Annotated in this window: 42 protein-coding genes (1 of these 42 running past the window's edge); 28 read left to right on the forward strand and 14 right to left on the reverse strand. The window is 54.6% G+C overall.

Annotation, left to right across the window (positions count from 1 at the left end):
• From fahA to GOW04_RS12350, 6 genes are all read left to right on the forward strand, one after another.
• Positions 1–510, forward strand: partial view of a fumarylacetoacetase gene (gene fahA / locus GOW04_RS12325; protein WP_171232727.1) — the final stretch only. It extends 747 nt beyond the left edge of the window; only the last 510 of its 1,257 coding nucleotides appear in the window; its start codon lies beyond the left edge, outside the window; the stop codon is at positions 508–510.
• A gap of 10 nt (positions 511–520) precedes the next feature.
• The gene (locus GOW04_RS12330; protein WP_039541551.1) at positions 521–1,471 is read left to right on the forward strand and encodes an MBL fold metallo-hydrolase; all 951 of its coding nucleotides are present in this window, start codon (positions 521–523) and stop codon (positions 1,469–1,471) included.
• 135 nt (positions 1,472–1,606) lie between these two features.
• The gene (locus GOW04_RS12335; protein WP_171232728.1) at positions 1,607–3,217 is read left to right on the forward strand and encodes an FAD-dependent oxidoreductase; all 1,611 of its coding nucleotides are present in this window, start codon (positions 1,607–1,609) and stop codon (positions 3,215–3,217) included.
• A 5-nt stretch (positions 3,218–3,222) separates the two neighbouring features.
• Complete coding sequence (locus GOW04_RS12340) at positions 3,223–3,420, forward strand: DUF2783 domain-containing protein (RefSeq protein ID WP_171232729.1); 198 nt, start codon at positions 3,223–3,225, stop codon at positions 3,418–3,420.
• A gap of 11 nt (positions 3,421–3,431) precedes the next feature.
• Positions 3,432–4,070: a maleylacetoacetate isomerase gene (maiA, locus tag GOW04_RS12345; protein WP_171120367.1), complete on the forward strand. Its 639-nt coding sequence runs from the start codon at positions 3,432–3,434 to the stop codon at positions 4,068–4,070.
• Between the two features lie 86 nt (positions 4,071–4,156).
• Positions 4,157–4,510, forward strand: coding sequence for a DOPA 4,5-dioxygenase family protein (locus tag GOW04_RS12350; protein WP_152457005.1), 354 nt, complete (start codon positions 4,157–4,159; stop codon positions 4,508–4,510).
• Here GOW04_RS12350 and GOW04_RS12355 read toward each other — a convergent pair.
• Positions 4,489–6,117, reverse strand: a complete 1,629-nt coding sequence (locus GOW04_RS12355) for an acyl-CoA synthetase (protein ID WP_171232730.1) — start codon at positions 6,115–6,117, stop codon at positions 4,489–4,491. The genes GOW04_RS12350 and GOW04_RS12355 overlap by 22 nt on opposite strands.
• 221 nt (positions 6,118–6,338) lie before the next feature.
• Between GOW04_RS12355 and GOW04_RS12360 the strand changes: the two genes are divergently transcribed.
• Positions 6,339–7,730 carry an aspartate aminotransferase family protein gene (locus tag GOW04_RS12360; RefSeq protein WP_171232768.1) on the forward strand — a complete coding sequence of 464 codons (1,392 nt, stop codon included), beginning with the start codon at positions 6,339–6,341 and terminating at the stop codon, positions 7,728–7,730.
• Between the two features lie 91 nt (positions 7,731–7,821).
• Here the strand turns inward: GOW04_RS12360 and GOW04_RS12365 are convergent, their stop codons facing one another.
• The 5 genes from GOW04_RS12365 to GOW04_RS12385 form a co-directional block, all read right to left on the reverse strand.
• Positions 7,822–8,997, reverse strand: a complete 1,176-nt coding sequence (locus GOW04_RS12365) for a peptidase S41 (RefSeq protein ID WP_171232731.1) — start codon at positions 8,995–8,997, stop codon at positions 7,822–7,824.
• Between the two features lie 126 nt (positions 8,998–9,123).
• Positions 9,124–9,489, reverse strand: coding sequence for a 50S ribosomal protein L20 (rplT, locus tag GOW04_RS12370; protein ID WP_152457001.1), 366 nt, complete (start codon positions 9,487–9,489; stop codon positions 9,124–9,126).
• Between the two features lie 14 nt (positions 9,490–9,503).
• Positions 9,504–9,704: a 50S ribosomal protein L35 gene (rpmI, locus tag GOW04_RS12375; protein ID WP_010443552.1), complete on the reverse strand. Its 201-nt coding sequence runs from the start codon at positions 9,702–9,704 to the stop codon at positions 9,504–9,506.
• A gap of 183 nt (positions 9,705–9,887) precedes the next feature.
• Positions 9,888–11,438: a sodium:alanine symporter family protein gene (locus GOW04_RS12380; protein ID WP_171232732.1), complete on the reverse strand. Its 1,551-nt coding sequence runs from the start codon at positions 11,436–11,438 to the stop codon at positions 9,888–9,890.
• Between the two features lie 13 nt (positions 11,439–11,451).
• Complete coding sequence (locus tag GOW04_RS12385) at positions 11,452–11,889, reverse strand: universal stress protein (RefSeq protein ID WP_171232733.1); 438 nt, start codon at positions 11,887–11,889, stop codon at positions 11,452–11,454.
• Between the two features lie 198 nt (positions 11,890–12,087).
• On the opposite strand from GOW04_RS12385, the gene GOW04_RS12390 reads away from it, so the two are divergent.
• Positions 12,088–12,549, forward strand: a complete 462-nt coding sequence (locus GOW04_RS12390; protein WP_174830357.1) for an Lrp/AsnC family transcriptional regulator — start codon at positions 12,088–12,090, stop codon at positions 12,547–12,549.
• Between the two features lie 12 nt (positions 12,550–12,561).
• Here GOW04_RS12390 and pyk read toward each other — a convergent pair whose 3' ends face one another.
• Positions 12,562–14,007, reverse strand: a complete 1,446-nt coding sequence (gene pyk / locus GOW04_RS12395; RefSeq protein WP_152456997.1) for a pyruvate kinase — start codon at positions 14,005–14,007, stop codon at positions 12,562–12,564.
• A 142-nt stretch (positions 14,008–14,149) separates the two neighbouring features.
• On the opposite strand from pyk, the gene GOW04_RS12400 reads away from it, so the two are divergent.
• From GOW04_RS12400 to GOW04_RS12410, 3 genes are all read left to right on the forward strand, one after another.
• The gene (locus GOW04_RS12400) at positions 14,150–14,887 is read left to right on the forward strand and encodes an N-formylglutamate amidohydrolase (protein ID WP_171232734.1); all 738 of its coding nucleotides are present in this window, start codon (positions 14,150–14,152) and stop codon (positions 14,885–14,887) included.
• Between the two features lie 87 nt (positions 14,888–14,974).
• Entirely contained in the window at positions 14,975–15,214 is a 240-nt protein-coding gene (locus GOW04_RS12405; protein ID WP_152456995.1) for a DUF6868 family protein, read from the forward strand.
• Between the two features lie 87 nt (positions 15,215–15,301).
• Positions 15,302–15,616 (forward strand): DUF1244 domain-containing protein, encoded by a 315-nt coding sequence (locus GOW04_RS12410; RefSeq protein ID WP_171232735.1) that lies wholly within the window; start codon positions 15,302–15,304, stop codon positions 15,614–15,616.
• Between the two features lie 127 nt (positions 15,617–15,743).
• Here the strand turns inward: GOW04_RS12410 and GOW04_RS12415 are convergent, their stop codons facing one another.
• The 4 genes from GOW04_RS12415 to GOW04_RS12430 form a co-directional block, all read right to left on the reverse strand.
• Complete coding sequence (locus GOW04_RS12415; protein ID WP_254430130.1) at positions 15,744–16,343, reverse strand: carboxymuconolactone decarboxylase family protein; 600 nt, start codon at positions 16,341–16,343, stop codon at positions 15,744–15,746.
• A gap of 368 nt (positions 16,344–16,711) precedes the next feature.
• On the reverse strand, positions 16,712–19,360 hold the full coding sequence (locus GOW04_RS22255) for an AsmA family protein (RefSeq protein ID WP_171232736.1): 2,649 nt from the start codon (positions 19,358–19,360) through the stop codon (positions 16,712–16,714).
• A gap of 844 nt (positions 19,361–20,204) precedes the next feature.
• Positions 20,205–20,999 (reverse strand): DUF3299 domain-containing protein, encoded by a 795-nt coding sequence (locus GOW04_RS12425; protein ID WP_171232737.1) that lies wholly within the window; start codon positions 20,997–20,999, stop codon positions 20,205–20,207.
• Entirely contained in the window at positions 20,996–22,819 is a 1,824-nt protein-coding gene (locus tag GOW04_RS12430; protein WP_171232738.1) for an amidohydrolase, read from the reverse strand. The genes GOW04_RS12425 and GOW04_RS12430 overlap by 4 nt, the downstream gene beginning before the upstream one ends.
• Positions 22,820–22,975: 156 nt before the next feature.
• On the opposite strand from GOW04_RS12430, the gene GOW04_RS12435 reads away from it, so the two are divergent.
• From GOW04_RS12435 to GOW04_RS12460, 6 genes are all read left to right on the forward strand, one after another.
• Positions 22,976–23,881, forward strand: coding sequence for an AraC family transcriptional regulator (locus tag GOW04_RS12435; protein WP_171232739.1), 906 nt, complete (start codon positions 22,976–22,978; stop codon positions 23,879–23,881).
• Positions 23,882–24,044: 163 nt separating this feature from the next.
• The gene (locus GOW04_RS12440) at positions 24,045–24,986 is read left to right on the forward strand and encodes a helix-turn-helix transcriptional regulator (protein WP_171232740.1); all 942 of its coding nucleotides are present in this window, start codon (positions 24,045–24,047) and stop codon (positions 24,984–24,986) included.
• A 259-nt stretch (positions 24,987–25,245) separates the two neighbouring features.
• Complete coding sequence (locus GOW04_RS12445) at positions 25,246–26,079, forward strand: hypothetical protein (RefSeq protein ID WP_170477043.1); 834 nt, start codon at positions 25,246–25,248, stop codon at positions 26,077–26,079.
• Positions 26,080–26,510: 431 nt separating this feature from the next.
• A complete protein-coding gene (locus tag GOW04_RS12450; RefSeq protein ID WP_171232741.1) occupies positions 26,511–27,248 on the forward strand; it encodes a hypothetical protein in 738 nt (245 codons plus the stop codon).
• Between the two features lie 341 nt (positions 27,249–27,589).
• The gene (locus GOW04_RS12455; protein WP_171232742.1) at positions 27,590–28,675 is read left to right on the forward strand and encodes a BamA/TamA family outer membrane protein; all 1,086 of its coding nucleotides are present in this window, start codon (positions 27,590–27,592) and stop codon (positions 28,673–28,675) included.
• A 38-nt stretch (positions 28,676–28,713) separates the two neighbouring features.
• Positions 28,714–29,550: an amino acid ABC transporter substrate-binding protein gene (locus GOW04_RS12460; RefSeq protein ID WP_170477039.1), complete on the forward strand. Its 837-nt coding sequence runs from the start codon at positions 28,714–28,716 to the stop codon at positions 29,548–29,550.
• A gap of 290 nt (positions 29,551–29,840) precedes the next feature.
• On the opposite strand, the gene GOW04_RS12465 is transcribed toward GOW04_RS12460, so the two are convergent.
• Positions 29,841–30,632 carry a DUF3299 domain-containing protein gene (locus GOW04_RS12465; RefSeq protein WP_171232743.1) on the reverse strand — a complete coding sequence of 264 codons (792 nt, stop codon included), beginning with the start codon at positions 30,630–30,632 and terminating at the stop codon, positions 29,841–29,843.
• Between the two features lie 90 nt (positions 30,633–30,722).
• Positions 30,723–32,468, reverse strand: coding sequence for an amidohydrolase (locus GOW04_RS12470; protein ID WP_171232744.1), 1,746 nt, complete (start codon positions 32,466–32,468; stop codon positions 30,723–30,725).
• 1,025 nt (positions 32,469–33,493) lie between these two features.
• Here GOW04_RS12470 and GOW04_RS12475 point away from each other — a divergent pair.
• From GOW04_RS12475 to GOW04_RS21950, 11 genes are all read left to right on the forward strand, one after another.
• The gene (locus tag GOW04_RS12475) at positions 33,494–34,327 is read left to right on the forward strand and encodes a hypothetical protein (protein ID WP_171232745.1); all 834 of its coding nucleotides are present in this window, start codon (positions 33,494–33,496) and stop codon (positions 34,325–34,327) included.
• 180 nt (positions 34,328–34,507) lie between these two features.
• Complete coding sequence (locus GOW04_RS12480) at positions 34,508–34,714, forward strand: helix-turn-helix domain-containing protein (RefSeq protein ID WP_170619977.1); 207 nt, start codon at positions 34,508–34,510, stop codon at positions 34,712–34,714.
• Positions 34,715–34,880: 166 nt separating this feature from the next.
• On the forward strand, positions 34,881–36,578 hold the full coding sequence (locus GOW04_RS12485; RefSeq protein WP_171232746.1) for a site-specific integrase: 1,698 nt from the start codon (positions 34,881–34,883) through the stop codon (positions 36,576–36,578).
• Positions 36,578–37,621, forward strand: coding sequence for a tyrosine-type recombinase/integrase (locus GOW04_RS12490; RefSeq protein WP_171232747.1), 1,044 nt, complete (start codon positions 36,578–36,580; stop codon positions 37,619–37,621). Before GOW04_RS12485 ends, GOW04_RS12490 begins: the two co-directional genes overlap by 1 nt.
• Positions 37,618–39,270: a recombinase family protein gene (locus GOW04_RS12495; RefSeq protein WP_171232748.1), complete on the forward strand. Its 1,653-nt coding sequence runs from the start codon at positions 37,618–37,620 to the stop codon at positions 39,268–39,270. Before GOW04_RS12490 ends, GOW04_RS12495 begins: the two co-directional genes overlap by 4 nt.
• A 217-nt stretch (positions 39,271–39,487) precedes the next feature.
• A complete protein-coding gene (locus GOW04_RS12500) occupies positions 39,488–40,720 on the forward strand; it encodes a site-specific integrase (protein WP_174830360.1) in 1,233 nt (410 codons plus the stop codon).
• 146 nt (positions 40,721–40,866) lie between these two features.
• Positions 40,867–42,099: a S9 family peptidase gene (locus tag GOW04_RS12505; RefSeq protein ID WP_171232749.1), complete on the forward strand. Its 1,233-nt coding sequence runs from the start codon at positions 40,867–40,869 to the stop codon at positions 42,097–42,099.
• Positions 42,100–42,525: 426 nt separating this feature from the next.
• Positions 42,526–43,182 (forward strand): hypothetical protein, encoded by a 657-nt coding sequence (locus GOW04_RS12510; protein WP_171232750.1) that lies wholly within the window; start codon positions 42,526–42,528, stop codon positions 43,180–43,182.
• 143 nt (positions 43,183–43,325) lie between these two features.
• The gene (locus tag GOW04_RS12515; RefSeq protein WP_217356921.1) at positions 43,326–43,535 is read left to right on the forward strand and encodes an AlpA family transcriptional regulator; all 210 of its coding nucleotides are present in this window, start codon (positions 43,326–43,328) and stop codon (positions 43,533–43,535) included.
• On the forward strand, positions 43,525–43,833 hold the full coding sequence (locus GOW04_RS12520) for a hypothetical protein (protein ID WP_171232752.1): 309 nt from the start codon (positions 43,525–43,527) through the stop codon (positions 43,831–43,833). Before GOW04_RS12515 ends, GOW04_RS12520 begins: the two co-directional genes overlap by 11 nt.
• The gene (locus GOW04_RS21950) at positions 43,830–45,971 is read left to right on the forward strand and encodes a hypothetical protein (RefSeq protein ID WP_254430131.1); all 2,142 of its coding nucleotides are present in this window, start codon (positions 43,830–43,832) and stop codon (positions 45,969–45,971) included. The genes GOW04_RS12520 and GOW04_RS21950 overlap by 4 nt, the downstream gene beginning before the upstream one ends.
• 266 nt (positions 45,972–46,237) lie before the next feature.
• Here the strand turns inward: GOW04_RS21950 and GOW04_RS12530 are convergent, their stop codons facing one another.
• Complete coding sequence (locus GOW04_RS12530) at positions 46,238–46,999, reverse strand: serine protease (RefSeq protein WP_171232753.1); 762 nt, start codon at positions 46,997–46,999, stop codon at positions 46,238–46,240.
• Positions 47,000–47,394: the final 395 nt, after the last annotated feature.

Raw genomic sequence — 47,394 nt, forward strand, 5'->3', positions numbered from 1 at the left:
AAGGCCACGGCAACCTCGATCAGCCCGTGGATCGTGACCAAGGCGGCGCTCGAGCCATTCCGCTGTGACACGCCACCCCGCGAGTTCGAGTTGCTGGATAACCTCAAGGATTGCGGGCCGATGCTCTATGACATCGATCTGGCGATCACCATGGCACCTGCCGGACAACCCGCCACGACGATTGCCCGGACCAATTACAACCAGATGTACTATTCCGCTGCGCAGCAATTGGCGCATCACACCACATCAGGATGCCCCATGAACACGGGCGACCTGCTGGGATCGGGAACCATTTCCGGGCCAACCAAACCTGAACGTGGCTCGTTGCTGGAGCTTAGCTGGGGCGGCAAGGAACCTCTGACATTGGACAGCGGTGAAACCCGCAGCTTCATCGAGGATGGCGACACGTTGACCCTTACCGGCGCAGCCCAGGGCGACGGCTACACGATCGGCTTCGGTGAATGTGTCGGCACCGTTTTGCCCGCTCTTGAAAACCCATATTCACGATAAGGAACCCACCATGGCCAAGGCATTCGCGTCCCAGGGGGACATGTCGGAAAAAAAGATCAGCTTTACTGAAGTCGGAGAAGGGCTCTATGCCTTTACTGCTGAAGGCGATCCGAATTCGGGTGTGATCATCGGTGACGACAGCGTGATGATCGTCGAGGCGCAGGCGACTCCGCGTCTGGCAAATAAGGTTATCGAATGCGTGCGTTCCGTCACCGACAAACCGATCACGCATGTGGCCCTGACCCACTACCACGCAGTGCGTGTTCTGGGCGCAAGCGCGTTCGGCGCGCAGCAGATCCTGATGTCGGACATGGCCCGCGCCATGGTCGTCGAGCGGGGTCAGGAAGACTGGGACAGCGAATTCCAGCGCTTCCCGCGCCTCTTTGAAGGGCATGAAAGCATCCCCGGCCTGACATGGCCCACCACCACCTTCAGCGATACGATGACGGTGTATCTGGGCAACCGCCGGATCGACCTGATGCATCTGGGCCGCGCGCATACGGCAGGCGATATCGTCATCCATGTGCCGGATCAGAACGTGATGTTCACCGGCGATATCGTCGAATATCACTCGGCCTGCTATTGCGGTGACGGTCATTTCAGCGATTGGGGCGACACGTTGGACGAGATCAAGTGGTTCGACGTCGACGCCATCGCACCGGGGCGCGGCGATGCGCTGGTTGGCAAGGACATGGTGAATGCGGCCATCGAGAACACCCGCGATTTTGTCGAAAGCACATACCGGCCGGCGGCGAAGGTCGCGGCGCGCGGAGGGTCCCTGAAAGAGGCCTGGGACGCAGTCCGCGCTGAATGCGATCCGAAGTTCGCCGACTACGCAATCTACGAACACTGCCTGCCGTTCAACGTGGCCCGCGCCTATGACGAGGCGCGCGGCATTGACACGCCCCGCATCTGGACCGCCCAGCGCGACCTCGAGATGTGGGAAGCGCTGCAAGGCTGACGAAAAACGGTCGAGTTTGATCCAGATCGTTTTTTGCGGCGGGATTCGATGGAACCATAAACTAAGACCTCCGGCGCCCGTCGCCGGGGGACAGGACATGCAGCACATCGGTGCATCTGTTTCGGGGGGGAGCCCATGAACAAGATCTTTGAAACGCCGCTTTACGGATATGAACGCAGCCCGGATCAGGACAGCCCGACGCCCGTCAGGCACAAGGTCATCGTGATCGGTGCGGGGCCGGTTGGTCTGGCCGCCGCCATCGATCTGGCCCAGCAAGGGGTCGAAGTTGTGGTTCTGGACGAGAATGACAAAGTCAGCTTCGGCAGCCGCGCCATCTGTTTTTCTCAGCGTACGTTGGAAATCGCAGACCGGCTGGGTTGCGGCCAGCGATTGGTCGACAAAGGCGTGCTGTGGGACCGGGGCAAGGTCTTTTTCGACGACCGTCAGGTCTATGATTTCAACCTTCAGCCGGACGAAGGTTATGCCAACCCGGCCTTCATCAACTTGCAGCAATACCATTTTGAAAACTTCTTTGTGGAACGCGTGCGCGAGTTGCAGGCAAAAGGCGCACCGATTGAAATTCGCGGGCGCAACAAGGTTGACGCAATCGGTACGCACGAAGATCATGTTCGGCTGGAGGTCGAAACCCCCGAAGGCCCCTATACACTCGAGGCCGAATGGCTGATCGCCTGCGATGGTGCCGCGTCGCCCACCCGGCGCATGCTGGGCATCGATTTCGAAGGGCGTGTTTTCGAAGACAATTTCCTGATCGCGGACGTGATCATGGATGCCGATTTCCCTTCGGAACGCTGGTTCTGGTTTGACCCGCCGTTCAATCGCGGGCAATCCGCGCTTTTGCACAAACAACCCGACAATGTCTGGCGTATTGACCTGCAACTGGGTTGGGACATCGACAAGGAACGCGAAAAGCGCCCCGAGAATGTGATCCCGCGCCTCAAGGCGATGCTGGGCGATGACGTCGAGTTTCAGCTGGAGTGGGTCTCAATCTATACGTTCCAGTGCCGCCGCATGGAGAGCTTCCGCAAAGGGCGTGTCCTATTCGCCGGCGACAGCGCGCACCAAGTCAGCCCCTTTGGCGCGCGCGGTGCCAATTCCGGCCTGCAAGACACTGACAACCTGTGCTGGAAACTGAAACTGGTACTGGATGGGAAAGCCCCAGAAAGCCTGCTGGACAGCTACAACGCGGAACGCGTGCACGGGGCTGATGAGAACATCCAGAAATCCAGCCGCTCCACCGATTTCATCACGCCGAAATCCGAAATGTCGCGGGTTCTGCGGGATGCGGTTCTGGACCTCAGCGAGAAGTACGAATTTGCGCGTCCGTTGGTGAATTCAGGACGCCTGAGTCAACCTTGCACCTATGACGGCTCGACCCTGAATTCTGCCGACGCGCTGAATGGCCCAGCCGAAACGCGCCCCGGCTCGGCCTGCCCGGATGCGCCGCTGGGTGATGCGTTCCTGTTGCCCAAACTGGCAGGCAAATTCACCCTTTTGACGATTGATGCGGATGCCCCAGAAGTGCTGGAAGAAGACGGGGTCGAGGTCACGCGGTTGGCGCTGTCGGTCAAGGATGACCAGACCCTGGCGCTGAAACGTCGCTATCTGGGCGACGCAACCAGCGCGGTTTATCTGATCCGTCCTGATCAGCACGTGGCGGCGCGCCGGGACAGTTATGAAGAAAACAGTTTCCGCCATGCAATCCGCAGAGCCTGTGGCAAGGAGTGAGCGCGATGTCAGACCTGATCCTATCCCCGAATATCGACGATGCTGACGACTTCTATGCCGAGCTGCTGGCCGCGCATGAAGGGCTTGAAAAAGCCGGCAGTGACGCGCTGAACGCCCGACTGGTTCTGGTACTGGCCAATCACATCGGCGACAAGGCGGTATTGTCTGACGCTATTCGCGCCGCCACCCTGGCCGACAAGTGACGGATTCGAATGTGAGCAAAACCGTCCTTTATGACTATTGGCGGTCCTCGGCCAGCTATCGGGTGCGGATCGCCCTGAATCTGGCCGGGATCGACTATCGCGCGGTTGTCGTCGACCTGGTGGGCGGCGAACACAAGGGCGATGCCCATATTGCGCGAAATCCACAAGGGTTGGTTCCGGTGCTGGATATTGACGGGCAGCGGCTGACACAGTCTCTGGCCATTCTCGACTATCTGGACAAGACACGTGAATTGAACCTTCTGCCCGACGATGCAGCAGGGCGCGCGCGCGTGCAGGCGCTGGCCTATGCGATTGCGGTGGACATTCACCCTGTTTGCAACCTTTCAGTTGCTCGCCATGCGACCACCCTCAGCAAAGATCCGACCGACATGCCCGGAGAGTGGATGCGGCACTTCATCCGGCCGGGGTTGCAGGCCTTCGAGACCATGTTGGGTGAGTTTGAACAAACCCCCTATTGTGTCGGTTCACAGCCCGGCCTCGCCGACATCTGCCTGATCCCGCAGATCTACAATGCACGCCGGTGGAAGGTCGACCTGTCGGACATGCCCCGTCTGCTGGGTGTCGAAAAGGCCTGCGCCGATCATCCCGCATTTGTTGCGGCGCATCCTGACAGGCACGCACCCCAATAAGCTTGCACAGGTCCTGTGTGCCGGTGTGCCTAGGCGTTCGTCGCAATCGGACTTAGCTTTGTTTCATCAAAGCAAAAGAGGTTCTGATGCCCGAGATCACCGGATACCACGCCCATGTCTATTTCGACGCCGACACGCAGCACACGGCGCAACAGGTCTGCGAAGAGGCCGCGCGTCTGTTCCCCGTCCGGATGGGACGCATGCATAGCCGCAATGTCGGCCCCCACCCGCGCTGGAGCTGCCAATTGAGCTTTGCGGCTGATGCCTTCGATCAGGTCACTCCGTGGTTGATGCTGAACCGGCGGGGCCTTACCGTTTTCACCCACCCGGAAACCGGCGACCATCTGGCCGATCACCGCGATCGCGCGATTTGGATGGGTGAAATGCTGGATCTGGACCTGTCGATCTTTGACACGCTTCAGCCCAGCGCCCGCGCCTGATCCCGCAGAACGAATTTCTGCACCTTTCCGGTTGAAGTCTTCGGCAGGGTGCCAAACACCACGGTCTTGGGCGCTTTGAAATGGGCCATGTTGTCCCGGCAAAAGGCAATCAGCTCTGCCTCGGTCGCGATTGTACCAGGCTTCAGCTCGACAAAGGCACAGGGGGTTTCGCCCCATTTCTCGTCTGGCCGGGCCACAACCGCCGCTTCCATGACTGCCGGGTGTTTGTAGAGAATGCCCTCGACCTCGACGGAGGAGATGTTCTCGCCGCCTGAAATGATGATGTCCTTGGACCGGTCTTTGAGCGCGATATAGCCATCCGGATGCATGACGCCCAAATCGCCGGATGCGAACCAGCCACCCTTGAAGGCCCCATCGGTGGCATCAGGGTTCTTGAGATACCCTTTCATCACCACGTTGCCCTGCATAAAGATCTCGCCCATGGTTTCACCATCCGCAGGCACGGGCTCCATCGTATCGGGATCGGCCACCATCAGGCCAGACAGCGCCGTATACCGCACGCCCTGCCGTACTTTCAGGGCAGCACGGTCTTCGGGTCCCTTGTCGTTCCATTCATCCTTCCAGGCACAAACGACCGAGGGCCCGTAAGTCTCGGTCAGGCCATAAACGTGCGTGACCTCGACCCCCATCGCCTCCATCGCTTCAATCACGGCGGCCGGCGGCGGAGCGCCCGCGGTCATCACCTTGATCTGATGGTCAAAGTCTTTCAGTTCATCCGGCGCGTGGGCCAGCATGTTCAAAACGATGGGAGCACCGCAGAAATGGGTGACCTTCTCATCACGGAATGCCGCATAGATCGGCTCGGCACGCACGGCGCGCAGACAGACGGACACGCCCGCATTGGCGGCCATGGCCCAGGGGAAGCACCATCCGTTGCAGTGAAACATCGGCAAGGTCCACAGATAGATCGAATGCTTGGGCATATCCCAGTCCAGCAAATCCGATTGTGCATTCAGCGTGGCGCCGCGGTGGTGATAAACCACGCCCTTGGGATTGCCCGTTGTGCCGGACGTATAGTTCAGCGTGATCGCGTCCCATTCATCCTCGGGCAGTGACCAGTCAAATTCGGGGTCTCCCTCTGATATCAGGGCGTCATAGGTCAGGCTGCCAAGCCTTTCACCGCCTTCAAAGCTGGGATCCTCGATGTCGATTACCAGAATATCATGATCAACCTGCTCCAGCGCCTCTTTCACGACGCCGGAAAACTCGGGTTCAACCAACAAGGCCTTGGCTTCGGCGTGGTTCAGGATGAAAGCGACTATCGGAGCATCCAGACGCGTGTTGATGGCGTTCAAAACGGCACCCGCCATGGGCACACCAAAATGCGCTTCGTACATCTCGGGGATGTTTGCGGCGATAATTGAAACGGTATCACCCTTTCCGATACCCCGCGCATTTAGGGCCCCCGCCAGCCGGCGGCACCGGGCATAGGTTTCAGCCCAAGTATACCGCCGCTCACCATAAACGACCGACGGGTAATCGGGATAAACCTGCGCCGTGCGCTCAATGAACGAGAGGGGCGACAAGGGTGTGTAATTCGCCCGGCATTTGTCCAAATGACGCTCATAGATATTCGTCGCTGCCAACTGCTGATCCTCCCTGCACTCGGTTTGCGCGACTTGAGCACAAACTTGGTGCTCTGACAAATCCGTAGTATTACGATACCCTTATTGACTGGCAATACGGGATGGTGCGATCTGGCCCTACTTAGATCCGACCATTCGCGGTGATCTGAAGCATCTTAAACATATGCCGGGGCACGCCATTTCCGCACCCCGTGCACCGCACCTCACTGAAAGGACTTGTCATGGACGGCACGTTCAACGAAAACGATCTTTCCCGCGTGGTCGAAGCCGACCGCGCCCATATCTGGCATCATCTGATCCAGCACAAACCCTTTGAAACCAATGACCCCCGCATCATTGTCGAAGGCAAGGGCATGCGCGTCTGGGACCAGAAAGGCAAAGAGCATCTGGATGCGGTTTCCGGCGGCGTCTGGACTGTCAACGTCGGCTATGGCCGCGAATCGATCTGCAAGGCCGTTTATGACCAGCTGATGAAGCTGTGCTATTTCGCCAATTCGGCCGGCTCTATCCCCGGCGCGATCTTTGCCGAGCAACTGATCGACAAGATGCCCGGCATGAGCCGCGTGTATTACACCAACTCGGGCTCTGAAGCGAACGAGAAGGCGTTCAAGATGGTGCGCCAGATCGCGCACAAGAAGTACGGCGGCAAGAAGACCAAGATCCTGTATCGTGACCGCGATTATCACGGCTCGACTCTGGCGACCATGTCGGCAGGCGGTCAGGACGAGCGCACCGCACAATACGGCCCCTTTGCGCCTGATTTCGTGCGCGTGCCCCACTGCATGGAATACCGCAAGCACGAGCTGGACGGCGCCCCCGAAGAGAACTTTGGCGAATGGGCCGCAGATCAGATCGAACAGGTCATCCTGCGCGAAGGCCCCGACACCGTCGGCGCACTGTGCCTCGAGCCGGTGACCGCAGGTGGCGGCGTGATCGAAGCGCCCGAAGGATACTGGCAGCGCGTGCAGGAGATCTGCAAGAAATACGACGTGCTGCTGCATATCGACGAGGTTGTCTGCGGCGTGGGCCGCACCGGCACATGGTTCGGTTATCAGCAATACGGCATCAAGCCGGATTTCGTGACCATGGCCAAGGGCGTCGCCTCGGGCTATGCCGCGATTGCCTGCATGGTCACCACCGAGGAAGTCTTTGACATGTTCAAGGATGATGCTTCGGACCCGATGAGCTATTTCCGCGACATCTCGACCTTTGGTGGCTGCACTGCCGGTCCGGCGGCTGCGATCGAAAACATGCGCATCATCGAGGATGAAAACCTGCTGGGCAATTGCGCGGCCATGGGTGACCGCATGATGGGCAACCTTCAGGCGCTGATGGAAAAACACAAGGTCATTGGCGACGTGCGCGGCAAGGGCCTGTTCTTGGGTGCCGAGCTGGTCGCAGACCGTACCAGCAAAGAGCCTGTGGACGAGAAACTGGCACAGGCGGTTGTGGCCGACTGTATGAACCAGGGCGTGATCATCGGTGTCACAAACCGCTCGATCCCAAGCCGCAACAACACGCTGTGCTTCTCGCCTGCCCTGATCGCCACGACAGATGACATCGACCAGATAACCGACGCGGTCGATGGCGCGCTGGGGCGTGTGTTCGGGTGAGTTCCCTCAATGAATTTACGAAAACCGGCGCTGAATGCGCCGGTTTTTTTTGCGTTCGCGTGGCATCTACGCGGGCTTTCCTGCCATTCGTCTAATTTCTCAGACTTCTGAGAATTCGTTGATAGAACGCGCCGTGTGCATCTTCAGCGGTAGGTTCGGTGATCAATTCCCAATCCAAATCCAGTGTTCCAGCCGGAACTAGTTGCCGCGCGATCTCGGCTGGTGTGGTTTCATCGCTGGTTCCGTTCTCCCAATCATGAAAAGCCGATGAGTATCGAACGACCGCCCCGCTGGTTGGCAAATCGAGCGAACCTCCCTCGGCAAAAAACGTCAACCCGTCACCCATTTCTTCCCCTATGAGCTTGAGCCTAGGTCCCAATCGATGTTTGAGGATGGCGACAAAAACTATCGCAGCCGAAAACGTGAATTTATCGACAAGCACAACAACCTGCCTGCTTGCGTTTTCAGAGATGGCGTCGATCAAGGGCATCGTTTTGAGAAAGTCGCCACCAGTGTTTCCACGAATGTCAATCAAGAGCGTTTTTTCCGAGCAAACGCTTACTTGTTCTGCTGCACCTGAGATGGCTTTCGGCAGCGCACCTTCTCCTGAATCGAAAAAACTGGGCAACAGTATCGAAAGCCCAAGTCCCCGCCAGCCCTTAGTCTCCACAAGTCTCTCGGGTGTCCAAGCCGGATCGGCCCGGCCATGCTCGTTTCTCGGGTAGAGCGTTGATGCAGGAACCGTATGACCGTTTTCCACTTTGAATTCGGATATCTGACCGTTCTCGTCTTGCACGCGATACTCGGTCGTTTCGTCTTTTGAGGAAAAACCGAGACGAGCCAAAGCATAGGGCCACACGAGTATAATCGATCCGATTACCCGTTTCCTTTGGCGCGTTCCTGCCAGAAATGTTTCTGAGGCGGCTTCGATTTGGCTTAACGGTGTGCCGTTGACTGCAACCAGCTTTCCTCTGGGCGCAGTTGTTTCTGGTGCCGTACCAACTAACTGGATGGCAGTTCCGATGCTCACGAATCTCAGCGGGAGCACCGAGATGGCATCATTCGGAATCAGCCGCGTGTGCCCGTTGTCGGGAAGCGCCAGTAGGCGCATTGTTGAAAACAGAAAGGCCTCTTTCAGACCTTCTGAAGCGTATCTTCGGGCATCACTAATGCAACTGTCTATCGCCGTCTGTTCGATCCGCCGAAAGCTGGGATCGCGTGGCAAGGCAGTTTCTAAAACTTGCTCAAAGTCTTGTACCAGCGACATAGTTTAAGGTGCGCACGACTGCTGGACGATGTCCAGAGTGTGCTTAACACCGACGTCCAATCTATGGAAAACAAAAAAGCCGCCCCAAATGGGACGGCCTTTCCTTCACTGTCTCTCGAAAGAGAATCAGGCGGTCAGAGCTGCCTGAGCTTTGGCGACGATCGCGCCGAACGCTTCCGGTTCGTGCACGGCCAGGTCGGCCAGAACTTTGCGGTCCACCTCGATACCGGCCAGGTTCAGGCCGTTGATGAAGCGGGAATATGTCAGTGCTTCGTCATGCGAACGGACAGCAGCGTTGATACGCTGGATCCATAGCGCGCGGAAGTTGCGCTTGCGGTTCTTGCGGTCGCGGGTTGCATACTGGTTGGCCTTGTCGACGGCCTGACGCGCAACCTTGAAGGTGCTCTTGCGGCGGCCATAGTAACCTTTGGCGGCCTTGATGACCTTCTTGTGACGGGCGTGAGTTACGGTTCCACCTTTAACGCGGGACATCTCTTAATCTCCTCTTAGCGGTCGTAGGGCATGTAGCCCTTGACGATCTTGGCGTCGGGGGCGGACAGGGTGGTGTTGCCACGGGCATCGCGGATGAATTTCTTGGTCCGCTTGATCATGCCGTGCCGTTTGCCGGCCTGGCCAGCAAGGACCTTACCGGTCGCAGTCACCTTGAAGCGCTTTTTGGCGCTCGACTTGGTCTTCATCTTAGGCATTTCCGTCTCCTTTTTCGGGTTCGGTTCCAGACGCGACTCGGCATGCCATCTCGGCCGGTCACGCGATCAGAAGCGCCGTTTACGCAAGTTCGGTCATACTGGCAAGGGGGTTTGGATCAGATTCTGCGCTTTTTGCCGGCTGATCGGGCACTGGGGCGACAAAGGCCGCCCCAGTGATTGGGTTTAGTGTTCGAATTTCCGGATTTCACCGGTTTTCAGGCGCTCGGAATACGAGGCCAGCTCCTGACGCACCACTTTCATCAGGAAGTAGAGCGCAAAGACGTTGACCACCGCCATCGCAAAGATCGCCGCATCCGAGAAGTCGATGACCGGGCCAAGGTTGGCTGCGGCACCGATGACGACGAAGATGCAGAAGATGATCTTGAACACCAGCTCTTTGGTGTGGCCCTCACCGAACAGGTAAGTCCAGGCCTTGAGGCCATAGTAGGACCAGCTGATCATGGTCGAGAAGGCAAACAGGATCACCGCAACCGCCAGGATATACGGGAAGAAACCGAACGCGCTGCCGAAGGCGGCAGAGGTCAGGCTGACACCCGAGTTGCCGTCAACAGTGGCAATCGCCGTGCCGGCCTCATTCAGCATATAGTTGCCGGTTTCGGGATCGATGATCAATTGCTGGGTGATGATGATAACCAGAGCGGTCATCGTGCAGATCACCACGGTGTCGATGAACGGCTCCAGCAATGAAACGAAGCCTTCGGTGATCGGTTCCTTGGTCCGAACAGCCGAGTGCGCAATCGCTGCCGAGCCAACACCCGCTTCGTTCGAAAACGCCGCACGTTTGAAGCCCTGGATCAGCGCCCCGACCATGCCGCCTGCAACACCCAGACCGGTGAAGGCGCCGGCGAAGATCTGACCAAAGGCCCAGCCGATCATATCCGCATTCATCAAGATGATGACCAAAGCGGTCAGAACATAGAGAATGCCCATGAATGGCACCACCTTCTCGGTCACCCGTGCGATAGACTTCAGGCCGCCGACGATGACCATGAAAACAACCGCTGCGAAGACCAGCCCGGTAATCCAGCCCGGATAGTCACCTACGATTCCCGCGATCTGCTGATGCGCCTGATTGGCCTGGAACATGTTGCCCCCACCCAGCGCGCCAAGGATACAGAAGATCGAGAACAAAACCGCCAGGATCTTGCCACCCGGCAAGCCCAGTTCGTTGAACCCTTTGGACATATAGTACATCGGGCCACCCGAAACGGTGCCGTCTTCGTACTCGTTGCGGTACTTCACGCCCAGCGTACATTCGGTGAATTTCGACGCCATCCCCAGAAGACCCGCCAGGATCATCCAGAAGGTTGCGCCCGGTCCGCCGATGCCGACGGCAACAGCAACACCCGCGATATTCCCCAGACCGACCGTACCGGAAAGCGCCGTAGCCAGAGCCTGAAAATGGCTGACCTCGCCCGCATCATTGGGGTCGGAATAGTCACCTTTGACAAGACTGATTGCGTGGCCAAAAAACCGCATCTGCACAAAAGCAAAATACAGCGTGAAAACCGTCGCAGCGATCACCAGCCACATCACGATCCATGGGAAACTGGTCCCGGGGAATGGCGCGAAGATGAAGCTGACGAATGGACCGGTCAGATTAGCGAAAGTCTGGTTGATTTTTTCATCAAGCCCCGGAGCTTCTTGCGCAAAGGCAGGGCTGGCGACAATAGCGGCTGCCATTGAGGCGCCGAGTTGTTTAAGCATTCTCATTTTGTCCCTCCCTTCAGTTCACAACCGTGACCGGAACATCGGCATGCATCACAAGGTTCTGGGTCGAGCTGCCGAAGATACGTTTCTTGATCCCGTCCGCCGAAGACCGGCCGACAACGATCTGCGAGCCGCCCATTTCCATTGTAATGGCGTTCAAGGTCTCGGCCACGTCGCCGTGGCGAACAACACCCTGCGCTTCAAAACCAGCCTCTCTGAGGGCCTCAACGGCAGGTGTCACGACCCGCGACGTTGCCAGATCAACCTCTTCTTCCCGTCGCTTGTGACGCTGCGCGTTTTCTTCCGGTGTCTGAAAGGTGTAAGGGGACCATTCAATCACATAAGCGACCACCAGTTCACACGACCCGATCAACTTTGCCAAATCCTTGGCAAAGGTAATCACGCGCTCACCGGTCTCTGTCCCGTCGAGTCCTATGACAATCTTTGTTGTCATGTCGTTCCTCCATTATTTTTCATTTGGCCGAGGCCCGTGCCCCCGGCAGGGCAGCCGGAACTTGGAACTTTCAATAAGACCGCCCTTTGGTAAGTATCAGGAATTTTCACTAGGAATTGGGGATTTTTTTGGTCTATATTCAGTGGAAATTGTCGTTTTACACTAAAATAACAGGAAGTTTTACTGATTAGTAGAGAATTGGACAATATCGATCAACGCATCCTGCACGAGCTTGAGGCCAATGGCCGGCTCTCAATAGTTGAGCTTGCGGCGCGCGTAAACCTTACAAACACGCCCTGTTCCGAGCGTGTGAAACGACTGGAAAAGAACGGCTATATCAAGGGCTACAGCGCCATCGTCGACAAAGAGAGAATGGGGCTGGCCCTTCTGACCGTCGTACAGGTTTCGTTGACCGCAACGGCCGAGCAATCCCTGGAAAAATTCAACGAGGCCGTTCGCGATGTGCCGGAAATCGAAAGTTGCCTGATGGTGGCAGGGTCGTTCGATTATCTTCTGACTGTCCGCACCCGCGATATCGCGCATTTCCGGATGATACTGGGTGAGAAAATCAACAAGCTGCCCGGGATTCACCAAACCAGCTCTTTCACGGTCATGGAGGCCGTGAAAGAGCCGGTTGGCCAACGGGTGTCCGGGCCTTGATACCCGTTCCGGTTATTCGGGATCCGTGCTGTAGATCAGTCGCTCGTCACAGGGCGCCACGCGCAGAATGTTGGTGGTGCCCGGTACGTTGAACGGCACCCCGGCGGTGACAACGATCTGGTCGGTTTCAGTTGCAAAGCCCCCTGCCCTTGCGGCGCGCGCTGCGTTTACAACCGCGCTTTTGAACCGCTCGAGCTCGGGCGTCATGACGCAGTTGCAACCCCAGCTCAGGCAGAGTCTGCGCGCCGTTCCCATCAGCGACGTCATCGCGATAATCGGAACACCGGGACGTTCGCGCGCGGTCAATGCGGCTGTCGTGCCACTTTGCGTAAAGCAGCAGATCGCCTTGATATCGGTTTTCTCGGCTATTTCACGCGCGGCGGCAACAATCCCGTCCGCAACGGTGGTGCCCTTGGCGGTACGCGAGGCCGCGATGATCTGCGTATACGTCGGGTCGGCTTCAACTTCGATGGCAACCTTGTTCATCGTCTGCACCGCTTCGATCGGATACGCACCGGCTGCCGATTCCGCGCTGAGCATGATGGCATCGGTGCCTTCGTAGATCGCCGTCGCAACGTCCGACACTTCGGCACGGGTCGGCATCGGGCTTTCGATCATGCTTTCCAGCATCTGTGTGGCGACGATGACGGGCTTGGCTGCCCCGCGGCATTTACGGACCAGTCGTTTCTGGATCGGAGGCACGGCAGAAACAGGCAGTTCCACGCCCAGGTCGCCGCGTGCCACCATGATCCCGTCCGACGCATCAAGAATATCGTCAAACGCCTCAACTGCCGCAGGTTTTTCAATCTTGGACAGGATCGCTGCGCGGCCATCCGCAAGCGCGCGAGCCTCGAAAACGTCTTTGGCGCGCTGCACGAAGCTCAGCGCCAACCAGTCGACACCCAGTTGGCAGACAAACTCCAGATCCTCTCGGTCCTTGGCCGACAAAGCCGCCAGCGGCAGCACCACATCAGGAACGTTGACGCCCTTGCGGTTCGAGATCGTGCCACCCACCTCGACCGTGCAATTTGCAAAATCCTGCCCGCAGTCCTGAACGATCAGTCGGATCTTGCCGTCATTCACCAGCAGGCGCGCGCCCGGCTCAAGCGCCGCGAAAATCTCGGGATGCGGCAGGCAGACCCGGTTGATGTCGCCCGCAGCAGGGTCGAGGTCGAGCCGGAAGGACGCACCTTCTTCCAGCTCCTCTGCCTCATTGGCAAAGACACCAACGCGCAGCTTGGGCCCCTGAAGGTCGGCCAGAATGGCAATCGGGCTGTCCAGATCTTTTTCCACCTGCCGAATAATCTTGTGCCGTTCGCGGATCTCATCATGGCTGCCATGGCTCATGTTCAAACGAAAGACATCCGCGCCAGCCTCGTGCAGGGCACGAATCGTGTCATAGTCATTTGACGCTGGCCCCAGCGTCGCCACGATTTTCACATTTCTTAGGCGTCGCATTGGCATAGACCTCCTTACGTCATCTCAAGTTTGCAGATCAGCTTACGCAAAATGTTACCGCAAACATCATCTCGATGCTTATTGCGCAATTCCCTTTTCAAAGCAACTGCCCTACACCAGCGGCAAACAAGATGACAGGCTCATGACATACACTCCATTTTTCGTCCACGGTGCGGATCGCCCGTCTCGCTGGCTGATTACATGCGACCATGCAACCAATACTGTTCCCCCTGACGTAAATGGCGGCGATCTCGGTCTGCCGCGCGAAGATATGGAACGCCATATCGCCTATGATGTCGGCGCGTATGAGGTGTCGAAACACTTGGGCGATATCCTGAACGCGCCTGTGATTGCCGCCAACTTCTCGCGGCTGGTCATCGATCCGAACCGGGGTGAGGACGATCCCACGCTGTTGATGAAGCTCTATGATGGGTCAATCATACCCGGAAATCGCCATGCAGATGATGACGAGCGCGAACGTCGCCTGAATATGTGCTACCGCCCCTACCACGAGGCACTGGCACAAATGGCGGCCCTGCCCCATGCTGTGATCGTTTCGATGCATTCCTTCACCCGCCAGCTGCGCGGTCGTGAGGCGCGCCCGTGGCACATTGGCGTGCTGCACACCTCGGACGAGCGGTTCTCTGGCCCGCTGATCGAAAGGCTTCAGGCCGAGGAAGATCTGTGCGTTGGCGTCAACCAGCCGTATACCGGAGTTCTGCCGGGGGATGCGATCGACAAACACTGTACCGCGTTTGGACGCCCCAACGCACTGATCGAGCTGCGCAACGACTTGATCGCAGACCATGCGGGGCAAAGGGAATTGGCCGAGCGATTGGCGGTGATCCTGCAAGATGCATTGGAAGCCAGCGACCTTTGACCGCAAGTCCTGCGCGTGCTTTTCCGCTCATCACGCTGTTGTGAGCACGGCCTTCATGTCCCATATCAACTGGGAAAGGGGGTCATCATGACACAAGAGTTTTTGACGACGTTTTTTGGTTGGATGGCCGTGCTCAATATCGCGGTGCTTCTGTTTACCACCCTGATGGTTCTGCTTTTGCAGGATTGGATTGCCGACATTCACGGCAGGATGTTTCGGATGGAACGCCCGGATGTGAAACGCGCCTATTTCAGGTATCTTGCGAACTACAAAATCCTGACGCTGGTTTTCTGCATCGTGCCTTGGCTAGCATTGAAATTGATGTGAAAAGGCGCTTCGGCCCGTCCGTTTCTTGTAACGGGTCCACTGGATTGTTAGGTCAGAAGCAACTCATTCGCCATCCGGAGCCAGATCATGGACAAGCAAACCGAAATTGAACTTCAGGCTGCCGCATTTCGCCGGTTGCAAAAACACCTGATGGAAGACCGCACGGACGTTCAGAACATCGACATGATGAACCTCGCCGGGTTTTGTCGCAACTGCCTGTCGCGCTGGTACCAGGAAGCGGCAAACGAAAAGGGAATCGAACTGGGCAAGGATGGAGCCCGCGAGATTTTCTACGGCATGACGATGGATGAATGGAAATCGAAATATCAAACCGAGGCCAGCCCCGAGAAACAGGCCGCCTTCAAGGTTGCGTTCGAAGAAAACGTCGGCACGAAAGACTGACAACGCAGAGCTCAAAAAGGCCCGCCGATCCGGCGGGCCTGTTGATTTGGATTACCGTTTCAAGCTGTTGTGCCACGCCCGCCATACGCTTATTCGAGGCCCCTGGCCCAGACCGACAGATCAGAAGTCATGCGAAAAGCCCGTTTGCCTTGCCAAAATCAAGGTAGCACCTTTTGCTACGCAGGTTGTCGAGCACGTCTTCACCGGCGGAATTAGTATCTGAATGATACTCGGTAATTCCGGTGCCCTCTAACATACGATTCATCAAGTTGAACAAACCGCAAACTTGTATAGCGTCAAACAGCGCATTCTCGGACCAGCCGGCATCGTAGACTGCTTTTGCATCGGCTTCAGTCATGCGGGAGGGGCTGGTTGTTAATTTCCCGGAATAAGCCAGAATGGGTTTTAGACTGTCGTCGATATCCGCGCTTTCAAGATCATCCATCAAATCCTCGATGGTGCTGACATCAATGCCGAAAGCCTTGGCATGCACGGTGTGCGCGCCATGACAAAAAGCGCAGGCGTTCAATCCGGAGACATAGGCTGCAATGATCTCTCGTTCCGCGATGCTGAGTTCACTGTCGCCCCGCATGACACGATTTTGGTACTCTGCCAGAGGTCCAAGTTTCTCCGGGAAAGCGCGATAGACGTGGCCCAGATTCGCGTCTTCGGGCATGGACGGAAACAGGTTTTTCATTTCAACCTCTCGAAAATCAGTATCTTGCATCCTAGCTGGGCTCCGGGCTTTCGCAAACAAGCAACCTTTTGCATGTCGCAAGGCGGCATGGAGTAGTTGGTGTTATCCCCGAGTATTGCAGTCAATTGCCGCGTTACACGGTGTCAGAGTGCGCAAACTGTTGGCTAGCTTTAGGCATGCACGGAGTGCCTGGACCTGTTTTGGAAGCTGTGGAAGCCTGTGACTGAAGATCCAGCCATTGCCGCAAACACGGGGGTTCCGGGTGGCCACAAGACGTTGGACACCTAGCGTGGTTTGGCCTTCAATCCACGCTCCTTGCCCAAAACAGACATCTTTAGCAGTCACATTACGATCCTTCACGAACTCTGGGTTCGGTCAGGTACCGAGCCGCTCGCCCACTATTGGAGCTGCAAAATATCCGGAACGCAGAGTTTTCGTTTGGCCGGCATTTTATCCGCACCATCAGATCGTTTCAGCCTTTTCGGCCCATCCTTGACCTTGACGTTCGGCTTGGACAATGGACCCTTCAAAGTCACTGGCCAGGGGCTTTTTGAAAGGGGTTCGCCAATCTTTCGGGGTTGCAGATTCAAATCCAGAGATTTTCCCGCCACATTAACATCGCCAAAGACAACAACCTGGACATGATCTGTTTCCAGGGTCGTTTGTTTTGTCGAAAAGTTTCCATTTGAAATACTGATCGGCGCGCGCAAGCATACGATTGGAGCAACCTTTTGTTTTTCTTTTGTAAATACCCAAGGTAAGACCCCAAGCCCCGCCAGATCCAGAAGCTGCGTTTCGATAGAGCCATCCCGCATTGAAACTGTGGCGCTGCCATTCATGGTGTTGGCAAAGTGTTTTGGTGAATCAGTTCCGCCGGTCACCGAAAAATCAGCATAGATCGTACCGCTGGCGCCCTTTTCGAAGTTCAGATTGTGGAGGATGTCATCCAGCTGCCAGCCGCCCGCCTTGCCGGTCAAAGTAAGCAGATGCGCGTCATTCGACAGATCCATTTGCCCGCTGACGTCGAAATGGGCGCCTCCGTATTCAAACTTCAACGGCCCGGCCTTAAGCTCTTCTTCGTTGAGAGTCAGATCACTCTGCAAACTGCTTATGCCTCTGGCGCCTTCGATATGCCGAAGATCAATATCAACATCCATATCCATACCGGACAAGAGAATTGAACGGCCGATAGGTTCAAGCGTCACATCTCTCAGTGGACCGGCGGCACTGTCTTCTTGATCGGCATCTTCCTCGTCCGCCTCTGAACCGCCTAACTTCCTCAACTGTGCGACGGCCTGAATGATGGTACGAATCTGATCTACCTTGATCAGCTCACTTTCAATAGTACCCCGCAATACAGGGTCACTTGTTGCATCATCAAGGTCGGCCACGATTTGCAGGGCAGAGTCGGCTACCTCGACAGCAGCATTTGCGTTCCAATCAGTGCCCTGGCTGACAAGCCCGATTTCAAACCGCGCAGGACCGGTTTCGACACGTTCAAGTGACAGCGCCTCCAACAGATCCGCCCCGGATGGGACATCGACATCAATTGCCAGATCCAGATCCTCGAATTTGAGCACGTTCTTGACCTTGCCATGCACCTCGAGATTCCAGACTTCCGTTTCGCTTGTCCGGCCATCCAGATTCGTTAAAGACAGCTGATTTATGCCGCCGTTCAAATGAAAGTTGCCGGAAAACCTGCCAAGCTGGTCGTCCGGCCCTAACAACTCTGGAGAGATCAGACTGCTTGCCGGAATATCCATCAGACCTTCAGCTGATATGCCTTGCAACCTCAGCGCATCATCGACCGAGCCGTTCAAAATGACAAACGGATCAGCGGGGTTCCCAATTCTTAGGTTGATGCTTCCAACACGCAAGGCGCCTTCGGGTGTTCTGGATAGCTCGGAAAACTTGATTGGAGGCGGGCCTTCGCCCGAGGTGTCCAATGTGAACCCGTTGGTTTTGATAACCATTTGTCGCTGAGGAACCTGCCCAGGAACACTGTCCATTACCATATCAACTGCAACAAGTTTAAGATCATATCGTGATGCGGCGGGGGCTGGTTCAGCATTTTCCGGGTACAACCGAATACGTGTTGTCAGCGATACATCTTCGGGGTTTCCCAATTCCCCGATTTGCCCGTTCAGCGAGAGGCTTTGACCACCATCCAACTCCGCCAGCACGGCCAGATCATCGATCCGGGAAGTGCCGTTAGCCGTTTGGAACGTTGCGCCGATACGCCCAGAGCCTTCCAATACTCGATCAAGTTTCAGGATATCGAGAAGCTGACCAAGTTCCACAATCTCTATCGTCGTCCTCACCTCAAGCCCGGCTTCCGTAGGGACTTCTTCGGCAAGAATAGAGACTTGTTCAAAAACCGCTGTTATCCGAAACGGGTCTTCCGCTGGAAACGCTCCGCTGAGCTCAAACCTCTCGCCGTTCAGCGAACCTTCCCCAGCAGCAGAGGCCGTGTTGGTTTGATCGTCACGCTTCAAAAGCAGTTCAGGAAGCTGCAGATTCAGTTCAAGCCCATTCAATTCATTCTGATAAAAAATGGTGATGTCGGTCAGGTCAACTGTGCGGTCCGACAGAATTCCGGCGACCGGTAGCGTCGGAGGTTTTGCGGTTTGCGAAGCTGCTGCATTCGGTTGAGAAACAGAGTGCCAATTTCCAACGCCATCCTTGTCAGTGATCAGGTTCAGGTGAAGACCCGAGACAGAGAGGCCACTTAGAGAAAGCTTATTGTTCCAGAGGTCACGCGCGGAAACCTCGAATTCAAGTTTGTCGATTGCCGCCAGCTTCGCATCTGCTTCCGGCGCCCCGGGTAGTACCAACCCCGCCGCTGATATCTGCAACTGCCGACCCAGACCGAGACGCACTTCATCTTCTATTCTGACATCCTGACCAAGTTTCTTACTGATCAGGTTCTCGACAAAAGTGGCCCTGACCGAAGAAAACAACGCGGAGGACAGGAATAGCCCGGCCGCAAAGACAGAAACAAGCGCAACAGCGCAACAAATGAAAACACCTTTGGCAACGTATCTCACGCTTCTCTCCCAAGGTTCCAAGTCATCTTGAGCATCCTCATCAGACTGGTCCAAGTTGATTGTTAGTGCATCATCGGCCTGTAATCCATTGGGATGATGGATTTAGGTGCACTAAAGCGATAACCACGTTGGCTGAGTGAGCAATTTTTTGTTGCGATGTCTTCTCGATAGTTCAATTGGTGTTCATGCGGCGAGCGGGTCGTAAATGACTTCGCCGTTTGAGCGGGTCACATTTAAAAGAAGCAAAGAGTTGTCATCCTCAGCAATACCGTCGCAAGCGCCGATCTATCCGCAGTGTCGACATGCTTGTTGTCGGCTCCAAACCAAAAAGGCAATGGAAATCGGTACGCGAGCGTCTTTAACGTTAATATCACTCAGTATGGTGTTAAATCATGGATTAAGAGCATTTATCCAAATCTAATAGATAAGATTTGCCCCTTAGGAATCGTTTTATGCGTCTTTTGTGTCTGTGAGTTTCGTTTTGCGAGGCTGTCGCGGAGAAGCCATTGATCCATTGGATCAGTTGGATTGATTTTGGTTTGAGGGTTTGTTTTGGGAATTGCGACGCAGGTTGCGGGAGCAGGATTTGACCTTTGCCGAACGTCAACGAAACTCCTTTTCTAGAGAAGCCCATCGGAGCGGTCTTTTGCTTCATTATGAACAGACTGTTTTCCGCAAATGACCGCTGTGACCGTTATAACTAGCGGTTATGAAACCGGATCAAGTTTTGCAACAAGTCCATAGAGGTAACTGGTCTCAGGGCGGAAGATCTTACTCACCGGCAGCCGCAATTGGTTGGGCATTTCGGAAGAGTTCGAGCATATATAGGGCCTTACGATCGCATTCACCACGCGGTGTAGAGCTCCACGGCTTTGGCATTGAGGCTATAATGCGCCTCGATGTTCGAAGCACCGTCGTAAAACACAACGTTGCTTTTGCTATCTTCAGCTACCAACTCTCCCTCAATCCAGAAAGCGTCGAAGATTGAGCTAAAAGCGAGGCCCTGCGGATAGTTCACATGTACAATCTGGTTTGCCGGCGGGGTAGGTGTGTGAACGCAGGCCCCTGCGACAGGCACGAAGAGAAATTCGGTAACTTTTGTCTCATCAAAAGCAAGCGGGACGACATAACCCGGGAGGCGGATAAATTTTCCGAGAATTTCCGGATTAGGGCCGCGTCCTGCACGGCCATTCTGCCTAATAATCTTACGGCGTTTTTTCATCAGACCTTCAACATCGACGTTATGCATGGAGAGGAGTTTCAGGGCAGCTTCGTGGCGTTTTATGAATGCCGAGTTTTCGCGCTCGCGCGGCGATGAAGTACGCCATTCGACATGGGTACGCATTGCATCGAGCAAGAAAGGAGGCAGGTCAGCAAAGGGTGTTTCGCTCAAAACATGCGGCGGTTGCAGATCTCGCCAACCGATAACACGCCCCCCCGCCGACATGCTATGCGGCGGAGCACTGATCGGTGCTCTCGTTAAAATAGGCGGCGCAGCAAGCGGATCTAAGGGAACGCCAAAGTTTTGTTGACCTGCAATCGCGCGCTGCCGCGCCTTCTCGACGCTTTGCGCCGATACTGGAAAAGTTATAAGGCCGAACAGCGCGACCATCGCCAGCGCATACGCGACTTTCATCATCCCTCAGACACCCTTACGCTGGTGACCGCCACGCCACGGCGTAGTTTTTCGTCGTCACCTTCTTCCCAGACCGGCTCTGTCAGCTCTTTGTCCGGTTCGCCGTCACGATCAATGTCGTAGACCAACTCACCGCCCATATAGGTCTGCAGCACTTCGATCTTATGAAAATCGAAGATATTCTCTAAGGCCTGCTTCCGGATGTCGCGGTCAAGCACAATGATATCCGCAAGCTTGCCTTCCTCAAGACTACCTAACACATCGCCGCGATCCTGAAGGCGCGCACTGCCCAGTGTTGAGCCATGGATAACCTCATCAAAGGTCAATGGCTCTCCGGGCATTACAAGACCGCCGGGTGTTCCCATCGCCTGCCGTGTCATGCCGATCTCCATACCTTCCCACGGTGAAAACACCGGCGAGGTTGGTGCGTCAGGCCCAAATCCGTACTCCATGAACTCGGTCACGAGCTTGAACTGGTACATGCGCTCCAAAACCTCTTTCGGCAGGTTCTGGCTGGTAACATTGAGGAAGTATTCCTCGGTCGGATCAGCCCAGTGAAGTTGAAGCTGTCCGGAAACTCCAAGCCGGGACATGCGCCGCGCGTTGTCGATCGACAAATGGTCGACATGGGTGAAAATTTGGGGGATGTCGTCGCGCACGGGTTCGCCAGTTTCATGTGCAAATTCCAGCGCGTCGAGCGAGCGGCGGATCCCTGCATTCCCTTCAACATGGAGCATCAGGGTAAAATTGCGCTCTGTCAGAGCGTCAAAAATCTCTGCAAGATTGTCTGGATGGAAGTTCATATCTGGCCTTGTGCCGTCCAAATACGGGCCTTCCATGTAGGCGAAGCGCCCCGGCGTTCCATCGATGGCGAATTTGACAGTGTTCGCATGGAGAATGCTGGAGTCAACGCCTGCATCCTCGACGGCGGCCCGCCGCATCTCCAATTGTTCGATCATTGCGGTATCACCCTCAGGCGTGCCGGTGCCCCAGAACACCATTGCCAACTCGTGCCTGAGTGTTAATTCACCTTTTTGCGCCAGACGGACGTAGACGTCATCCGCACCCTCCTTGGACCCGGCAGCAGCCTCCGTCGCTCCTGTAACCCCAACCGCGTTGAGAACGCGGGCGGCGCCACGGATCGCTGCTTCCTGTTTCTCGAAGGAATAGAGTTTATGCTGCTCGACGAATCCAGTCGAAAGATGCGCTTTCTCCTGCAAAAGACCAGAGGGTTCATCACCTGCTTCGTTAAGCGGCATGTAGCCGCCTTTCGGTGGCTCCCAATCGGCAGTGATCCCAAGGTATTCCAGGGCTTTCGTCGAATACCAGCCGTTATGTTGAGTATTGTCCGAGATCAATGCAGGACGCCCCCCCACGATTTCGTCCAGTTCCTCCTTATTTGGGTTCTGGAAATGCGCATCTGACCAACCGCCCCCGATAACCCATTCATCCGGCCCAAGTGTCGATGCATATTCCCGGATGACTTCGACCACCTCTTCGCGTGTTGCATCGTTGTATTTGAACAGGTTGAGCATGACGAAATGCGTTTGTCCGAAGATGCGCGTGTGCAAATGCGTGTCGATGATACCAGCCATGATGGTGTTTGTGCCCGCGTCCACGATTTGGGCATCTGGGCCTGCAAGCTCTCGGCAACTATCGTCTGTGCGCACGCAAATGATGGTATCACCCTCTACCGCGACCGATTTCGCAAGCGGCATTTCGACGTTGGACGTGACAATGTTCTCGCTCAGAAAAATCGTATCAGCGCTCTGCGCTTGGACCATGTTCGACACAGCCAAGAACATTGTGCTGGAAAGGATCAACGTCTTGGAAAAAAAAGTCATTTGCGTATAGCCTTGTGCTGCGGTTCTCTCAAAAGTCTAAGTCCACTGTTTGCACCCTGTCGATCCACTTTGTGCCACGAGCTATTTAAACTGCGAATGATTGACCTTTTTGGTGCAGGCATCAGATCAGGAGGAATGAAACTGAAGACACATATCTCCTATCAGATTGAGGAGTTGCAGTTCGGCGAAGACTGGAGCGTTGACATGCTTCAGCTTTCCTCAGGGCCGTTGTTGCACCGCTACAGCACAGTCGATCTCGGACAAGTCATAGTGGAATACATCCAATGCGCAGCCTCGGTTCAGGTGCGCGACATACACAATGTACCCTTTTTATCGTTCGGAATTGTCACAGAAGGCGAAGGCAGCCCCCGGTTTTTGGGCCACCCATTGGAGCGCGGGGATACAATTATCTGGCGTCCTGGAGATCGCTTTGACTACGAATATGTAATGCCTGAGAATTTTTCCGGGTTCGTGGTTATGGTCTCAAAAGAAACCGCCGAACAGCGCGGCTGGTCTATGTCGCCTGCCCGTTTCATGAAAGCCTCTGCTGACGGCTTCAACGCCTTGAAAGCCCTGAGCGACAAACTCGCCCAAAGCACAATGTTGAGGCGGCCGCACATCGCCTTCGCGTTCCTGAACGCGTTAGAGCAAGCTTTTGGCGCGCAGCTTTTCAAGGATAGCAAACGCTCACCAGACGATGACGCTTCGGATGTTTTTAAGATCGTGGCCCATGCCCGTCGTCATATCTCCGGACTTGGGCCGGAGGAGTTCGATAACGTGGACGAGGTGGCGCGCGTCATCGGTGTGAACCGCCGCAGCTTGTATCGCGCTTTTCGAATTTGGCCGGGCATTGGACCTGCGCGCTATTCGCGCGTGTTGCGATTGGCCGCCGCGCGTCGAGACTTGCTTGCGCGTTCTCAAGTCGAGAGTAGTGTGTTGCAGATCGCTCTCGACAATGGCTTTCGCCATACAGGCAGGTTCGCAGCTGAGTACCGGGACTTCTTTTGTGAGAACCCGGCTGAAACGCTGCGGCGAAGTTAGTTAGGAGGCTACGCGTCGACTTTTTTCTTCGCAACAGTACGAATGCAGAGGGCAGATTGCCCCGTGACGGAACCGGTCTTGCAAATCTAGACATTCTGACCTGCAACGTCGGCTATGGAAGAGGCGGGTTCGTGTCCATGTTTGATTTTGAGGTGCCTAGCGGATGAGAACAAAAAACTTGCTCGTAGATCAGGAGTTTTCTTTTCTTCAGGAAACTGATGCAGCAATGAGTGGTTGGAACATTGAGGCCGTCCAACTCAAACCCGGAATAACACACTCCAAGTTGCAGATCGTTCGCGTAGCGGACCTTCAAGTCATGCTAAATGAAGAATCTCATCCTTGCCACGTAAACTGGACCCATGACGGCGAAACAACAAGCTTTGCGTTCTATCGCCCGAATAGCGAAAACGAGATTTGGTGTGGCCTACCTGTAAAAGCGGATGATGTTTTGATTACGTCCTCCGGTCGCGACCATGCAAGCCTGACACCAGCTGGCCTTAGTTCGATTTTTGTGACCTTCGAGACCAACCTGCTAGACCGCTACGGGGTCCAAGAACTTTGTCGAATTGACACGGCGCAGAATACGACAAACGGAATTGCAAAGCTTGGGACGACTGGACGGCGTTTACGGAAGTTGCTGTTCAGTTTATTTGACCAACCGCATCTTTGGGATCAATTTTCACCCGATGATCTCCAAGATCACATCATGTTTTCGCTAGGTGACATGCTTTGCAAAAACAGCGAGAAGTCAAAGGATTTCGCAGACCTGAAAAGCGCCGCCACTTGGAAGACTGTTGCACGAGCCTTGGAAGCCATAAGTAGTTCCCAGCAGTTTTTTAGCTCTCGACAGCTTGCGGATGCGATTTGCGTTAGCCCTAGACTTTTATACCTGTCTTTCCGACAAGAGCTTGGAATTTCCCCGGCAAAATTTATACGCTTTCGAAGGCTTCAAAACGCCCGGTTCGAATTGGCGATGGGCAACAGTCAGAGCACTTTGATCAAGCAAGTGGCAAGCAAACATGGGTTTCGCGATTTTGGGCGTTTCTCTGAGTATTACAAACGACAATATGGCGAGTTGCCGAGCGATACACTGAGAAAGCAGTAAGTTATTGGACGGCTATTCCGTCCTGGGTTCTCCACCCCCTTACTCGCCCAAAACCACGGTCAAAACTGGAAGAGCAAATTGAGCGAGAATTGCACAATTTGCGTATCCAAACCGTTCGATATCTTGAATGCGACACGGCATAGTTAAACGAAAATGAATGTTAATACCTGATAGAGGACTTGTGCGCTGGCGGATCGCATTGCAGCCTTGAGACAGATGACTTGTGGTAAATCAGTGTTCTAGGGACGGGGAATTGAAGATGAAAAAGAAGTTGTCACATCTCGTTATTGGTGCGCTGGCATACAGCTTTCTGCCTACGATTGCGCAAGCACAAGACGCCGGATGCGATGCAGCATGCGAAGCTGCCCGAAAAGCCGCCAACCCCCTCGCTGACATTCGCGCGATCATGACTGACAACACGGTAGCATTCAGAACGGGCACGGATGAGGAAGACAGTTATAACTTCCAGATTCAACCAGTCTACGCAGTTCCACTTGACGGCGCCAACCTGGTGCTAAGGGGCATTATCCCAATTCAGGGTGTTGCGCCGGGTGCAGTTCTACCGCCCGGTATAGGTGAACCTACCCAAAACTCCGATCTCGAATGGGGAATAGGTGATTCAACGGTTCAAGCGTTTTACGCACCGACACCTTCGGGCAATATTTCTCTCGGCTATGGGCTACAAGTATCTTTACCGACCCACACCGACGACGCGCTTCAGGGCGCGGGTTGGGGCGCGGGTCCGGCCTTCGTGATATTTGGCCAGGCAGGAGATTTGTCCTGGGGTGGTGTTCTTGCTCATATGTGGGGAGAAAGCGACTTCAGCACGACTATACTACAGCCGATCCTGATCTACGGCCTTGGTGGGGGTTGGTATTTCGGATATAACAATGTGATATCATATAATTGGAATGCCTCTAGCAGTGATGACGCCTGGTTAGTGCCATTGGGCCTAACGGTCGGCAAAACTATCATAACCAACGAGGAGAAGGGTACGGCACTGGACCTGAGCGCTGGTTACTACGACGTTAACCAGTCTCCGACAGGCGGACCAAACAGACAGTTCAAATTTGGCATCTCTTTTTTCTTCTAAACAAAAAAAGAGAACAATTTGGAGCAAAAAAAGCCGTGCGCAATACGATTTCGGATAACGACGTTACCACGACAGTGAACAGCTTGGTTTCAGGTTGGCGGCACGACCTCACTTTCGACGCGATGGAAGAAAACGAAATCTTGGTAATTTCACATTCTCGATCTGGTGAAACTTCGACCCGGATCTTTGGGGGTCGACAGCCACGCTCAAACCCCAATTTTTGTAACAATTGGATGGGAACCGTTAGATGAGTTTATTGTACGAGAGACTATTGGAACGCTGCAAGTATTGGGCTGCCTCGCTACACGCCGAAATCGATAGAGGGCCGCAGGGCATTAGATCACCCTTCGCACTAGGCTCCTCTGAAAGCTAAGGTGAGGACATGAGAGGATGTCTAAGAAACCTAAAAACTTGCGTGTTCGGAGCCCGGAATGAGTAGTATTTGGGCCGTAGGAATACCTATTTTATTGGTTGATGTAGCAAACCCCGTCCTACTCGTCGCAATTGCATATGCTCTCACAAGGAGCCGTCCGATTGCAAAAAGCTACGCCCTAATCTTGGGCCATACACTTGCCTACTTTCTGATGGGCATTTTAATCGTTTACGGATTTGTCTACTTTGTGATGGGCAGTTTAATCGCCAACGGACTTGCGGAACTTTTCGCTCCGGTGGTGGACTTCGTCGTCAAAGGTTTCGTGGACCCAACGCGCATCAACTTCGTCATCGGCTTTGTTCTGGGGCTGGTTTTGCTCGGCTTCGCTGTGAGGATGAGCACAAGTGCCCAAATTGAAAAGCAATCTACAAGATCTGAAGTCAGCGAGCAGAAAGAAGGTTTGTTTCCTTCTTTCATGATGGGAGTAACAATTTGCGTTTTGAGTATGCCGTTTTCTGTACCGTATTTCGGCTTCATCAATGAGTTGTTCAGCTTCAATGTTGAATCTAAGGCTCTAGGTTTACTGATCTACAACCTTTTGTATGCGCTACCATATGTGCTGATTCCATTTGCATATGCTGTCGTGGGGCAGTCCATTGTAGCCAAACTGGAAGCGTTCATCACGTTCATAGGCAGTACCGCATCATGGTCCATCCCACTGCTGTTTGGTGTCTTGGGCTTGGCTTTCATCGCTGACGCAATAAAGTATTTTCTCACTGGTTCCGGTTTGGTTTGATGCCAATCCGTACGTTCACCAATGGGCTTTCACTATTCAGATGTTCCATTTTATCGTGGACTGAATTTCTGAAAAGCTGCTCCCGCCGTTCGGCAGAATGTCCACCTTGCTCTCAATTCAGCTCAGTACGCTGTCATGATCAGCCTGATTTATACGCGCCACAATCCAGCTTAGAGGAATATTGGCGAGTCATTGAACGTGCTTTGAGCGTTCCCAACCGATAAGCTGGACAGGTCTGTCGGCTGCTTGCTACTCTTATTCTGGTGAAAGTAAAAAACGTCCAGACTAGCTTACAAGACTGAGTATCTACTAAGTGTCAAACTTTTCACGAAACCTATTCAATGAGTAAACTTCGCACTTCTTTGACCGGTTTTTGCGCAGTTGCGATGTTCTGCACTGCGTTTGTAGCGAGCGCGGAGGGCACTGATGACAATGCGGACCAGGACAAAAGTGAACTGGGATTCAAAAATGGTTCTTTCGTCGGTGTTCCCATCCCGATTAACGACCCGACTTTCGGCGCCGGGCTCGTTTTGGGTGTCGGATATCTTTTTCAAAGCGACGAAGGATCAAAAACCTCGTCTTTAGGTGCAGCCCTTGCAGGGACAAACAAGGAAAGCTACGCAATCGGGCTTGGCGGCGGTTTGTCTCTCGACAACAATCGCCACAACGTTGAGTTCATACTCGCATACGGGGATCTAAAATACGACCTGTTCCTGATTAATGACTCGATTAACGTCGGCCAGCAGGGTATCGCGTTCCAAGGCGCGTATCGCTACAGCTTTACGGATACTTTTTCCGCGGGTGCATCGTTGCAGTATCTGAACACCGTTGTTTCAGGTGTAGACGGTTTCGCGTTGCCTCCTGAAGTTGCCGAACTCTCAGACACTGGGATAGCAACCGTAGGCCTTGTCGCGAAATGGGATACTCGCGACGATACGTTTTACCCGGTTAGCGGGAGCAAAGTGGATCTGGCACTGACCTACTCAAACGATGTTCAAAACGGGGATCTGTCCTATTACGGACTGAAGCTAAGCTACGACAGGTTTTGGCCCGTTAGCGATGAATCTGTTATCGCCTTCAGAGCATCTGCTTGCGAAAAAAGCGACCGCACTCCTTTCTTTGACAGTTGCCTTCTAGGTTCTGAAATAAGGGGTTTCCCATTGTTTGATGTTTATGGAAATTCAATGCTTACCGCGCAAGCTGAATACCGAGGACGACTATCTAAGCGATTTGGATACGTCGCATTTGCTGGTGGCGGCGAAGTGCAAAGGAACAGTATTTCCGTCGATAGTGGCTTCCGCTACGCAGGCGGTGTTGGTTTGCGCTACCGAGTAACAAAAAAACACAAACTGGATTTTTCCATAGACGCGGCAGTTAACGACGACGGCGATGATTTTCTGTATTTTTATGTTGGCCAAAGATTTTAAGTCACCTTTTTTAGAAACCGGACAATGAAGGAAAACCCATGCGCTTGCTATCTGTACTTATTGCAACGGCTCTTTTCTCAACCGGAGCGGTTGCTCAGACAATCGAAAGGATAACAAAAAACAACGAAATCCGGTTTGGTTTTCGAGCAGACGCTGCGCCACTATCTTACCTCAACGACCAAGGTCGACCGTTTGGCTTGTCACCGTTGATCTGCGATCAGGTCGCGCAGAGGCTTGCGAAGAAACTTGAATTAAAGGAATTAAACGTCCAGTTCATTCCTGTCGACGCCAAGGATCGTTTCGACAAAATTGCCTCCGGAGAGGTCGATGTGCTTTGTGGGGCTGCGACCATAACACTTTCCCGTCGCGAAGTTGTTGATTTTTCGATTCCAATTTATGTCGACGGCACGTCCATATTGTTGCCAATCGAGGCTGAGGGCACCATGAGTGCGCTAGCGGGTAAGAGGGTTGGCATGAGAAGCAACACAACAACAGAGGCATCCGTTCTCAATTCCTTCGAAGCGGCAAGTATCGATGCAAATATGGTAAGGTTCGCCTCACACCCAGACGGCATCAAGGCTCTGCGAGACGGCGAAATCGATGCGTATTTTGCAGATCAGTCGATTTTATTAGTCAACTACATTGCTGCCGGGCTAAAGGGTAAATTCAAGTTATCCCAAGAAATATTGACGATAGAAAAGCAAGGATTAGCGATACCGAAAGGAGACTATGATTTTCGATTGCTTGTAGATCGTATTTTGTCAGAGATGTATGCTCAAGGTTCAATGGAGGAGATTTTCCGTATTGCCTTGCCGGGGATTGAGCCCAGCGAAGCATTGAAAGCTCTGTATGTAATCGCCCCTACCAATCCATGAGACGTATCGCATAAGAAAGTTTTTTTTGCGTGTTAGTTTCGCACTGCGACTTAGGCTAATTTATCCCGCAGAGCGAACGTTGGACAAAGTTAAATCAAGGTCTGCTCTTGGAAATTGAGAACCCCCTAGAAGAAATCTTCGAAGGGACCGCAGTCGCAAGAGCCCACCAGATTAGGGGTCGGGCCGTATTCTATTCAACACTTTCGGCTTGGTCTGTATGCGACGGTCTACCGGTATTAGTGTCTACGCGTACAGAAGACCGAAAGTTATGGGTCACTGGGGCCTAAAGATCAGGGCGCGAACACTTCAACTAAATTCGCGTTTAGTTTGTAAGCGGATTCCACGTTTGACTGGCCGTCGTAGAATACAACGTCGCTAACCCTGCTTTCAGCTAAAAGTTCCCCTTCGATCCAAAACGCTTCGAAAATCGACTTGAATTCAACGCCACCGGGGTAATCAACATGAATGATCTGGTTCGGCGGCTGCGAAGGTGTGTGAACGCATGATCCAGCGACCGGGACAAATAGGAACTCAGTGACAACTCGTCCACTGAGTGCAAGCGGTACTATGTACCCAGGCAGCTTGATCGTCGTACCCAGCTTTTCTAAGTTTGGACCGCGCCCGATTGAGCTGTTTTGCGCAATGATCTTTCGGCGTTCGAGCATCAGCTTTTCTACGTCGACTTCATTCGCCGCCAGAACACCTGTGGCTGCATTGTATTCTTTGATAAAATCAGGATCAGAGCGCGTAGAGCTTCCGGACGTTCGCCAACGAACTTGTGTTCTCATTGCGTTCAACAACGGATCCGGTAAGGTTTCAAATGGGGCTTCCAGAGACTTCAGGGTTGGCTTCAAGTCAAGCCAGCTATCCGCCACTTGTTTCTGAATAAATCCATCCAGCACAGTGGAGTTTGAAGCATAGGTAAAATCATGCGCGCGCCGAGACATATCAAAACGCTTCGCCCCTGAAGGAGACGTTTGGGCAGCAGGTTCTGGTGAACCTTGGGCAACCTCCGCCTGAGCAGCAGTCACATCCGCGAACGCGAAAACAAAAGCGACCAAAGCGATCAAGTTGCTTGTCATTACAGAGCTCTAAATTTTCCTATTTTAGTAGCATTGCTGCCTAGTTCATCGCACTGGTTTACTTTGCGAAGGTACGTTCATTACCGCGTTTCAAAGACCATCTTCATGTGTGAATACTCCGCCCTTCATCGTGGCTACTATCTTCACATCCGCGATGTCGGAAGGAAGCACCGCGAAAAGGTCGTCTTCTAGAATAACCAGGTCAGCATACTTGCCAAACTCCAAGCTACCGATCTTGTCCTCCATCCTCGCTTCATACGCACCACCAAGCGTTGCGGCGTATATACATTGGTCGAGCGTGAGAGCCTGATATACTGGTGGGAAGATACGATCATCGTCCGGATTAGACGGATCGCGCCGTGTAACGGCTGCTTCGCATAAGGTTAGTACACCCATGAGGCTAGGATCGGTGCTGGGAACGTCTGCGCCTATACTGACGGGTGCGCCTGCGTCCATCAAAGTACGGATGCGTTGAAATTCGGAAACGGTCCTTTCGAGGCCCATGATTTCCATGGCACCGTCAAGCCCACCGCCCCAAGTCGTGCCCCAAATCGGGGTGATATTGGACAGGATATTGTGCTGTATGATGCGTTCAATATCATCTGGATGCGCAAAAGCTAAGTGTTGAAGCGAATTGCGGGCTTCGGTGTATCCAGCTTTCTGAGCGTTGACATATGAGTCAACAGTTTCGCGAACGGTTTTTGAGCCATCAACATGCACAGAGACGTCAAGTCCGGCTGCGTTTGCTTTGAGGACAATTTCATCGGTGAGGGCAGCCGAGACACCTCGCACTGCCGTTTTTTCAGGCAGGTCCAGCCACGGCTCAAGCATGACCGATGCATGGCTTGTGTGAACCCCTTCCGGGTGTATCTTAATTCCAAGCACGCGAACGTCATCGTTGTCGAATGAAGACTTCAGCTCCAAAGTATTGGCAACCGCGTCGTCCGCATCGAAATCGTCGCCTTTGACAAGGGTCATCATCAAGGTACGAAGCTTGAGTGTGCCTTCGTCAGCTTGCGCTTGCAGGATGTCCAGCGCCACTCGGGTGTCATCGTAGTGTTTCGCCTGAGACTTGATATTTGGTGTAACCAATCCTTGGTTGATGTAGGTGGTGTAGCCAAATTTCGCGGCCAAATCATAAAGCTCTGTTTGGCTCTCTGGGATCATCGTATCTGGCTGCCATGCACCAGATTCCACATAGGCCCCCATCCACGCAAATTCTTTCGCGTAGCCCGTTGGGTTACCCTCGCCATCTCTTACAAAATAGATCAAACCCGGAACTGGGTCGGGGGTGTCTTTGTTCACGCCTCCCATTTCCATAGCTTTGGTGTTCAGCCATGCGTCATGAATGGTATAATCTTGCAGGAACACGGGTCTGTCAGGAACGATTGTATCCAAATCGGCAGCCGTGAACTCACCGCCCATCAGAGTCGCATTCCATCCAATGCCACGGATAAACTCCTCGTCGGGATTGGCGTCCGCATACTCTTTAATTAACTTGAGATAGTCCTCTTTGGATTGACCAGAGCCCAATTGGACACCCAATTGCGTCCACCCGGATGCGACAAGGTGTTCGTGGCCGCTGACAAAGCCCGGCAGAACCGTTTGTCCTTGAAGATCGATGACCGTTGTTTCTTCTCCAATCAGGGATTGGACTCCATCATCGGAACCAACGTAGAAGATTTGCGTTCCCATAATAGCAACTGCTTCAGCCTCAGGCCGTGATGCATCCATAGTGTAGATGTTGCCATTCAATAAGACGGTATCAGCGGTTTGGGCTACAGAGTTTGTGGCGAAAGAGGTCAATAGACCGACTGCTATCATCATCCACTTCATCATTCGCACTCCCAACCCGAAGAAAAGACTAATCAAAGCATGAAACATAATGTCTGCATGTCAAATAAATTTTCTTCGCCTCACTTTGTGTGAGATGACTTGGTCGCAAGACAATCAAAAGGTCACAGGCACAGAGAGAAACGCTGATTTTCTCAACCAAACCAGCGAAGTGCAAAAGTTCAAATGGTGTTGGAAAAAACGAGTCTCACAGATATCGCGACCAAATGGAAATTTCACAAAGGTTGCAGGGCACAAGCATCCCTAAATGTGCAGAGGGCTGCAGAGCCTTTCAGTTCGGAGACCTCCAACTGTCCAGACAATATCCGGCCCCCGCTCCTTCCCCCCGTCATGCGGGAGAAGGCCCTTCGTTTTCAGGTTCGTATCCGCGCGATGCCTTTTGTCGGAGGCCAGCCGCTTCCCCGCAGGCTTCTCACCTGCCCCGCTTTGACCGCGCACGGTCTCGGCGGTCCCCGGTCCGACGAGTGTCTAAAGACGCCCGTCGGCCGGTGGGTTCCGTAGTCGCGTTTCTGCACCGGGCCAGAAGGAGCCGCGTCGGTGCGGGATGGGGTAGTCCCCGAACCATAGTTCACTATTGGAGGCCGGTCGTGAACGTACCGTGGTCACCGCTTTTTTTGATCGTTTGCGAGGGAAAGCAGCAAGCATAAACCGGGCGCAACGGAGACGAGGAGACCCGTCCCGGCCCGGAACGTCCGATTTTTCGTTCTTGCTGACTAAGTGTATTGATCTGTTTTTTTGTTCCTTGTGTTTCGCTCGTCCGCCAACTTAAAAAGCCGCAGCTGTCTCGAAGCGCTGTAGCCTATCAAAAGCGCGGGGGTTTTGGGTCAGCGCTTCAAGTCAGAACCTGGTACCAAATTGTTCTTTTCCTGTTCTTTTGTTTGTGTGCAACGTTTGAATGGATCGCCTTGTGTCATCCAGCCCGATTTTTCGGCAAGCAGAGTTGCTGTGATGCACATTGGCTTTTGGACGTGTGGCTCGAATGCAGAGTGTACAAAGCGGAGAATAAGATGAGCGCTGACTTGGACGCTGGCCTGAACGATCAAGGCGACGTTGAAGATGATGAAGGTGACTATTCGGTCTACCCGCACATGGATGGGATCAAATGCTCGATGTCATGGAAGCTCGGCAGTTATGGCGAACGCGGTGCTCTCTCTGATGACATGATCGAGAGCTTGGCCGAACGGTTTGACCTGCCATTTAAGCTCGTACGCGAACTCTCTGTGCTTCTTGGGAACTGCCTCAATAACGACGACGACATCGCAATCAACCTGACTGAGGTCCGACGCTCGCAAGCGATTGAACGAGGTCAAAAGTACCTCAAGCAACTTTTGCGGAAAGCCAAACAGAGTTCCATTGGTCCCCAAGAGCTCCGGAACGCATTGGGCTCGCTTTCGACTTATTTCGCTTCGACGCCAGAAGACGCAGACCTTCTTCCCCAAGTGCTCGACAAGCTCGAGACCGCAACGGCACTTACTCAGGATGTCATCAATGACATTCGACGCATCCATGGGACACCTGGTGCGATTGCAGAGATGTCGCCCCGGGACAAGCGGTTCTCGCGCGACAAACGCCGTCAGTACATTGTCGAGAGCTGCTGTTACATCTGGAAGGATGCCGGTCGCCCCCTAACCTATACGACATACTCAGACGGTCGCCCCGGAGGACAACGGCAAGGTCCGCTCGTCAACTTTATCCAGGCTGTCGTGAAGATGATCACCGAGCCGGGGCAAATCCTGAGCGGTGAGACGATCCGCGTGGACATTGACGGTTTTCGCGACAAGCTTGAGCGCGAAGAGCAAGAGCGTTGGGCGCCGCCGGAATTGGGCAATCAATACACTTAGAATGAGCAAGCCCGCGTTGTCATGGTCATGGCATGACACGCGTTCCTGCCATATCCCCTTCTGACGACCACGCGCACAAGCAGGTTGAGACAGCGATTGACCAGTTGGTCCGATTGCTGGCTGCCCAGGTAGTACAGGAACTGGGCCGGGACGCCTCTGACCAAAAGGAGGCGCATCAGGATGCCACAGATCAATGCCAAGAAGAACCGACCCCGCAAGCTGCTGACGGTGAAGGACGTCGCTGAACTGGACAATTGCTCCGAGAAGACGGTGCGCCGTGCGATTGCGGCTGGCCTGCTTGAGGTTATTCGGGTGGGCCCTGGCGGACGCCTCATCCGCATTGATCCGGCAGCTCATGCCGCCTACAGGCAGGCACAGTGCTGGTAGGTAATCGAGACCATTAATGTACATTAATGTCAATAGGTTATGGCATCTTCGGGAAGAGGGATTGCCCGTAAGTTTCTAACTTTCTGTGCTACGCTTTTCCCGAATCGGACCTCCTGTCCACACCCGTCCGCCCGAGACCCGACATGTCCAAAGGAACGTAAACCCGATGACTAGCCAGAGCCCCGTTCCATTGAGATTGGCCTTCGTCAAAGCCGACACACCGATGTTCGCCGAGCTCATCGACCAACTGCGCTCCGATAGCTCTCTGTCGGACGGACGCCGCCGCGACATGATCTCCGGTCTACGCCGCGTGGCCAAAGCCCTTGGGCTGCCGCCAGAGGATGTGCCCTGCGACAGTCGCTGGTTGCAGCCCCGTCTGTCCAAAGTCACACCGGCAGCACTCGGTCTTACACCGAAGAGTTGGCAAAACGCGGTGAGTGATGCGCGTGCCGCCCTCGCGCATTTCGGGCTGGTGGAACGGCGCTTCAACCGGATCGATGATCTGTCTCCCGATTGGCAAGCGCTCTGGGCGAATGTATTGGCGTCCGGCGACAAGACATTGCAACCCGCACTCTGCCGCTTCGTGCATTTTCTGAACCGGCAAGGCGTCAAACCCGCCACTGTGCGCAAAGAGCATGCCGCGGCCTATCGAGAAGCCCTTGCGCATAACGAGATCAGCAAATTACCGGATGTCGCGTATCGGGCTGCGGTCAACGGCTGGAACCTGGCGGTCCGACGTATTTCTGAATGGCCCAAGGCCATCCTGCCTCTGGAAACGCGCCAGAAGGTCATCACCTTTCCCGTGACAGCATTTCCTACGCCGTTCCAAAGCGAGCTTGCAAAATTGATGCACCGTCTTGCAACTCCGGACCCGCTGGCAGATGACGGTCAGAACAGGGTACTCCGACCCGCGACCCTGTCCCAATACCAAAGACAGTTGGTTCGATTTGCCTCCGAACTCGTTCACTCTGGTATCCCGATCGCGGAGATTGGCGGATTGGACGTCCTGATCAATCCGGTGATGGCTGAACAGGGTTTGCGCCAGATGTTATCGCGCACCAACAACCAGACCACAAAGATGATCAGTGAGATCGCCGCGCTGCTCCGCAACCTGGCCCGGATACTTAATGCACCCGATGACGCTCGCGATGCACTGACCGGGCTTGCCGCGCGCCTGGCGGTCAAACCTCAGAATGGCATGACCCAAAAGAACCGAAGCCGGCTGCGGGTGTTGCAAGAGGATCGGCATCAACAGCGCCTGCTGCTCCTGCCTGAACGGATTTTCACGCGACCACGCGGCACATCCAAACCGTATGGCTGGGCTCTGGCGCGCGAAGATGCACTCGCCATCGCCATCTTGCTGGTCTGCCCGGTTCGCGTGAAGAACCTGGCTGGCATCCACCTGGAACGCCACCTGCACCGTCCTGGTGATGGCCGAGCCTACCTGGTTCTGGAAGACGGCGAGACCAAAAATGAGCGACCTGTCGAGTTCGAGATCCCGCGTGATGTATTGCGCATGATCGACGTGCATCTCAAATCTCGCTGTCCGGAACTCTGCCCCGCGGGAACGCCTTGGCTGTTTCCCCGGAGGGATGGTCAGCATTCGGTTGATCCTGGCGTTCTGTCTGCGCGCGTCTCCAAACGGATCCGGAAGGAAACGGGGTTGGAGATGAATGCCCACCTGTTTCGGCATTTTGCGGTGATGAACTGGCTCGACGCCAATCCCGGCGGCTATGAGGTCGCGCGCCGGTTGCTCGGACATTCGGAGGTCAGCCACACGATCAACATGTATTCCGGTCTTGAGGCACGTTCGGCAACACGCGCCTTTGCTGACCTGATAGAAGCTAAGAAAGGGCGTCGCTGATGAGCCTTGTTCTGCCTCTGTCTGCTTGGCCCGTGCAAGACCGGGAGATGTGGCTCAACCTTCAGATAGAAGGTGGCCCACTCGACGATTGCGGCGCGCTCTCACACCTGCGTGCGACCTCGTTGAAGACGTTAGAACTGCGCTATGCCCGATGGCTGCAATGGCTGATTAACAGCAATGCGAAGGCGATCACACTGCCTCCGGCTCGACGCGCGACTCTGCCGCGCCTTTCCGCTTGGCTTAGGGACCTCTCACACACCCGGCCGATGACCCGGTTTATGTTCATTGACGGTGTGTTGCGTATCCTCTCCGCGGCTGACCAGACACAGGACTGGTCCGCTCAGCGGAGATTGAAAGCGGGATTGAAGCGCACCGCAGGACGGGGTGATCGGGATCGCAAACTTGGGCGTGTGTTGTCCAGCGAGGTTCTATTCAAGGCGGGAATGTCTCTAGCGACGGGTCATGCAGAAGCGGAGCCAACACCGCTGCGCCGTATGATATGCCTGCGGGATGGCAGCATGATAGCCATGATGGCTTTGATGCCGATGCGGCGACGCGCCTTTGCGGGCCTTCGGATAGGCATATCCTTGCATGTAACAACAAACACCATGACCGTCGCGCTCCCAGGGGATCTGACCAAATCAGGGCAGCCATGGGAGGCTGATGTTCCCCAGAGCGTTGAGCCGCTCTTGCGTCGTTATGTCAATGAAGCCCGTCCCTTTTTAATGGAGCGTGGCCAACAACAACACGATGTCTTGTGGGTCGGCAGGACAGGCGCACCATTAAAGCAAGATGCGCTGAGCCCCCGGATCGCGGAGCAGACCCTGAAGCTGACGGGTCGCCGCATTCCACCGCATTTCTTCCGGGATGCCGCCGCAACGACATTGGCGCGCTCCTCTCCGGAACACGCGAAGCTGATCCGACCAATATTGGCTCATGCGAGCTTCGGAACGGCTGAGCGCCACTACATCCACGCCCAAACCATTGAAGCGGGCCGCGACTACGCGGCTTTGATCGACTTAAAGAGAAAGACCAGACGATGACCCGAGTTGCAATCTATGCCCGCTTCTCCAGCCAGATGCAGAGAGACGCATCTATCGATGACCAGATGCGTTTGTGCCGGGAACGTGCAGAGCGGGAAGGCTGGACTGTTGTCGACGCCTATTCGGATCGGGCGGTCTCTGGTGCGTCCATGTTGCGTCCCGGGCTACAAGCGCTCTTCAATGCAACCCAGGAAGGACGGGTTGATCTGATCTTGGCAGAGGCGCTGGATCGGTTGAGCCGGGACCAGGCAGACATCGCTGCGATCTTCAAACGGCTGAACTTTGCAGGGGTTTGCATCGTGACGCTGGCTGAGGGCGAGATCAGCGAATTGCACGTAGGTCTCAAAGGCACCATGAACCAACTGTTCCTCAAAGACTTGGCCGACAAAACCCGGCGTGGTTTGCGCGGGCGTGTCGAGCTTGGACGCTCCGGTGGCGGCAACAGCTACGGCTATGACGTCGTCCGGCGTCTCGGGCCGGACGGCCAACCCGTTACGGGAGAACGAGTGATCAACGCAGCAGAAGCTGAGATCGTCCGGCGGGTGTTACATGACTTCACCGAAGGGCACTCCCCGAAAGCCATTGCGCGCCGCCTGAACGCCGAAGGTATTCCCGGTCCCCGTGGCAAGTTATGGCGTGACACCGCCATCCGGGGGCACCGAGTGCGTGGGACGGGCCTTCTCAACAATGAGCTCTACATCGGCCGCCTTGTTTGGAACCGGCTGCGCTACATCAAGGACCCGGAGACCGGCAGACGTGTTTCCCGTCTCAACGATCCGTCCAAATGGATCATCGCGGAGGTCCCTGAGCTGCGGATCGTCGGGGATGAACTTTGGGAGGCGGTCAAGCAGCGGCAAGGCGAGATCGAGGCTGATCCCCGCGTCAAAGCCATCAAGCAAACCAAGTTTTGGGAGAAGCGTCGCAAAAAGCACCTTCTGACAGGTCTAGTATTCTGCAGCAACTGCGGTGGGCCACTCGCCACTGTCGGGCGCGATTACCTCGCCTGTTCAGCCGCCCGCAAACTCGGCACCTGCACGCACAGGCAATCCATTCGCCGCAATGTCCTGGAAGACGCCGTTCTGGATTTACTTCGTCAGCGTCTGATGCAGCCCGACGCAGTGGCTGCTTTTATCAAATCCTTCAACGAAGCCGCCAACGCAGAAGCTGGTACAGAGGAGGCAGCCCGGACCCGTCTACAATCCGAACGGGACAAAGCTGCACGCAAACTGAATGGGTTTTATGACGCAATCGCTGAGGGCATTCGCACCCCCGGGCTTCAAACGCGGCTCGAAGAACTCGAAGCGCAGATAGCCGAGCTTGACGCAAAGCTCTTCGAACCTAAGCCCTCATCGGTGCGACTGCAGCCGAATCTGTCCCAACTCTATCGCTCCAAAGTCGCAGATCTGGCGCAGGTTCTATCGGATCCGTCGATCCGCACCGGGGCCTTGGAGATCATCCGGGGCCTTATCGAACGTGTCACGGTCGAGCACCCCAACGAGGGCGTTCAGATCGAACTGGAGGGTGCCTTGGCAGCAATGATTGGGTTGGCCCAAAATGAACAAAGCCGCCCTAAGGCGGCTTGTTCGGCACTTTGTTCGACCAAGGTGGTTGCGGGAGCAGGATTTGAACCTCTGACCTTCAGATTGTGAGCCTGACGAGGTTTGATCGTTTAGCGAACAGTCCAGTGGACTGTTTGTAGATCGAACGGTCTGCTGGAATTATTGGTTGCGGGAGCAGGATTTGAACCTGCGACCTTCAGGTTATGAGCCTCATAGGCGAATAATTGATGTAGTTTGCTGAACATATTTCTTTGCTTATTTTTCAATACCTTAATCGAAGAGCGTTCAATCTTACAATGACTACAGATTGTCCAATTTTGCTCTCCGATGTAGCACCAGTGTAGCACCATCAACTTTCGGTAGCACCGAAACGCCTAAAGGATACACCGTGGCCAGTCACCGTTTGAACTTCACCAAAGCAGCCCTTTCGAAAGCCCCCGCCGCCAAGAAAGGATCGCGGGACTATTACTATGACGAACGGGAAGCGGGGTTGATACTGGCTGTGACGGCAGCAGGATCAAAGAGCTTTTATCTATACAAACGGATCGAAGGGCGACCCGAACGCCTGTTGCTTGGCAAGTTTCCTGACATGACCGTGGAACAGGCCCGCAAGGCGGCAGCAAAGGCCAAGGGTGGCATTGCGTCTGGAGCGAACCCTCAGAAAGAGAAAAAGGCCGTTCGAGATGAAATGACTTTTGGGGCTCTTTTTGCCGAATATATGGACAAGTATTCCAAGGTGCATAAGAAGTCGTGGAAATACGACGAGCGGGAAGTAAACAAATATCTGTCGCATTGGTTCCGCCGAAAGATATCCAGCATTGATCGGTCTGAGGTAGAAAGGCTTCATGCAAAGATCGGCAAGGACAACGGCTTGTATCAGGCCAATCGTTTGCTTGAACGTATTCGCTCCATATTCAACAAGGCCATTGAATGGGGGTGGAAGGGTGTGAACCCCGCTGTCGGCATCAAAAAGTTTCGGGAACAAAGCCGCGACAGATTCTTGCAGCCTGACGAGCTGCCCCGGTTCTTCGAGGCACTGGCAAATGAACCCAACGAAGTCGCACGGGACTTCTTCATGATTTCCCTTCTCACAGGGGCGCGGAAGTCCAATACGCTGGCGATGATGTGGAAAGATATCAACTTCACATCGGCCACATGGCGGATCGAAGAAACCAAGAATGCAGACCCGTTGACGGTTCATCTCCCCCAACAGGCAGTTGAGTTGCTAATCGAACGAAAGCTCAAGTCAGACAGCCCCTACGTTTTTGAAGGCTCGGGCAAAAGCGGCCACCTTGCCGATCCTAAGAAAGCTTGGAGACGAATCCTGAAAGAGGCAGGGATTAAAGACCTGCGCATTCATGACCTGCGTCGCACCTTGGGCAGCTATCAGGCGGCAACGGGGGCCAATGGATACATTATTGGTAAGTCTCTCGGGCATCGGTCCCAACAATCCACAGCAATCTACGCAAGGTTAAACCTAGACCCGGTCAGGGAGAGTGTGGACAAGGCGACAGAGTTGATGTTTTCAAAGTCTACCTAGGGCGGAAAGAGCCCCTACCTCAGGTTTTCTGCTAGGCAGCGAATGACCGGTTCGGTGGTGCCTTGAATGGCCTTTGTCGCGAACGGACGCAATCTGTGTTGTAATGCAGTCAATTAAGACCAACCTAGCACAGATGGGAGTTGTTCATGCGCCCTCTCTTCGCTTTTGCCCTTGCCATTTGCCTGACAGGTCAAGCTCGCGCGGACGAAACGATATTGATTGGCGACGCACCTCTACCAGTCGGCATCGAGATTAGAGAAGCGGAGAACTCGCCTTTCATTGGCGTCTGGACGGGCACATGGGATTCTTGGCGAAGCCATATCCTAGTTGTCGAAGGGGTCGATGAAGAGGGGTTGTTTGACGTTGTCTATTCTGTGGGCCGTAGCCAATACGGTGGTGGCAATTGGCTTCGCGATAAGGCTCGTGAGGAGAATGGTAATTTAGTTTTCTCCGATGAGGGCTTTGCCGCAAGCTATACACTCTCGGACACAGGGCGGTTGCGTGGAGTATTCCCGACTGGGGATCGCTTCGCGGTCTTGGAGCGCCAAGACCTATCTGCAGTCCTCGCGTCACCGTCCGACGACTGGTTTCAGATTGGCGACCGCGAGTTTCTGGTGACAGACATCACGGAAGGTGGCGAAACAATCGAACTTGCTGTCGCGATTTATGTTCCCAGTGGCGATGGCCCATTCCCTCTGGCGCTTTTTCACCATGGATCAACGGGTTCCGGGACAAATGAACGCGACTTTGAGTGGTTCTTCACAAACGATTGGTTTGCCGACGTCCTAAATGCCCACGGATGGATTGTCGCTTTCCCTCAGCGTCGGGGTCGCGGCGGGTCTGATGGGCTTTATGATGAGGGTTTCGCTGAGGATCGATCTCAAGGCTATTCGACTGAGGCGCGTCTTTCCTTGCCCGGAGCCGAGCGAGCGCTGATCGATGCGAATGCCGCCCTGGCGGCGCTTCGAGAACGCCCGGACGTAAGCGATGGCCCGGTGCTCTTCTCCGGCGTATCGCGTGGTGGCGTGGTGGCGCTCATGCAGGCAGGGGATCAGCCAGAAGATACGGCAGGTGTGATAAACTTCGTCGGCGGTTGGACGACAGAGAGCCGGGGTGATCCTGATATTAACCCAACGCTCTTTCGACGCGTCGAAGGCTACGAAGGCACCGTCTTGTCAATCTACGGCGAAGACGACACGTTCTACAGCATTGATCATTCCAGAGCGAACCTCGCACAAATTGAAGAGGTAAGTGTCGAGAGCGAATTACACGTTGTAACAGTGCCCGAGTTTAATAGAGGTCACTGGGTTCTGTGGTGGCCATTGCTTTGGGAAGAGACCGTAGAAGACTACCTCCTACGCATAGAAAGCCGACCTTGATCTAGCTGCGGCGGTAGGCGGCTTTGTCCGCATAGGCGCTGTCCACGGCTCCAAATCACTACATCTTTGATTCAAAGCCCGCTTCCTGTGCATTGTCGCCGACGCTGAGGCCCAGTCCTGCGCTAGCAGCGAAAGTCTGCTTGGTGACCTTCCCTCTGGAACCAACTAAGGCTGGGAGGTAAGTTATTCCCAAATCCCTACTATCATTAGAATGGTCTCCGGCCAGTCCAACCGAGTTTCACCGTCTGTACTGTCAGCACTGTCAGCCTCTGGCGTTTTGCTGGCTTTTCCTGAACAAGCGGCATCATGGAACAGGCAGTCAATACCCTCCCCGACACCGCAACGGAACCGACCGCCCCATGGCAACGTTTAATGGCAGGCCGCGGTTTCTTGACGGAACTTCACCGCCTCTATGATACCCGGTTCATGTATGAACTTGAGATGCTGATGGGACCCAAAGCCAATGTTGACGAACTGCGCAAAGGGGTTGAGGCAGCGGCACGAGCCTACATCCGCGAGCGCCGCAAAATGCGCCGACGCAAACCGGGGGCAATGGAATACCGCCGCCTGTCCGCATTGTCTGCCAAGCTTGAGCCGGTTTTAGTGGACCTTGCCCGTGTGCAAGATTCGCCAAACTGTTCCGGGAAACTGGCCGACGCGCTGGAAATGCAAGCCCGATCAGCCGACCCAAGCGCCGCTGGAATTGCAAACTTGATTGAAGGCGCGTTTGGTCCCGGCGATCCCGTTGGCCACATTGCGGCGTTTCTCGACCTGTTGCAAAAAGCCGCTGCGCAAACGGTTGCTCTGGGCGAGAATGACACCCCAAGCAGCTACTACAGGGCTGATCTTGACCGCTGGTCTCAGAGACCAAAGAAAACCGAAAGCCAGCCGATTGCGGCGTTAGCCCGCGCCTTCCGCCCCTATTGGGAGCGCAATGCCATGCGCCCCTTTAATGCGGGCCGCTACGATCCGGCCACAAAGCAAAACAAAGCAACGGCTGTAGATGTGATTCATTTGATCGGCCAAAAACTTGATCCGGACCTGACGCGCGCGCGTGTGGTCACGGTAATGCGGGTGATATAGACATATTTTCGCCACATTATGTGGCAGTTAACCGGCATGTTTTCCTATGTAGGAAGTAGTTTTTCTTACCTGCTTCACGCGTTTCGGCCTGCCCAATCGCTCTCTAGGTTTCTCTTCATCGATCTAAATTGATGGAGGTTATCATGATCGCAAAACAGGCAAACACCCTGCTTAAACCCGAGCAAGTCGCGGAACGCCTCGGCGTGTCCACAACCACACTTGCCACATGGCGCTGCACCAAGCGCTACCCGCTGGCCTATGTCAAAGTTGGCCGCTTGGTCCGCTATCGCGCCGGAGATGTGGAAGCGTTCGAGATCGCGCGTCTTCAGGAGGTGGTTGCAAATGACTGGTAATTGGAAACCTATCGAATTTGCGGCCATTGCTGAAATGGCCCGGATCAATCTGCAAACTCTACTGGCCGAATGGTTGCCAGATGGCCGGATCATTGGGCGCGAATGGGTGGCGCTGAACCCCACCCGCGCAGATCGGTCGCGGGGTTCGTTTCGGATCAATCTCGACAGCGGACTGTGGGCAGACTTCGCGACGGATGACAAAGGCGGGGATGCCATCAGCCTCTTTGCCTATCTGAACGGGGTGCAGCAAGGTCAGGCCGCACGTGCGCTGGCCCAGCGTCTGGGGGTGCAGGCATGAGCGCGCTACCCGACCTTCGCCACCCGACAGCCGGTGTCGCTGATACCCAGCATGTTTATCGCAGCAGAACGGGAGCGCCTGTGCTCGTCGCCAATCGCTATGAGGGCCACGGCAAGGGCAAGTTCTTTCTGCCCTACGACGTGACCAAGGACGCATGGAAAGCACCCCAGTTGCGCCCGGTCTATCATCTGGACCGGATCGCCCAGGCGAACCCGGATCAGCCGGTGATCTGGGTTGAAGGGGAGAAGTGTGCCGATGTTCTGACAGGCTTGGGGTATCTGGCCTCTACCAGCTTTGGCGGCAGCAAGGCGCTGGCAAAAACTGACCTGTCACCGTTGGCAGGCCGTACTGTCATTATCTGGCCTGACCATGATGAGCCGGGACAGAGCTATGCCGCCAAACTGGCCGAAGAGCTCGTTACATTACATAGGGCGACACCTCTGATCCTGCCGATCAGTGACGCACTGATTCAAGCGCATGATTCATCGAGTCTGATCCCTAAACCAATACATAGGGGCTGGGACGTGGCCGATGCCATTGCCGCAGGTTGGGGGCTAGGCGAGATTGACGCCCTAATAAACAGCGTTGCGTGTGATTTGCCGGATGTAACTGCCGCCTACCTTACAAGTAAGGTTCGGCCTGCCGCCAATGACCCGCATCCCCCTATGTATCATAAGGAAAACCCCGACCCGTATACGTTACCTATACATAGGGATGAACCTGCACCTATACGTAACGATGACAATGCGGCGCTGGTGGATGGGCTTGAGCTTTGGAACACGCCGCAGGGTGAGCCCTATGTAACGTTACGGGCCAAGGGTCACTTTGAGCACTGGCCTGTAGGTTCCGCGACCTTCCGCAACTATCTGGCCTATGCCCATTACAAGGCCGAGGGCAAAGCCCCCTCCAATGCCGCGCTGGATGACAAACGCCGGATGCTGGAAGGGGTGGCGCGGTTCGAAGGCGAGACCTACCCTGTGTCCAGCCGCATCGCCTCCATCGGGCGCACGGTCTATCTCGATCTTGGCGACACCGACTGGCAGGCTGTGGCGATCACCTCCGAGGGCTGGCAGGTGGTCAGCCACCCGCCCGCACGGTTTCGGCGCTCACCAGCCATGCAGGCGCTTCCAGTACCGGAACGGCATGAGAATGGCATCGAGTTGCTGCGCGAATTTCTGAATGTGGAAAGCGAAGATGATTTCCGCATGTTGGTGGCATGGGTTCTGGGATGTTTCCACCCCAAAGGCCCCTACCCTATCCTGATCCTGTCAGGCGAACAGGGCAGCGCTAAAAGCACCACTGCACAAACGCTGCGCGACCTGATCGACCCGGCCCAGCCCAGCACCCGCAGCACGCCCAATTCCGAACAGGATTTGGTAATTGCCGCGATGCACAACCACGTCTTAAGCTTTGATAATCTTTCAACCATCCGCCCGATGATGGCGGACGCCTTCTGTCGGATCGCCACCGACGGCGGGTTTGGCACCCGCAAGTTGCACACCGACAGCGACGAGGTTCTGTTCAATGCCACCCGGCCTTGCCTGTTGAACGGGATTCCCGATCTGGCGGCGCGGCCTGATCTGGCGGATCGCGCGATTGGTGTTCATCTGCCGGTGATCCCTCCCGGCAAGCGCAAAACCTTGGGCGCGTTCAATCGCGATTTTGCCAAGGCCAAGCCCTACATTCTGGGCGCGCTTTTGGATGCGGTATCCTGCGCGCTGGGTCGAATTGACTCTGTGAGCCTCTCAGAAGCCCCTAGGATGGCGGATTTTGCTAAATGGGCGGTTGCCGCCGAAGATTCCCTTGGATGGGCTCAGGGCGCGTTTCTGGACTCCTACGCGGCCAATCGCGCGCGCAGTGACCAAGCCGCTGTTGAGGCCAACCCGGTTGCACTGGCAATTCTGTCATTGATGGATGGGCGTCAGCGTTGGAGCGGCACTGCAACCGAGTTGAAGCAAACCTTGCGGGATCGCTTTCCTGCGCTGACAGAGGACAGCCAGAGCTTTCCCCGGTCTGAGGCAAGGTTTGGTGCAGCGCTGCGCAGGGTACAGCCGGTGTTGCGGCGTCAGGGGGTTAACATCGCGTTCAGTCGGGAAGGAAAAGCAGGAATGCGGGTAATTGAATTGAGCAACCCGTAAGAAACCACAGAATTATTTGTGCCAAAACGCTCGACCGCACAGGTCGGGCGTTTTTTGTTTATGCTTGCCGTCGCGTATGTCGGGTTTAACCTTCGTCTGCTATGCAGACAAAGGTTGCCGTTTGCCAAAGCTGTTCAAGGGACCGTTTTCAGCCCTTTCAGGATATTCGTGATAGTTGCAGTAGCGCTCACTCATTCCTTGACACGAAGACCAAGTTCAGATCAATCGCGGTGCTCAACTTAGTGGGTAGGTACAAACAAAAAGAGTCACAATTGAATGCTGTTTACCAAGTCAAAAATTGCACTCGTTTTCCATACGATGCCAATGTCTGACTCGGCATTGATACGTCCACTATATATCCCAATTAACTTCGAAACTGGGCGAGCGAAAGCAGCAGAACTTCCGTCTGCCATGGCAACCATGCCTCCAGAACGATAGGCGAGTACAGGTGATCCTGATTGGCCTTGGCGAGAACGGCAGTCAATCAGTTGGATTGGTAAATCATCGAAATCCACTATCGGTTCAGATGCGATAAATCCGGTCGCCCAGACAGGAAATAGGCCGCCAGCGGATATTCCAAATGGAAAGCCAATTACGCTGACTGATTCAGCGGGACCAATCAGCATGTCTTCACCTGGTTTTCCAGGGTCGTACGGGTACAATTCCACGTCATCAAGTTGTGTGAGCGGCAAGGCCACAAAATCCGCTTTTGCACCTAAAACAGGATGTTCCACCCAGCGTTTCTCTTCATACTCAGGATCCGAATACAAGGGTTCAATCTTACCCTGCCATGATCCAAGTTGTCCTTTGAGATTTTGAAAGACTAAAACCTCATTTGGAATACCCCCTGTTGGGGAAATAGGCTTATCGTTGTCCTGACGTCTTCCAGTGAGGTTATGTCGGTTGGTAATTAAGACTGGACCTTTTGCGGAAAGCGACACAAATCCAGTTCCAGTGGAGAGCGGTTGACCATTGAATCGCATTTGCAGAAACAAAGACTGAACAGAAGGTTTGGCAATTTGTTGCATCTTTTGACTCGTGTCTCGTTGGTTACAAGTCGGCTGTATATTCTAAGCATGTCATCAGGCACCATTTTAGGACAAGGTCTGTAAAGTCCGCTATCTGCGCTCACTGTCATTAGAAAAGTGTGCAGCATCCTGTGGGTTTGGGCTCGAACCGAACGGCCGCTTTTTGGCTGACGGTGCTGACAGCACTGACAGTGAAGCCGTGTCGGTTTTCATATTAGAGATTCGGACTTTGGGGAGTGTCAGCGTCTCAGCACGTAAGATGCTGTGTTTTGCTCTACGGCGTAGCACCGCTGTAGCACCACACCCCAACACGTCGAACGCAAAAAGCGCCCCTTTGGGCGCTAAGTGTTTGATATATGGCTGGAATTATTGGTTGCGGGAGCAGGATTTGAACC

This window comes from Ruegeria sp. HKCCA4812 (assembly GCF_013034245.1).
GTDB lineage: Bacteria > Pseudomonadota > Alphaproteobacteria > Rhodobacterales > Rhodobacteraceae > Ruegeria.

Bases quoted from the DNA above. Each gene is read 5' to 3' on its own strand.
- GOW04_RS12330 (WP_039541551.1), top strand. From the start codon at position 521: ATGGCCAAGGCATTCGCGTCCCAGGGGGACATGTCGGAAAAAAAGATC.
- GOW04_RS12335 (WP_171232728.1), top strand. From the start codon at position 1,607: ATGAACAAGATCTTTGAAACGCCGCTTTACGGATATGAACGCAGCCCG.
- GOW04_RS12340 (WP_171232729.1), top strand. From the start codon at position 3,223: ATGTCAGACCTGATCCTATCCCCGAATATCGACGATGCTGACGACTTC.
- GOW04_RS12350 (WP_152457005.1), top strand. From the start codon at position 4,157: ATGCCCGAGATCACCGGATACCACGCCCATGTCTATTTCGACGCCGAC.
- GOW04_RS12360 (WP_171232768.1), top strand. From the start codon at position 6,339: ATGGACGGCACGTTCAACGAAAACGATCTTTCCCGCGTGGTCGAAGCC.
- GOW04_RS12365 (WP_171232731.1), bottom strand. From the start codon at position 8,997: ATGTCGCTGGTACAAGACTTTGAGCAAGTTTTAGAAACTGCCTTGCCA.
- rplT (WP_152457001.1), bottom strand. From the start codon at position 9,489: ATGTCCCGCGTTAAAGGTGGAACCGTAACTCACGCCCGTCACAAGAAG.
- rpmI (WP_010443552.1), bottom strand. From the start codon at position 9,704: ATGCCTAAGATGAAGACCAAGTCGAGCGCCAAAAAGCGCTTCAAGGTG.
- GOW04_RS12380 (WP_171232732.1), bottom strand. From the start codon at position 11,438: ATGAGAATGCTTAAACAACTCGGCGCCTCAATGGCAGCCGCTATTGTC.
- GOW04_RS12385 (WP_171232733.1), bottom strand. From the start codon at position 11,889: ATGACAACAAAGATTGTCATAGGACTCGACGGGACAGAGACCGGTGAG.
- pyk (WP_152456997.1), bottom strand. From the start codon at position 14,007: ATGCGACGCCTAAGAAATGTGAAAATCGTGGCGACGCTGGGGCCAGCG.
- GOW04_RS12400 (WP_171232734.1), top strand. From the start codon at position 14,150: ATGACATACACTCCATTTTTCGTCCACGGTGCGGATCGCCCGTCTCGC.
- GOW04_RS12405 (WP_152456995.1), top strand. From the start codon at position 14,975: ATGACACAAGAGTTTTTGACGACGTTTTTTGGTTGGATGGCCGTGCTC.
- GOW04_RS12410 (WP_171232735.1), top strand. From the start codon at position 15,302: ATGGACAAGCAAACCGAAATTGAACTTCAGGCTGCCGCATTTCGCCGG.
- GOW04_RS12415 (WP_254430130.1), bottom strand. From the start codon at position 16,343: ATGCAAGATACTGATTTTCGAGAGGTTGAAATGAAAAACCTGTTTCCG.
- GOW04_RS12425 (WP_171232737.1), bottom strand. From the start codon at position 20,999: ATGATGAAAGTCGCGTATGCGCTGGCGATGGTCGCGCTGTTCGGCCTT.
- GOW04_RS12435 (WP_171232739.1), top strand. From the start codon at position 22,976: ATGAAACTGAAGACACATATCTCCTATCAGATTGAGGAGTTGCAGTTC.
- GOW04_RS12440 (WP_171232740.1), top strand. From the start codon at position 24,045: ATGAGAACAAAAAACTTGCTCGTAGATCAGGAGTTTTCTTTTCTTCAG.
- GOW04_RS12445 (WP_170477043.1), top strand. From the start codon at position 25,246: ATGAAAAAGAAGTTGTCACATCTCGTTATTGGTGCGCTGGCATACAGC.
- GOW04_RS12450 (WP_171232741.1), top strand. From the start codon at position 26,511: ATGAGTAGTATTTGGGCCGTAGGAATACCTATTTTATTGGTTGATGTA.
- GOW04_RS12455 (WP_171232742.1), top strand. From the start codon at position 27,590: ATGAGTAAACTTCGCACTTCTTTGACCGGTTTTTGCGCAGTTGCGATG.
- GOW04_RS12460 (WP_170477039.1), top strand. From the start codon at position 28,714: ATGCGCTTGCTATCTGTACTTATTGCAACGGCTCTTTTCTCAACCGGA.
- GOW04_RS12465 (WP_171232743.1), bottom strand. From the start codon at position 30,632: ATGACAAGCAACTTGATCGCTTTGGTCGCTTTTGTTTTCGCGTTCGCG.
- GOW04_RS12470 (WP_171232744.1), bottom strand. From the start codon at position 32,468: ATGAAGTGGATGATGATAGCAGTCGGTCTATTGACCTCTTTCGCCACA.
- GOW04_RS12475 (WP_171232745.1), top strand. From the start codon at position 33,494: ATGAGCGCTGACTTGGACGCTGGCCTGAACGATCAAGGCGACGTTGAA.
- GOW04_RS12480 (WP_170619977.1), top strand. From the start codon at position 34,508: ATGCCACAGATCAATGCCAAGAAGAACCGACCCCGCAAGCTGCTGACG.
- GOW04_RS12485 (WP_171232746.1), top strand. From the start codon at position 34,881: ATGACTAGCCAGAGCCCCGTTCCATTGAGATTGGCCTTCGTCAAAGCC.
- GOW04_RS12490 (WP_171232747.1), top strand. From the start codon at position 36,578: ATGAGCCTTGTTCTGCCTCTGTCTGCTTGGCCCGTGCAAGACCGGGAG.
- GOW04_RS12495 (WP_171232748.1), top strand. From the start codon at position 37,618: ATGACCCGAGTTGCAATCTATGCCCGCTTCTCCAGCCAGATGCAGAGA.
- GOW04_RS12505 (WP_171232749.1), top strand. From the start codon at position 40,867: ATGCGCCCTCTCTTCGCTTTTGCCCTTGCCATTTGCCTGACAGGTCAA.
- GOW04_RS12510 (WP_171232750.1), top strand. From the start codon at position 42,526: ATGTATGAACTTGAGATGCTGATGGGACCCAAAGCCAATGTTGACGAA.
- GOW04_RS12515 (WP_217356921.1), top strand. From the start codon at position 43,326: ATGATCGCAAAACAGGCAAACACCCTGCTTAAACCCGAGCAAGTCGCG.
- GOW04_RS12520 (WP_171232752.1), top strand. From the start codon at position 43,525: ATGACTGGTAATTGGAAACCTATCGAATTTGCGGCCATTGCTGAAATG.
- GOW04_RS21950 (WP_254430131.1), top strand. From the start codon at position 43,830: ATGAGCGCGCTACCCGACCTTCGCCACCCGACAGCCGGTGTCGCTGAT.
- GOW04_RS12530 (WP_171232753.1), bottom strand. From the start codon at position 46,999: ATGCAACAAATTGCCAAACCTTCTGTTCAGTCTTTGTTTCTGCAAATG.